The 57,671-nt window shown below is 59.6% G+C and carries 38 protein-coding genes, 1 tRNA gene and 2 rRNA genes (2 of these 41 running past the window's edge); 19 read left to right on the top strand and 22 right to left on the bottom strand.

What is annotated here, in order from left to right:
* The 3 genes from V6582_RS13325 to V6582_RS13335 all read left to right on the top strand — a co-directional run.
* Window positions 1-1,542: ribosomal RNA gene (locus V6582_RS13325) — 23S ribosomal RNA — on the top strand (it extends 1,371 nt beyond the left edge of the window).
* Window positions 1,543-1,879: 337 nt separating this feature from the next.
* Window positions 1,880-1,994 (top strand): 5S ribosomal RNA (rrf, locus tag V6582_RS13330).
* Between the two features lie 229 nt (window positions 1,995-2,223).
* Window positions 2,224-2,300: transfer RNA gene (locus V6582_RS13335), tRNA-Met, on the top strand.
* Between the two features lie 114 nt (window positions 2,301-2,414).
* Here the strand turns inward: V6582_RS13335 and V6582_RS13340 are convergent.
* Window positions 2,415-5,489: an AAA family ATPase gene (locus tag V6582_RS13340; protein WP_156631712.1), complete on the bottom strand. Its 3,075-nt coding sequence runs from the start codon at window positions 5,487-5,489 to the stop codon at window positions 2,415-2,417.
* Window positions 5,486-6,625, bottom strand: a complete 1,140-nt coding sequence (locus V6582_RS13345; RefSeq protein ID WP_156631713.1) for an exonuclease SbcCD subunit D — start codon at window positions 6,623-6,625, stop codon at window positions 5,486-5,488. The genes V6582_RS13340 and V6582_RS13345 overlap by 4 nt, the downstream gene beginning before the upstream one ends.
* Window positions 6,626-6,965: 340 nt before the next feature.
* On the opposite strand from V6582_RS13345, the gene V6582_RS13350 reads away from it, so the two are divergent.
* Window positions 6,966-9,686 carry an ABC transporter transmembrane domain-containing protein gene (locus V6582_RS13350; protein ID WP_156631714.1) on the top strand — a complete coding sequence of 907 codons (2,721 nt, stop codon included), beginning with the start codon at window positions 6,966-6,968 and terminating at the stop codon, window positions 9,684-9,686.
* A 39-nt stretch (window positions 9,687-9,725) separates the two neighbouring features.
* Entirely contained in the window at window positions 9,726-10,190 is a 465-nt protein-coding gene (locus tag V6582_RS13355) for a cyclic nucleotide-binding domain-containing protein (protein ID WP_156631715.1), read from the top strand.
* A 109-nt stretch (window positions 10,191-10,299) separates the two neighbouring features.
* On the opposite strand, the gene V6582_RS13360 is transcribed toward V6582_RS13355, so the two are convergent.
* A complete protein-coding gene (locus V6582_RS13360) occupies window positions 10,300-10,782 on the bottom strand; it encodes a class I SAM-dependent methyltransferase (RefSeq protein WP_156631716.1) in 483 nt (160 codons plus the stop codon).
* Between the two features lie 4 nt (window positions 10,783-10,786).
* On the bottom strand, window positions 10,787-12,139 hold the full coding sequence (locus V6582_RS13365) for a nucleotide sugar dehydrogenase (RefSeq protein WP_197434369.1): 1,353 nt from the start codon (window positions 12,137-12,139) through the stop codon (window positions 10,787-10,789).
* A 191-nt stretch (window positions 12,140-12,330) separates the two neighbouring features.
* Here V6582_RS13365 and V6582_RS13370 point away from each other — a divergent pair, with 191 nt between their 5' ends.
* Window positions 12,331-13,455, top strand: a complete 1,125-nt coding sequence (locus V6582_RS13370; protein ID WP_197434370.1) for a glycosyltransferase family 4 protein — start codon at window positions 12,331-12,333, stop codon at window positions 13,453-13,455.
* Window positions 13,448-14,191 carry a polysaccharide deacetylase family protein gene (locus V6582_RS13375; protein ID WP_156631718.1) on the top strand — a complete coding sequence of 248 codons (744 nt, stop codon included), beginning with the start codon at window positions 13,448-13,450 and terminating at the stop codon, window positions 14,189-14,191. Before V6582_RS13370 ends, V6582_RS13375 begins: the two co-directional genes overlap by 8 nt.
* Window positions 14,192-14,195: 4 nt before the next feature.
* Here V6582_RS13375 and V6582_RS13380 read toward each other — a convergent pair whose 3' ends face one another.
* Window positions 14,196-15,140: a glycosyltransferase family 32 protein gene (locus V6582_RS13380; RefSeq protein ID WP_234889665.1), complete on the bottom strand. Its 945-nt coding sequence runs from the start codon at window positions 15,138-15,140 to the stop codon at window positions 14,196-14,198.
* 211 nt (window positions 15,141-15,351) lie between these two features.
* Between V6582_RS13380 and V6582_RS13385 the strand changes: the two genes are divergently transcribed.
* From V6582_RS13385 to V6582_RS13415, 7 genes are all read left to right on the top strand, one after another.
* Window positions 15,352-17,238, top strand: a complete 1,887-nt coding sequence (locus V6582_RS13385; RefSeq protein ID WP_156631719.1) for an ABC transporter ATP-binding protein — start codon at window positions 15,352-15,354, stop codon at window positions 17,236-17,238.
* A gap of 38 nt (window positions 17,239-17,276) precedes the next feature.
* Entirely contained in the window at window positions 17,277-19,157 is a 1,881-nt protein-coding gene (locus tag V6582_RS13390) for an ABC transporter substrate-binding protein (RefSeq protein WP_156631841.1), read from the top strand.
* Window positions 19,154-20,152 (top strand): ABC transporter permease, encoded by a 999-nt coding sequence (locus V6582_RS13395; protein WP_015917251.1) that lies wholly within the window; start codon window positions 19,154-19,156, stop codon window positions 20,150-20,152. The genes V6582_RS13390 and V6582_RS13395 overlap by 4 nt, the downstream gene beginning before the upstream one ends.
* A gap of 11 nt (window positions 20,153-20,163) precedes the next feature.
* A complete protein-coding gene (locus V6582_RS13400; RefSeq protein ID WP_060718401.1) occupies window positions 20,164-21,339 on the top strand; it encodes an ABC transporter permease in 1,176 nt (391 codons plus the stop codon).
* Window positions 21,340-21,444: 105 nt separating this feature from the next.
* Window positions 21,445-22,653, top strand: coding sequence for a glycosyltransferase family protein (locus V6582_RS13405; protein WP_156631720.1), 1,209 nt, complete (start codon window positions 21,445-21,447; stop codon window positions 22,651-22,653).
* 4 nt (window positions 22,654-22,657) lie between these two features.
* Entirely contained in the window at window positions 22,658-23,893 is a 1,236-nt protein-coding gene (locus tag V6582_RS13410; protein WP_337739238.1) for a glycosyltransferase, read from the top strand.
* Between the two features lie 113 nt (window positions 23,894-24,006).
* Window positions 24,007-25,170 (top strand): glycosyltransferase family protein, encoded by a 1,164-nt coding sequence (locus V6582_RS13415; protein WP_156631721.1) that lies wholly within the window; start codon window positions 24,007-24,009, stop codon window positions 25,168-25,170.
* 78 nt (window positions 25,171-25,248) lie between these two features.
* On the opposite strand, the gene V6582_RS13420 is transcribed toward V6582_RS13415, so the two are convergent.
* From V6582_RS13420 to V6582_RS13445, 6 genes are all read right to left on the bottom strand, one after another.
* A complete protein-coding gene (locus V6582_RS13420) occupies window positions 25,249-26,268 on the bottom strand; it encodes an NAD-dependent epimerase/dehydratase family protein (protein WP_337739247.1) in 1,020 nt (339 codons plus the stop codon).
* Window positions 26,269-26,528: 260 nt separating this feature from the next.
* A complete protein-coding gene (locus tag V6582_RS13425) occupies window positions 26,529-29,060 on the bottom strand; it encodes a methyl-accepting chemotaxis protein (RefSeq protein ID WP_156631722.1) in 2,532 nt (843 codons plus the stop codon).
* 311 nt (window positions 29,061-29,371) lie between these two features.
* Complete coding sequence (gene pbpC, locus V6582_RS13430) at window positions 29,372-31,456, bottom strand: penicillin-binding protein 1C (protein ID WP_337739248.1); 2,085 nt, start codon at window positions 31,454-31,456, stop codon at window positions 29,372-29,374.
* Entirely contained in the window at window positions 31,456-37,011 is a 5,556-nt protein-coding gene (locus tag V6582_RS13435; RefSeq protein ID WP_420360182.1) for an alpha-2-macroglobulin family protein, read from the bottom strand. The genes pbpC and V6582_RS13435 overlap by 1 nt, the downstream gene beginning before the upstream one ends.
* A 222-nt stretch (window positions 37,012-37,233) precedes the next feature.
* Entirely contained in the window at window positions 37,234-38,514 is a 1,281-nt protein-coding gene (locus V6582_RS13440; protein WP_156631723.1) for a CynX/NimT family MFS transporter, read from the bottom strand.
* A 21-nt stretch (window positions 38,515-38,535) separates the two neighbouring features.
* On the bottom strand, window positions 38,536-39,216 hold the full coding sequence (locus V6582_RS13445) for a FadR/GntR family transcriptional regulator (protein ID WP_156631724.1): 681 nt from the start codon (window positions 39,214-39,216) through the stop codon (window positions 38,536-38,538).
* Window positions 39,217-39,409: 193 nt separating this feature from the next.
* Between V6582_RS13445 and V6582_RS13450 the strand changes: the two genes are divergently transcribed.
* Complete coding sequence (locus tag V6582_RS13450; RefSeq protein ID WP_156631846.1) at window positions 39,410-40,267, top strand: DMT family transporter; 858 nt, start codon at window positions 39,410-39,412, stop codon at window positions 40,265-40,267.
* Window positions 40,268-40,270: 3 nt separating this feature from the next.
* Here the strand turns inward: V6582_RS13450 and V6582_RS13455 are convergent, their stop codons facing one another.
* The 10 genes from V6582_RS13455 to chvE all read right to left on the bottom strand — a co-directional run bounded on the left by V6582_RS13455 (window position 40,271) and on the right by chvE (window position 51,942).
* Window positions 40,271-40,633, bottom strand: coding sequence for a YbaN family protein (locus V6582_RS13455; protein ID WP_156631725.1), 363 nt, complete (start codon window positions 40,631-40,633; stop codon window positions 40,271-40,273).
* Between the two features lie 131 nt (window positions 40,634-40,764).
* Window positions 40,765-41,412, bottom strand: a complete 648-nt coding sequence (locus V6582_RS13460) for a 2-dehydro-3-deoxy-6-phosphogalactonate aldolase (RefSeq protein ID WP_156631726.1) — start codon at window positions 41,410-41,412, stop codon at window positions 40,765-40,767.
* 14 nt (window positions 41,413-41,426) lie between these two features.
* Complete coding sequence (locus V6582_RS13465; protein WP_156631727.1) at window positions 41,427-42,368, bottom strand: 2-dehydro-3-deoxygalactonokinase; 942 nt, start codon at window positions 42,366-42,368, stop codon at window positions 41,427-41,429.
* Between the two features lie 15 nt (window positions 42,369-42,383).
* A complete protein-coding gene (locus V6582_RS13470) occupies window positions 42,384-43,898 on the bottom strand; it encodes an aldehyde dehydrogenase (NADP(+)) (RefSeq protein WP_156631728.1) in 1,515 nt (504 codons plus the stop codon).
* A 170-nt stretch (window positions 43,899-44,068) separates the two neighbouring features.
* Window positions 44,069-45,016, bottom strand: coding sequence for a Gfo/Idh/MocA family protein (locus V6582_RS13475; RefSeq protein WP_156631729.1), 948 nt, complete (start codon window positions 45,014-45,016; stop codon window positions 44,069-44,071).
* Between the two features lie 72 nt (window positions 45,017-45,088).
* Window positions 45,089-46,834, bottom strand: coding sequence for an L-arabinonate dehydratase (gene araD / locus V6582_RS13480; protein ID WP_156631730.1), 1,746 nt, complete (start codon window positions 46,832-46,834; stop codon window positions 45,089-45,091).
* Between the two features lie 91 nt (window positions 46,835-46,925).
* Window positions 46,926-47,891, bottom strand: a complete 966-nt coding sequence (araD1, locus tag V6582_RS13485) for an AraD1 family protein (protein WP_156631731.1) — start codon at window positions 47,889-47,891, stop codon at window positions 46,926-46,928.
* A 177-nt stretch (window positions 47,892-48,068) separates the two neighbouring features.
* Window positions 48,069-49,268 carry a multiple monosaccharide ABC transporter permease gene (gene mmsB / locus V6582_RS13490; protein WP_156631732.1) on the bottom strand — a complete coding sequence of 400 codons (1,200 nt, stop codon included), beginning with the start codon at window positions 49,266-49,268 and terminating at the stop codon, window positions 48,069-48,071.
* Window positions 49,268-50,803, bottom strand: a complete 1,536-nt coding sequence (mmsA, locus tag V6582_RS13495) for a multiple monosaccharide ABC transporter ATP-binding protein (RefSeq protein WP_156631733.1) — start codon at window positions 50,801-50,803, stop codon at window positions 49,268-49,270. The genes mmsB and mmsA overlap by 1 nt, the downstream gene beginning before the upstream one ends.
* A gap of 125 nt (window positions 50,804-50,928) precedes the next feature.
* Window positions 50,929-51,942, bottom strand: a complete 1,014-nt coding sequence (gene chvE, locus V6582_RS13500; protein ID WP_156536035.1) for a multiple monosaccharide ABC transporter substrate-binding protein — start codon at window positions 51,940-51,942, stop codon at window positions 50,929-50,931.
* A gap of 276 nt (window positions 51,943-52,218) precedes the next feature.
* On the opposite strand from chvE, the gene V6582_RS13505 reads away from it, so the two are divergent.
* The 3 genes from V6582_RS13505 (at window position 52,219) to V6582_RS13515 (ending at window position 56,476) form a co-directional block, all read left to right on the top strand.
* A complete protein-coding gene (locus V6582_RS13505; RefSeq protein WP_156631734.1) occupies window positions 52,219-53,151 on the top strand; it encodes a LysR family transcriptional regulator in 933 nt (310 codons plus the stop codon).
* Between the two features lie 303 nt (window positions 53,152-53,454).
* On the top strand, window positions 53,455-55,026 hold the full coding sequence (locus tag V6582_RS13510; RefSeq protein ID WP_156631847.1) for a Re/Si-specific NAD(P)(+) transhydrogenase subunit alpha: 1,572 nt from the start codon (window positions 53,455-53,457) through the stop codon (window positions 55,024-55,026).
* A 16-nt stretch (window positions 55,027-55,042) separates the two neighbouring features.
* Complete coding sequence (locus V6582_RS13515) at window positions 55,043-56,476, top strand: NAD(P)(+) transhydrogenase (Re/Si-specific) subunit beta (RefSeq protein WP_156631735.1); 1,434 nt, start codon at window positions 55,043-55,045, stop codon at window positions 56,474-56,476.
* A 66-nt stretch (window positions 56,477-56,542) separates the two neighbouring features.
* Here V6582_RS13515 and V6582_RS13520 read toward each other — a convergent pair whose 3' ends face one another.
* Complete coding sequence (locus tag V6582_RS13520) at window positions 56,543-57,064, bottom strand: DinB family protein (RefSeq protein ID WP_156631736.1); 522 nt, start codon at window positions 57,062-57,064, stop codon at window positions 56,543-56,545.
* 67 nt (window positions 57,065-57,131) lie between these two features.
* Between V6582_RS13520 and V6582_RS13525 the strand changes: the two genes are divergently transcribed.
* Window positions 57,132-57,671, top strand: the 5' portion of a protein-coding gene (locus V6582_RS13525; protein ID WP_337739239.1) for a TetR/AcrR family transcriptional regulator. The gene runs 81 nt beyond the window's last position; 540 of the gene's 621 nt are visible here — the first part of the coding sequence; the start codon lies at window positions 57,132-57,134; the stop codon falls past the right edge of the window.

Raw genomic sequence — 57,671 nt, forward strand, 5'->3', positions numbered from 1 at the left:
CAGTCGTGAGACATCCTGGAGGTATCGGAAGTGCGAATGTTGACATGAGTAACGATAAAGGGGGTGAGAGACCCCCTCGCCGAAAGACCAAGGGTTCCTGCTTAAAGTTAATCTGAGCAGGGTTAGCCGGCCCCTAAGGCGAGGCAGAAATGCGTAGTCGATGGGAACCACGTTAATATTCGTGGGCCTGGTGGTAGTGACGGATCACACAAATTGTACAGTCTTACTGGATTGATTGTGCAGTGGAGTGGTTCCAGGAAATAGCTCCACCGTATAGACCGTACCCGAAACCGACACAGGTGGTCAGGTAGAGTATACCAAGGCGCTTGAGAGAACTATGTTGAAGGAACTCGGCAAATTGCACGCGTAACTTCGGAAGAAGCGTGACCCCTTTTTACGCAAGTGGAGAGGGGTGGCACAGACCAGGGGGTAGCGACTGTTTATCAAAAACACAGGGCTCTGCGAAGTCGCAAGACGACGTATAGGGTCTGACGCCTGCCCGGTGCTGGAAGGTTAAGAGGAGAGGTGCAAGCTTTGAATCGAAGCCCCAGTAAACGGCGGCCGTAACTATAACGGTCCTAAGGTAGCGAAATTCCTTGTCGGGTAAGTTCCGACCTGCACGAATGGCGTAACGACTTCCCCGCTGTCTCCAACATAGACTCAGTGAAATTGAATTCCCCGTGAAGATGCGGGGTTCCTGCGGTCAGACGGAAAGACCCCGTGCACCTTTACTATAGCTTTACACTGGCATTCGTGTCGGCATGTGTAGGATAGGTGGTAGGCTTTGAAGCTTGGACGCCAGTTCGAGTGGAGCCATCCTTGAAATACCACCCTTATCGTCATGGATGTCTAACCGCGGTCCGTTATCCGGATCCGGGACAGTGTATGGTGGGTAGTTTGACTGGGGCGGTCGCCTCCGAAAGAGTAACGGAGGCGCGCGATGGTGGGCTCAGACCGGTCGGAAATCGGTCGTCGAGTGCAATGGCATAAGCCCGCCTGACTGCGAGACTGACAAGTCGAGCAGAGACGAAAGTCGGTCATAGTGATCCGGTGGTCCCGCGTGGAAGGGCCATCGCTCAACGGATAAAAGGTACGCCGGGGATAACAGGCTGATGACCCCCAAGAGTCCATATCGACGGGGTTGTTTGGCACCTCGATGTCGGCTCATCGCATCCTGGGGCTGGAGCAGGTCCCAAGGGTTTGGCTGTTCGCCAATTAAAGCGGTACGTGAGCTGGGTTCAGAACGTCGTGAGACAGTTCGGTCCCTATCTGCCGTGGGTGTAGGAATATTGACAGGATCTGTCCCTAGTACGAGAGGACCGGGATGGACATATCTCTGGTGGACCTGTTGTCGTGCCAACGGCATAGCAGGGTAGCTATATATGGAATGGATAACCGCTGAAGGCATCTAAGCGGGAAACCAACCTGAAAACGAGTATTCCCTATCAGAGCCGTGGAAGACGACCACGTTGATAGGACGGGTGTGGAAGCAGGGTAACCTGCGAAGCTTACCGTTACTAATAGCTCGATTGGCTTAATCGTTCTCATTGACAATGCTCATCGACTTCCTCGATGAGCCATCTGTTTAGCGCTCACGCATGAGCGGCTCGTATACGAGCCTATGCTCCGCGAGGGCGCCGAACGATCGGCGACGCGCTTTGCGCTTGCGGACTTCGTCCGAAGGCGCCAAGCAAAACGTCGACGAATGACGTGTTCACAAAAAAAACGGGCAACGCCCGCCAGCTTCTCACATATGCAAAGCATCAATACGGTTCCGTATTAACGCTTTGGCACCCTTCTGAGCGCAAGCGAAGAAGATGGGTTTGCCAAAGAAAAGGGAACACTATTGATGCGAAGCATCAACATTGCCCTTAGCTGACCTGGTGGTCATGGCGGGGCGGCCGCACCCGTTCCCATTCCGAACACGGCCGTGAAACGCCCCTGCGCCAATGGTACTTCGTCTTAAGACGCGGGAGAGTAGGTCGCTGCCAGGTCTGCTAATGGCAATGTTGATAAATACATCAAAACACTCTTCTCTCACACACTTCGGCCCTGCCGAAAACCTCGGGCCGCGCAAGCGGCTCTTTCGCTTTAAAGCCCCTGAAATACGAGGCAAAAATAACAAAACTCGACATCTTACCGCCCACAAAACCCGGGTGGTAACCCAAACAAAAATCGTTTGATCTGTCGAAATATATCCCAAACGGGATGCAAGAATGGTAACGCGGGGTGGAGCAGCCCGGTAGCTCGTCAGGCTCATAACCTGAAGGCCGCAGGTTCAAATCCTGCCCCCGCAACCAATCCCCCGCTATACCAACCCTGCTATAACATCAAAGCCCCCAACGGGGCTTTTTGGCGTTCGAAAATCTCACAAAAACGCCTCTGGAAATAAGGCAGAGAAACTGGATCAGCTGTTACATCATGCCTCGGGCTTCCACATGGCTGCCATCGCTGTCCTTCCTGACGTAAAAACCATTCGGGATCGCTTCCTGAACAAGCGGAACATGGGATATCAGTCCAACGGTGCGGTTCTGGCTGGCTAGGCTATTCAAGGCCTGCAAGACCAGATCAAGTGTGCCTGAGCCGTTTTCGGTGTCGAGGCTGCCAAAGCCTTCATCGAGGAAAATGGTATCGAGACGCACTTTGCCGCTGGCGCTTTCGACCACGTCGGCCAGGCCGAGGGCGAGTGCGAGGGCGGCGATGAAGGTTTCACCACCGGAAAGTGTCGCGGTGGGTCTGGCCTTGCCGGTATGGACATCGAAGGCGAGAATGCCCAGCCCACGCTTGCCCCGTCCACCGGATTCGATGTCGCGTTCCAGCCTGTAGCGCCCATTGGTCATCGGCCCCAGCCGCAGGTTGGCGGCCTGCAAGACCTGCTCAAACATCGCGCCGATGGCGAAGGTTTCCAGTTTCAGCTTTTGCCGGTTCTGGGCGTCGAACAGGCCAGCCAACTCCCGCAGGGGACCGGACATTGCCTCAGCGTCGTCAAGCCGTTTGGCAATGCCGGCAAGCTCCTGCTGCAATTTTTGCAGCTGATCGAGCCGCGCTGCCGTTGCCGCGCGCAGCGTAACCGCTGTATCGAAAGCAGCTTCCGCTGCCGAAAGCGCATCTTGATGGGCGAGAAGGTCCGGCAGCTGTTTACCGGCGAGCGATGTTTCTAATTCCACTACTTTTTCACTGTCGCGCTGCAATTGGCGTTGGTGGTCCTCTACCGTCGCTTTGTCACGCTGAAGCGTAGCAATGGCAGGTTTCAGGCGTTGTAGATCCTCCCGCGTCAGGCCAGCGTCGCGCAGGCGGGCCTCGAAGCCCAGATTTTCCTTTTCGTGACGGGCCTGCCGCTCGGCCAGGATATTTTTGGCGGCCTCGCTGTCTTTTTGTGCACTCAACGCCGCTTCGCGCGTCGCCGTGGCAGCCTCTTCGCTGCGCTTCAGCGCGGTTTCCCGGCTTGTCATCAAGGCCTTGGACTGTTGAAGATTGCGCTCCAGCGCTGCTTTATCCCGCAGAGGTGCCGGGATTCCGGACAGCATTTCGGCAAGCCGCGCTTCATTATTGCTGGTCTCGGTTTTCAGATTGGCCAGCCGGTCCCGGTGCTGGTCCAGCCGGGCTTGCGCATCGGTGATGGCTTTTCCAAGACTTTCCAGCGCGGTTTCAGCAGCGGCGATATCGATGGCCGGGCCAAGCCCGCGAAGGGCGTGCTCCATATCTTCCATGTCCTGGCGCAGGTCCTGGATAGGACGCTCCGGCCGCTCCAGATCCGCCAGCCTGCCTTGACGTTCATCGACCGTGGCTTGCGCAGAGGCATGACCGGTGGCGCTGTGCTGCTCTTCCAGTCGAGCCTTTTCCAGGGCCTGTTTCGCTTCACGAAAGGCCTTGTCCAATCCGGCCTCGGTGCTGTCCCCCATGACAGGGGCCGGATGGTCGGTCGCACCACAAACAGGGCAGGGGAGACCAGGTGCCAGTTTTGCTGCCAGATGGAGAGCCTGCGCGGAGGCGAGCCGACGTTCGGCCTGATCGAACAGTGCTGCGGCCTTGGTGGTTTGAGCCTGCCGTTCGGCATGGATGCTTGCGCTATGGTTTAACCGCTGGCGGGCCTGTTGCAGATCTTTTTCGGCCCGGTCCACGATCTCGGCCTGCTTCACGAGAGCCTGCAAGGCCGTAAGGTTTGCAGTCAATGATTGCCTGCGCTCATGGGCCTGCCGCGCCTGTTTCAAGGCTTGTTCCCGGGCCTGCCGCTTGCCAGTCAGCTCGGCAAGACTAGTTTCTGCCGTTTGAAACGCGCTCTGTTCCTCGTGGACGCGCCGTTTGGCCGCCTCGACTGATGCCGTGAGGCCGGTGGCTTTTTCCAGCACATCCCGATCACGTTCCAGCTGGTCGATTGTCCGACGCAGCGTTTCGATTTCGCTTTTGCTCTGTAATTGTTGCTGGTAGGCCGCTTGCGCCTGTTGCGCGGTTACCTGCGTCGATGCCTGGATCTGCACTGCCAGAGACAGTGCGGCCTGTGCATCCTTGCAATCGCGCTGTGCCTCGATCACTCGGTTCTCGGCATCGGCCAGCGTCCGGGCCCGTTCGGCGGCTGTGACCTGGGCTTGCAGCGCGGCAATGTCTGCGGCCTGGTCGAGGGTTTTCTGCCTTGCCTGGCGAGCGGCGTCCATGGACTTGAACAGGCTGTCGGTGGTTCGTGCCGCTTGCAGCGCAGCGCGGGCTGTGTCTGCCTCTATCCGGCTGTGCTGCTCGGCCTGCTGATGGTCGATGAGCGATGATGCCGCCTCGGCAATCCCGTCTACCAATGCCTGCATGCTGTCGAACCCGTCGGCACCGAGGCGGCGAAGGCAGACGGCGCGCTCCTCGCGCACCAGCCGTTCGGCGCTTTCGGCGTCGCTCTTGAGTTTTGCCGCCAGCCGGCGATAGAGCGACACATCGAAAAGGGCGCTTAGAATATCCTGACGCTCCTGGGTTTTGGCGGCAAGAAAAGCCTCGAACCGGCCCTGCGGCAGAAGCACGATCTGCTTGAACTGTTCAGGACCGTAGCCCAGCAGATCGGTGATTTTTTCGCGGACCAGACCGATTTTTTTCTCGGCCAGCACCTTGCCCGGTTGGGCGGCGGTAATCTCGCTTTCGCCAAAACCGGTGGCGTCGAACAGCCAGGCCTCATGGGCGTCCCGGGTTTCGCCACCGCCGCGTTGTTTTGGCCGCATCTGTTCGGGGCGCCGGCGGATGACATAGCGGCGGGCGCCGAGATCGAATACGAATTCCACCTCGGTGGCGAGGTCGGGCGATGCATGGTCGGAGCGCAGCGAGATGGTATCCTGCTCGGCTCTGGCTGCTTCGCCGAACAGGGCAAAGGTCATGGCGCTGAAAATCGTCGATTTTCCTGATCCCGTCTGGCCGTAAATGCCGAACAGGCCAGCGGCGACCGCTTCGCGAAAATCGATGGATTGGCGTCCGGCATAGGGGCCGAAGGCCTGCATCACCAGGCGGACAGGTCTCATGCGGCATTCTCCTCGGCGTCCAGATCGTCCAGCATGGCCGTTACCAGCGCGCGTTCTGGCTCTGAGATTGGTTCTTCACGAACCTGGGCGATGAAATCGGCAATCACCTCCAGCGGATCGGCCGGTGCAGCCGTGCTGACGGCGAATTTCAGCTCCGGCGCCCGCTCATCACGGGCATAGGTCAGCTGGCAGGCATTCGGAAACACCGCCCGCAACCGCTTCATCGGATCGATCAGCGGGGTGGGATCGGTGAGCACTGCCTTGATGAAGTCCTGAGACGGCTGGGCCAGGAGCAGATCGGCCAATAGCCCGCGCAACAGGCGCACGGCCCGTGGAGGTTTGAAATCAATGGTTTCGATCCGTGCCTGACCATCGGCGTCGAGATCGACCAGGGTCATGGATTTCTGTTCGCTGGCCTCGCCGAAGCTGAAGGCAAGCGGCGAGCCGGAATAGCGGATGTGAGGCGCCGAGACACTCTGCGGCCGGTGCAGATGACCGAGTGCCACGTAATGGGCGCCTTCGAAAATCTCCGGCGACACGGTCTCAATACCGCCGACGCGAGCCAGCGGACGCTCTGTATCGCCGCTTGTTCCTCCCGCGACAAAGGCATGGGCGATCACCACCCAGCGCGCACCCTCCGGCAGGCTGTGGCGTGCGTCGGCCATCTGGGCGGCCAACACGTCCTGCGGTGTGGCGATGGCCGGGTCGGCAAAACATTCACGGGCGGCAAATTCATAGGCGAAGGGCAGGGCGGAAAACGCCACCGGTCCGTGGGCGTCATGCAGGACAAGGGGTGTTATATCTCGTGCAATTGGGCCCTGAATGAGCGCGCGCTGCCTGTCGGTCATGATTGCCATGGCGCCGATCCGGTCGCCGGAATCATGATTGCCGGCAATGATCGCCACGGCGGCGGTGGTTTCCATTGCTACCCGCGACAGAAAGGCGTTGAACTGGCGCACCGCTGTTGCCGGAGGCGCTGCCCGGTCGAAAATATCGCCGGCAATGATCAGGATATCGGCACGGGTTGTGGTGAGGGCATCGACGATCTGGTCGAGAATGGCGTCTTGATCCTCATCCAGCGATAATCCGTTGAGCTGGCGGCCCAGATGCAGGTCGGCGGTGTGGAGGATTTTCATGGCGTCCGATCCGGTGAGCGATGTCCGTCAGGATTATCTACCGGCATAACGCCGCAGGCTCCAGATGAAACACCGGCCAGGACGGCTTATCCCGGGCTCTTTGCATGCAAGGCGAGGATGTGTTGATGTCTTCGGTCCTCGGTAGAGTGGTAAGCCGGATAAGGATTGCCTTTTTGCTATTCACCTGCGATCACTTTGGTGCAGCGGTTTGGTTTTTTTGCTATCCTGCTGGGCAGGATGGCTTTCCGGCAGCCTGGCTTGTCCTTATAAACAATCTTCTTGAATGGACGACGCAAGGGCGTTGTCCGGCACGAACCGTGGTCCGCGTGATAACCAGCTGATGGAAAAAAGCCTACTCCTTTATATATGGCGGCATACGCGCAAGCAGCAGATCTGGGTTCTGACGATTGTTATCCTGTCGATGGTGCCGTATTTTCTGGCCTTCGACCTGCCCAAGCGCATCATCAATGGGCCGATCCAGGGAAGCGGGTTCGAAGCACCGGACTCGCGACAGCCGCTGTTTGCCTTCGACTGGACCGTGCCTTTGACCGATTGGTCATTGCATTCGGACGGCATTTCCCTTGACCGTATGTCGAGCCTGATGGCGCTGAGTGGCGTCTTTCTGTTGCTGGTGATCGTCAACGGGTTGTTTAAATTCTACATCAACACCTATAAGGGCAGGCTTGGAGAACGCCTGCTGCGGCGGATCCGCTATGAGCTGGTGGACAGGGTGCTGCGGTTTCCGCCGAGCTATGTCAAACAGATCCATTCCTCCGAAGTCTCGACCATGGTGCGCGACGAGGTGGAGCCGTTTGGCGGTTTTACGGGGGATGCCTTTGTGCAGCCGACCATGCTGGGCGGCCAGGCCTTGGCCGCGCTGTTCTTCATTTTCCTGCAGAATTTCTGGCTTGGCACGATTGCAGGCGCAATGGTCGGTCTTCAGGTCGGCATCATTCCCAAAATGCGCCGTCGCTTGCTCATCCTTGGCCGTCAGCGGCAGCTTCAGGCCCGGCAATTGGCCGGCAAGGTCGGGGAAATCGTCGATGGCGTCGGCACGATCCATGCTTACGATACGTCCAATTATGAACGCGCCGATATCTCAAAGCGGCTCGGCGATATCTTCAAGATCCGCTACGATCTCTATCGCTGGAAGTTTTTCGTCAAGTTTTTCAATAACTTCCTGTCGCAACTGACGCCGTTTCTGTTCTATTCCATCGGCGGCTATTTCGCGCTGAAGGGCAGTCTGGACGTGGGCCAGCTGGTGGCGGTCATCAATGCCTACAAGGATCTTCCCGGTCCGTTGAAAGAGCTGATCGACTGGGATCAGTCCCGCCAGGACGTTCAGGTGAAATATGAACAGGTGCTGGAACAATTCGAACCGCCGCAGATGATCGATCCCGCGCTACAGGCGCTGGCGCCTGTGGGAATGGCCGCCCGTGCCGGTCAGCTCGCATTGCAGAATGTGACCTTGCAGGATAGCGGCGGGGCCAAGGTGGTGGAAAATCTCAGTCTGAAAATCGGCCCGGGTGAGACGATTGCCGCCATCGACAATCGCGGTGTCGGGGCTGAAGTGATGGCCGAAGCCATTGGCCGGTTGAACTGGCCGGTGGCGGGCAAGATCGTGCTTGGGGATGTCGACCTGCTGGAATTGCCGGAATCGGTGACGGGTCGGGCCATTTCCTATGTGTCTGCCGATGGTTATTTCTTTCATGGCAGCCTCAAGGAAAACCTGATTTACGGCCTGAAACATGCGCCGACCAATTCGGTGAATTATACCGGACGTGAGGCGATCAAGCGCCGTTGGGAGATCAAGGAAGCGCAATTGTCTGAAAACTCCGATCTTGATCCCAATGCGGACTGGATCGATCGGCGGGCGACGTCCGTGCTGCACGGTGAAGCCAGCGACTTGAAGAAATCGATTTTGACGGCGCTGGATACCGTGCAACTGACCAGCGATGTGATGGAGCTGGCGCTGCATTCCATTGTCGATCCGCTTGAATATCCGGACCTGACGGAAAAAGTGGTGGAGTTGCGTCTGGCGCTGCGTGACGAATTGCAGCGGCAGGGTCTTGCCAATCTCGTGGTTCACTTCGACCCCAATGCCTATAATGCCGAGGCGACACTGGGCGAAAACCTGCTGTTTGGAACGCTGCGTCCGATTGTCAATGGACCCGTCTATGCCCATCAGAGCGATTATTTCTATGATGTGCTGGAACGCGCCGGTCTGCTTAGCCTGTTTTACGAGATGGGCTTCCTGATTGCGGAAAACCTGGTGGAAATTTTCGGCGGTCTGCCGGCCGATCACCCGTTCTTCCAGCAGCTCGATGTCCTGACCGCTGACGACGTGGTGTTTTACCAACAGATCCTGCAACGCCTTCAAGGCCGAACCAAGCCGGTGCCAAACGAGGAAGAGCAGCGGGCGATGATCCGGCTCAGCTTCAATTATGTCGAGCCGCGCTATCGTATGGGTGTGCTGACGGCTGAAGTGATGGATAAGATCGTCGGCGCCCGCGACCTGTTTCACGATAACCTGTCACCGGATTTACGCCACAGTATCGAACGCTACGATCCGCACCGCTACATGGCGGCGGCGACGCTGCGCGAGAACGTGATCTTCGGTAAACTCGTCAATCGCAATCCCGAAGCCCTGCCGAAATTCCGCGAGCTGGCGGCAAAACTGAGCTCGAAGAAAGGCCTGACGGAACGGTTCCTGGCGCTGGGTCTGGAGTTCGACATCGGCAGCGGTGGCCGCAGGCTAACCATCGTTCAGCGCCACAAGCTCAACCTTGCCCGCGCGCTGGTGCGCCGTTGCGACTATTATATCTTCAACAAAGCCCTGCCGGGTCTCGACGCTCGTGTTCAGGAGGATATTGTTAAGGATGTGCTTGCATTTCTGCGTGAGCAGGACAATGATCCGTCTATCCTTTGGGTTTTGTCGAACACATCATTGTCAAAAAACTTTGATCGTGTTCTGATACTCGACAGCGGTTCATTGGTCGCGGACGGCACGTTCGAGGCTCTGGGCAATGAAAATGATATTTTCAAGGCATTGGTGGCATGAGGGGTCAGGCCACCGAAAACCGGGAAGTTGGTGGCAAGCATGTTACTGCGAGACGAAGTGCAGCTATTGCGGAATATTCCATACTTCAAGCACGTCGATCCGTGCAAACTGAAGCTTCTGGCCTTCGCCTCGCAAAGGGCCACTTACAATCCTGGTGATACGCTGTTTCGCCATGGCGATAATGGCGATGCCGCTTACGTCATTCTGTCAGGCAAGGTCGATTTGATTGCAGATCTGCCCACAGGCGAAGCCAAGATCGGCGAAGCCGTCAGCAGATCGATCATTGGTGAAATGTCGCTTCTCTGCAATAGCCCAAGGCGGATGACGGCAAAGGCGGTAACCGAAGTTGAAACCCTTCGCATCGCCAAGGACTGCCTGACCAAGGTCATGGCCGATAGCCCGCGCATGAGCATGGAATTCAGCCGCGCACTTGCCGAACGGCTGCGTGTCATGACAATCGAACTCGACAACGTGCGCCCGCGTCAACTCTCTCTGGTTGACTAGAGGTCGGCGAAAACAAGGTCTTATAATCGTCAAATCGCCGATATTTCAGGCGGATTTGAGGCAAATGCCCTGCATTGGCGAAGTGTATTGGCGATGTCGATGCAAAAAATCACGGCAACCGGCGATAAAAGAAATAGCGGTCTTTCTCGATATGATCGAGGACCGGTAACGGCTCGAGTGCTTCGTGGTCGAGCGGCAGGCCACTCAGCGCATAGCCGCCGGGCCGCAGCATCCCCGCCACCATGTCTGGCAGCCAGGTGAGCGTGACCGCATCTCGATCTGAATAGCCCGTGCCGATATCGGCATGGACGAAGGCCGCACCGCAGCCGATGAAGTCCTTGCCGGTCTGGTCGATTTCCCCGAGGATCAGGTCGCCGTCCTGCGGAATGGAGCTGCTATGCGCGCCCAACTGCCGGTCGAAGGCGACGATGCGGCGACCGGTGAAATTCTCCCGCAAATGACTGAAGGTCCGGCCATTGCCAAGGCCGATTTCCAGCACCGGCCCGTCGGGCAGAGGATAATTGTCGCGGATATGGTTCAAGAGATCGCGCTGGGCGCTCATGCGGTTGATGAAACTATCGAGACGGCTCATGGGATCACGCTTTCACAATCGTGTGGCCTGCGACCTGATCGGCAATGCTGCGGCGGGCAAGGGCGTTGCGGGTATCGACGATCAGCGGACACCAGTCGGCCAATTGCTGGTAATCGACAGTGTCATGATCCGTGGCGATCAGCACCGCATCGAAGGCAGCGAGGCTTTCCTCGTTCCAGGCGATGCTGCGGCGGCCTTTCAGATGGCTATATTCGCGGGTTTTCGGAATTTCGGGCAGGAATGGGTCGAAATAGGCGACCTCGGCGCCGCGTTCCAGAATAAGCTCCATCAGCCGCAGCGACGGGCTTTCCCTGATGTCAGGAACGTTTTTCTTGTAGGCCAGACCCAAGATTAGCACGCGCGACCGGCTCAACGCTTTGCCGGCCTTGCGGTCCAACGCTTCGGCCAGCCTGGAGACGACGTGATGCGGCATGGACGTGTTGATCTCGCCTGCCAGCTCGATGAATCGCGTCGGCTGGTCGTATTGGCGCGATTTCCAGGTCAGGTAAAACGGATCGATGGGAATGCAATGGCCGCCGAGGCCCGGGCCGGGATAAAACGGCATATAGCCGAACGGCTTGGTCTTGGCGGCGTCGATCACCTCCCAGACATCGATGCCCATGGCGTCATAGACCAGCTTCAATTCATTGACCAAGGCGATATTGACAGCGCGGAAGATGTTTTCGGTCAGCTTGACGGCTTCCGCCGTCGCCGTGGAGGAGACGGGCACCACGGTTTTGACCACTGCACCATAAAAGGCCGCCATCAAGGCTGAAGCGTCGGGGCCATCGCCAGCGATGATCTTCGGAATGGTCGAGGTTTCAAATTCGCGATTGCCGGGATCTTCCCGTTCCGGGGAAAAACCGAGGAAGAAATGCTCTCCGGCCCGCAGTTCCGAATGTTCGAGGATCGGCTTTACCACTTCCTGCGTGGTGCCGGGATAGGTGGTGGATTCCAGTACGATCAACTGGCCGGGCCTGAGCGACTTGGCAATCTGGCGGCAGGTGTTTTCCACATAGGACAGGTCAGGGTCACGGTTCTTGGTCAGCGGCGTCGGCACGCAGATGGCGATCACGTCATAATCGGCCAGCGCCAGGAAATCCGAGGTGGCGGAAAGGCGGCCCGCCGCGCATTCTTCGCGCAGAATATGCTCCGGCACGGCCTCGATATAGCTTGTCCCGGCTTCGATGGCGTCGATCTTGGCGGCGTCGATATCAAAGCCCATCACCGTGAATCCGGCCCGGGCAATGCTCACGGCCAGCGGCAGGCCGACATAGCCGAGGCCGATCACCGCTGCCTTTGCATGGCGGGACTGGATGGCAGACAGCAATTCGGCGGCAACGGGATGATGGGACATGGGGGGATAAAGCTCCGCAGGCGATTTCAATACCGGCTTCAGTTGCGGTCCGCATGATGGGATGTCAAGGGTGTGCGATGATCTTGTCGGGCAATGTTGATCGGCTGTGATAGGTGACGAGAAATCTGCCTCTGCCTCTTGCAACAGCCTGCGGACTGCGCACATGTCCCTTCATGACGATGAGGCTGCCCATGAAAATCGGCTTTTACGCGCCGTTGAAATCCCCTGACCATCCGGTCCCCTCCGGCGACCGGCTGATGGCACGCCTCCTGCTGCGGGCCTTGCGGCTCGCGGGCCATGATGTCACCGTGGCGTCTGATCTGCGCAGTTTCCACGCGACGCCGGAGACGGTTCTGCCGGATCTGGCCCAGGCGGCGGAGGAAGAGATCGAGCGGTTGACCCGGCTTTATCGACGCCAGGGCAAGCCGGATCTGTGGTTTTGCTATCACCCGTATTACAAGGCGCCGGACCTGATCGGCCCCCCGCTCTGCCGCCGGTTTGCTATTCCCTATGTCACCGCCGAGGCCTCCTATTCGCAGCGGCGCAATCTCGGCGTCTGGGCTGGTTTTCAGGATATGCTGCTGGAGACGATCAGCAGTGCCGCTGTCAATCTCTGCCTGACGGCGCGCGACATGCAGGGCTTGCAGGCAGCCGTGCCGCAAGCCCGGCTGGCCCGGCTAACCCCTTTTATCGATGCGCAGGTCTTTCTTGCTCGCCCGCAGCAGCCAGAGCAGCATGTTTTGGCAACCGTGGCGATGATGCGCCCCGGCGACAAGATGAGCAGTTATGGCGCGCTGGCCAAAGCGCTGGAACTGCTGCCCGATCTTGCCTGGCGGCTGAAGGTGGTGGGGGATGGACCCTGTGGGGCCGAGGTGCGGGCGCTGTTTTCCGGCTTTCCGCCGGATAGGGTCGAATTCCTGGGCGAGCAACCGCCGGAAGTCGTCGCCGAGATCTTATCGACCGCATCAATCTATGTCTGGCCTGGCCATGGCGAAGCCTATGGTCTTGCCTATCTGGAGGCGCAGGCGGCAGGACTGCCGGTCGTGGCCGAGGCCGTGGCAGGCGTGCCGGAAGTGGTTGCGCCTGATATCACCGGATTTTTAACGCCGCCCGGCGATGCGCCTGCCTATGCGCAAGCCATCGCGACCCTGCTGACCGATGCACAGCGACGGAGCGCGATGGGGCAAGCGGCCCGCCAGATGGTCAAGCAGGATCGCTCGATTGAGGCGGCCAGCGCCCGGCTTTTCACTGTTCTGGAACAGTGTCTGGGCGATAGTGCTAAACTGGAATCGGAAGGCGGCAGTCATAATGTCTGAAATTCTCTTGAGGCAGCGCCTCGATGATCTCGCCGCCCAGGGAAAGACCGTTAGCCTCTGGCTGCGCGATGACGATGCGGTCGAGCCCAGTGATCCGCTGGAGACTTTGCTGGCACTTGCCCGCCGCTTCCAGATACCGCTGACGCTGGCGGTCATTCCCGAGCCGACCGGTGCGGCGCTGGCCGGATTGCTGCGGGCAGAATCCCTTGCCACCATTGCCGTGCATGGCTGGAATCACCAGAGCCACGCTGGTCCGGGTGAAAAGAAGCAGGAACTTGGCGGGCATCGTCCGGCGGCAATCGTCCTGGACGAGCTGCGCCAGGGATTGGCCAAGCTGCACGGACTTTACGGCGAACAGCTGCTGCCGATGCTGGTGCCGCCCTGGAACCGGATCGACAAGGCTTTGCTGCCAGCGTTGCCGGGTCTCGGCTTTACGGCGCTGTCGGTGTTTGGCCGGGAGAAGCGCATAGATACTCTAACCCTTCTCAACACCCATGTGGATGTGATGGATTGGCACGGGACGCGCGGTGGGCGGGATGCCGATATCCTGTTTGCGGAACTGGCGGACTATTTGGCGCCGGACACTGAACCTTTACACGCCATCGGCATCCTCACCCATCATCTGGTTCATGACCAAGCGGTCTGGGATTTCCTGACGCGGCTGTTCGCGCTGACCGTCACCCATCCGGCCTGCCGCTGGGAAAGTGCGCGGACATTGCTTCAGCGGCAAGCATAAGCGCCTACCAGGATTTCCAGCCGATCAGCAGGCCGCCATCCGTGGTCAGGGCTGCATCCCGAGCTGCCTCCACCTCGGTAAATGGTGCGCCGCGTTCCAGATTGGCGGCAATGAGGCGCGCGTCGGGAACGGTAAAGCTGGTGCCTCGAAACACCACGGTCATCAGCAGCGGCCCGGTAGACCACCAGGCGGGGGCATCCGGCAGCAGCGCCATGGCCTGCGGCATGGCCTCAATGATCCGCGCAAAGACCGGATGGCCGGGCGGGCTGGCGATGAAGGAATTGGTCATCAGCAGGCTGCCGAGACCTGTCTGACGCGGCGTGTCTTCGGCAAGGGCGGCAAGCCCGACCAGAGAAAGACAATCGGCAAAGCCGATATCGTCACGGGCCGGATACCAGTCGCAATCGAGGTAGATCCCACCGAATTGCTGAAGGATCAGATAGCGCGCCACATCGACAGCGCCGGGAAAGTCGCCGCGGGCCAGCATGGCTTTAAAGCTTGGATGCTGGTCAAACCCCTGTGCTTCAAGGTCCGCCTCGCGCCACAGCCGATAGGCAAAGCCATGGCGGGCGCAGTGGGCGGCCCAGGCCTGGCAGGCGGGCGGCAAGGACAGTGTTCCGAGCCAGATCTGGTGCAGCACTCTTGGCACTGCCTCGCGGTTCAGCGCTGCCATATCCCGCCGCTCATCGCTGCTGAAGCACGAAAACGGCAAAAGCAGGACCGGCGGTGGCGCAAGTGTATATTGCAGCCCAGTGACCCGCAGCCGGTCTCCGGCAATCTTGGCAAGCTTCAGATAGGCCGAATGCAGCTTGCGCGGCATACCAAGTGCGGTGTCCGGCCCAAGCCCGGCCTGTGCCAGCAAATCGTGGTCGCCAGCCAGGGCATCCAGCACAGCTTTTGCCGCCTCGAGCTCGCGCTTTTTGGCAAGCTCCAGGCTTTGGGCAATCATGGCGCGACTTTTCAGTCTCGGGGGTAAGTCTTGGCTCACGATGACAGGTCCATTTTATCAGTCTTCTGACCTACCGATAAAAAACTGACATGTGCAAGCCGTAAAGCCATGTCCGGGTCTCGATTGAAGCATGTGTGTCAGCGATAGACATCAATGATTTGCTAAGATACGGTGGCTACAAAGTCATAGGATGGGTTGGGAAAAGTGACGCATGGCAGAATGCGCAGATCTGCTTTATGTGGATAATATCAGTGTGTCTTTTCCCCTGTTGGGTGCAAGCATCCAGGCGGTCAAGTCTTTCAGCATGGTGCTGCGGCCCGGCAAGGTCACGGCGCTGGTCGGTGAATCCGGGTCGGGTAAATCCGTGCTCGGGCGCTCGATCATGGGCATCGAATCCAACCTGGCACAGATCAATGGCCGGGTTGTTTTTAATGATCCCCAAAAGGCAGCGCAGGTCGATCTGCTGTCTTTGCCCTATGACGGGCGCCAGATCCGCCAGATTCGTGGCAACCGGATCGGCATGATCTTCCAGGAGCCGATGACCTCGTTTTCGCCGGTCCATACCGTCGGCAACCAGATCGAGGAAGTGTTGCGGGTCCACACCGCGCTTTCGCCGCGCGAACGCCAGGAGCGGCTGGAGGAAATGCTGGGGCTGGTGGGCTTCAACGACCCGGCCCGTGTGGCGACCATGTACCCGTTCGAGCTGTCCGGTGGCATGCGCCAGCGGGCGATGATCGCCATGGCGCTGATCTGCAATCCGGCACTGCTGATTGCCGATGAGCCGACCACGGCGCTTGACGTCACCATTCAGGCGCAGATCCTCAAGCTCCTGAAGGAATTGCAGGAAAAGCTTGGCATGGCGATCCTGCTGATCACCCATGATCTCGGTGTCGTCGCAAGTCTTGCCGATGAAGTCGTGGTGATCTACCGCGGCGAGGTGATGGAATCCGGCCCGGTCGAAGCAATTTTCAGCGCGCCGCAACATGCCTATACCAAGGGCCTGATGCAGGCGGTGCCGCATTTCGACATGGACCGCAATGAGCGCCTGAAACCACTTCGCGAAATCCACGTCGATACCGGCCGGTTGATGGACAAGTGTCGTGCTCCGTCCGGCGGCGACGGCGTGCTGCTTTCGGTGCGCAATATTTCCAAATCCTTCCAGTCCAAGGGGTCGAACGGGTTTTTCTCGCGCGCTTCTTCGCCAACTTTGGCCGTCAATGATGTCTCCTTCGATATTTTTCGTGGTGAAACCCTGGGCTTGGTGGGCGAAAGCGGTTGCGGCAAGACCACGCTCAGCAAGATTTTGATGCGCGGCGTCACGGCCGATCAGGGCACGGCGATCTATCATGGCGCCGATGGTCCGCTGGATATGCTGAGGGCTGAAGGACCAAAGCTGCAAGACTTGCGCACCCGCATCCAGATGGTGTTTCAGGACCCGGTTTCTTCCCTGTCACCGCGCATGACCGTGCGTGGCATCATCAGCGAACCCCTGGAAATTCACGAGCGCGGCAACCGGGCCGCACGGCTGGATCTGGTCAACCGGCTGATCCATGCAATCGGCCTGCCGGAATCCGCGCTGGGCCGCTATCCGCATAGTTTTTCCGGTGGGCAGCGGCAGCGGATCGGCATTGCCCGGTCGCTGGCGCTGGGGCCGGATCTTGTCATCTGCGATGAGCCAGTCTCGGCGCTGGATGTCTCGGTGCAGGCGCAGATCCTCAACCTGATGAAGGATTTGAAGACTGAGCTTGGTCTGACCTATCTGTTCATTTCCCACAATCTGGCTGTGGTGAATTACATGGCCGACCGGGTTGCGGTGATGTATGCGGGCCGTATTGTCGAGATTGCCCCTTGCGAGGTGATCATGCGCGATCCGGTCCATCCCTATACCAAGAAATTGCTGGCGGCGGTGCCGCTGCCCAATCTGGATCATCCGATGGATTTCAACCTGATCGGTGAGCCGTCGCTGGCCGCCAAGAAGAGGTGGGCCAGGCATTTTCACGATGAAGGCGATCCGGCAACGCTTGCCCATGCCGATCTGGGTGGTGGCCATCTGGTTTTGGCCCGCCGTGAGGTGGATGCAAGGGAGTTGCGCTCGTGATCCGCCACCGCCTTACCCGCCGTCGGGCGCTTGCGCTGATGTCCGCCGCCTTTCTGCCGCGCCCGCTTCTGGCAGCGTCTCATCCAAGTGAACCGGAACTGCTGAAAGCCAAGGTCGAGGCTGGCCAACTGCCGCCAATGGCTGAGCGTCTGCCGAAAGTACCGCGCGTCATCCCTCTTTCGGGACCTGAGCGGGCGCCGGGGCGCTATGGCGGCACGATCCGCATGTTGATCGGTGGCCAGCGCGATATCAGATATATGTCGATCAATTGTTACTGTCGGCTGATCGGCTATGACCTCGCCTTCAATTTCCAGCCGGATCTGCTGGAACGGTTCGAGGTGGTCGAGGAGCGGATCTTTACCTTCCACCTGCGCGACGGCCATCGCTGGTCGGACGGTTCGCCGTTTACGGCAGAGGATTTCCGCTATGTCTGGGAAGATATGTTCCATGACAAGAAGCTTTACAAGGGTGGAATTCCCACGGTTTTCCGGGTCAATGACAAGGAGCCGGTCTTTGAGGTGCTGGACGCGCTGACCGTTCGTTATACCTGGGAGGACCCTAATCCGGATTTCCTGGCCGAGCTTGCCGCCCCGACCGCAACGCGTCTGATGATGCCCGGCGCCTATCTCAAGCAGTTCCACCACAAATACCAGACCAAGGAGAAGCTGGAGGAGCTGGCCAAACGAAACGGCGTGCAGGATTGGGTGCCGCTGCATCAGAAAATGTCGCGCATCGTGCGCCCGGAAAATCCTGACCTGCCGACGCTGGATGCCTGGCTTCCCCGGACTGCGCCGCCATCGGGCCAGTTCATCTTCGAGCGTAATCCTTTCTATCACCGGGTGGACGAGAACGGCTTGCAGCTACCCTATATCGACAAGGTGGTGATGGGCGTTGGTTCCGGCGACCTGATTTCGGCCAAGACCGGCACGGGCGAAAGCGATCTGCAATTCACCAATCTGGATTTTGCCGATTATACTTTCCTGAAAAACGCCGAGAAACGCTATCCGATCAAGGTCGATCTGTGGAAGCGCACCCAAGGGGCGCGCATCGCGCTGATGCCCAACCTGAATTGCAAGGATCTGGTCTGGCGCCAGGTGCTGCTCGATGTTCGGGTGCGCCGGGCGCTGTCCCTGGCCATCAACCGCGAAGAGATCAACAAGGCGGTGTTTTTCGGCCTGGCCCAGGCTTCCGCCAATGCCATCCTGCCCGAAAGCCCGCTGTTCAAGCCGGAATATCGCGATGCCTGGGCCGGGTTCGACCCCGATCAGGCGAATGCGCTGTTGGACGAGGCGGGATTGACCCGCCCTGATCGGCATGGCCTTCGCTTGTTGCCGGACGGGCGTGAGGCAGTGCTGATCGTTGAGAGCGCCGGGGAAAGCTCCTTCGATTCCGACGTGCTGGAGTTGATTACCGATCACTTCCGCAAGATCGGCTTTCGCCTCTTTGTGCATATCTCGCATCGCGAACTGTTTCGCCGCCGGATTACCAATGGCGAAACGGTGATGGCCGTCTGGCAGGGATTGGACAATGGCGTTCCGACCGCCGATATGTCGCCGCGTGAATTGGCGCCGACCAGCGACGAACAGCTGCAATGGCCGCTCTGGGGCCTGCATACGCTGTCGGGCGGTGGCGATGGCCGAGCGCCGGAAATTCCCGAGGCGCGAGCGCTGCTTGATCTGTTTCGGGCCTGGCGGCAGTCTGATCTGCTGGAGGAGCGCACGGCGATCTGGCATGACATGCTGCGGCTCTATACCGATCAGGTCTTTACCATCGGCATCGTCAATTCCGCCTTGCAGCCGGTGGTGAAATCGCGAAAGCTCAGGAACCTGCCGGAAAAAGGCCTGTTCGGCTTCGTCCCGACCTCCCAACTCGGCGTCTATATGCCGGATACATTCTGGTATGATGAGGATGCGACATGATCCGCTATATTCTCTGGCGCATCGCCGTGATGATCCCGACGCTGATCATGATTTCCATGCTGGTCTTCACCATTATCGAATTGCCGCCTGGCGATTACTTTGAAAGCTATGTCGAGGAAATGCGGGCCATCGGCGAAAAGGCCGATTTGCAGGAAATCGAGGATTTGAAGGCGCGCTATGGTTTCGACCAGCCCGCGCCGATCCGCTATTTCAACTGGGTCACTGGCTTCGTGCAGGGCGATTTCGGCTATTCTTTCGAATATCGCATGCCGGTGGCCGATGTGGTGGGAGACCGGGTCTGGCTGACCATTCTGGTTTCCACCGTCACCATCGCGGTCACCTGGCTGCTGGCCTTTCCGATCGGCATCTATTCGGCCACCCATCAATATAGCTGGGGCGATTACGGGTTGACCCTGCTGGGCCTGATCGGCATCGCCGTGCCGAATTTCATCCTGGCGCTTGTCATGATGTATTTCGCCAATATCTGGTTCGGCATCTCTATCGGCCATCTGATGGACCAGCGCTTTCTGGGTCAGGCGATGAGCTGGGACAAGTTCAAGTCTATCCTCGAACATCTCTGGATTCCGGTGATTATCATCGGCACGGCGGGCACCGCTGGCATGGTGCGCCGTGTCAGGGCCAATCTGCTGGATGAGCTGCACAAGCAATATGTGATGACGGCGCGCGCCAAGGGCCTGCATCCGTTTCGGGTGCTGATCAAGTATCCGCTGCGCATGTCATTGAATTTCTTCATTTCCGATATCGGCTCGATCCTGCCGACGATCATTTCCGGGGCGGAAATTACCGCCGTCGTGCTGTCTCTGGAAACCACCGGCCCGATGCTGATCCGGGCGCTTCAGGACCAGGACATGTATCTGGCCGGGTCGTTCCTGATGTTCCTGGCCGTGCTGACGGTCATCGGCGTGCTGATCTCGGATATCGCGCTGGCGCTGCTTGATCCGCGTATCCGTTTGCAGGGAGGGCGCAGCAAGTGAGCGATCCGCGAATGCCTTCCACCGGCCCTGCCTCTGGCGCCTTGGCACATTACGTGTCGCCAGCTCCGTTTGACCCCTATGCGATTGAAGATGAGGCAACATCCCGGCGCTCACCGGTAGACCAGGCCTCGCAATTTCGCCTGACCTGGTGGCGGTTCAAGCGGCACAAACTGGCCTATTATTCCGGCATTCTGCTGTTGACGGCCTATCTGATGATCGTCGTCATCGAATTTTTAGCCCCCTACAACGTCCATAGCCGCAATGTCGACCGGATCTACGCGCCGCCGCAAGCCGTGCATCTGTTCGATGAGAACGGTTTTGTCGGGCCTTTCGTCTATGGCCGGACGATGTCGCTGGATATGGACACATTGAAGCGGGTCTATACCGACGATCCGCAACAGGTGCAGAAGCTGCGGTTTTTCTGCCGTGGCGACAGCTATCGTTTCTGGGGCCTGGTGGACAGCGATCTGCATCTGGTCTGCCCGGCGGAAGGTGGCAATTTCTTCCTGCTCGGCACCGACCGGCTGGGCCGGGACGTGCTGTCACGCATTCTCTACGGCGCCCGGATTTCGCTGACCATCGGTCTTCTGGGCGTGATGACCAGTTTCGTGCTTGGCATCGTCATCGGCGGGCTGGCTGGCTATTGGGGCGGCTGGTTCGACATGGTCGTGCAGCGCATTACCGAAGTGCTGCATTCCATTCCCAGCATTCCGCTGTGGCTGGCGCTGGCGGCGATCATGCCGCCGGATTGGAGCCCGTTGCTGGTATATCTCGGCATCACCTTCATTCTCGGCCTTTTGGACTGGACGGGGCTGGCGCGGGCGGTGCGCTCTAAGCTGCTGGCGCTGCGCGAAGAAGATTATGTGCTTGCCGCCCAGATGATGGGATCGGGGAGCGCCCGCATCATCGGTCGCCATCTTATTCCCGGCTTCATGTCACATCTGATTGCCAGCGCGACGTTGACCATTCCCGGCATGATCCTTGGCGAAACAACCCTGAGTTTTCTGGGGCTTGGCCTTCGTCCACCAATTACCAGCTGGGGTGTGTTGCTGACAGAGGCGCGCTCGGTCAATGTGATTGCGCTTTATCCTTGGCTGCTGTTCCCGGTTGTTCCCGTCATCGTGATCATTCTTGCCTTCAATTTTCTAGGGGATGGTCTTAGGGATGCAGCAGATCCATATAAGTGATCGCTGTAAACAGGAACGGCGACCTTTATTCGTGCCCATGGCTGCTGCTCAGTCCGTCCGGATTGACTGATCCATGCAGTGACACTTCTCGGAGAGACTGACCACATGTCGAGACGACTGGGGCAAGCCCGCATCCTCATGTACAGCCATGATACGTTCGGTCTCGGCCATTTGCGCCGTTGCCGCACCATTGCCCATTCGCTGGTGGAGGATTATCGCGGCCTGCAAGTGCTGATCATTTCAGGCGCGACGATTGCCGGTGCCTTCGATTATCGCGCCCGGGTCGATTTCGTCAAAATTCCCAGCGTCATCAAGTTGCGCAATGGCGAATATACCTCGATGGACCGCCATATCGATCTGCATGAAACGTTGAAAATGCGCCAGTCGATCATCCGCCACACGGCGGAAAGTTTCGAGCCGGACATGTTCATCATCGACAAGGAACCGCTTGGCCTGCGCGGCGAGGTGGAGGACACGCTGACCTATCTGAAGACCCGCGGCACCAAACTGGTGCTCGGCCTGCGCGATGTGATGGATGCGCCGCATCTTCTGGAAGCGGAATGGAAGCGCAATGATGTGCTGGCCAAGATCGCCCGGCTCTATGACGATGTCTGGGTCTATGGGCCGCCGGATTTCTACGATCCGCTGACAGGTATCGACGCGCCACCGGCCTTGCGCTCGAAAATGCGGTTTGTCGGCTTCCTGCAACGCAATGCCCTGACGGGAACCCGGTCGGATCACTCGCCCCAGGAAGATTACCTGCTGGTGACCACTGGCGGCGGTGGCGATGGCGGCGATCTGGTGCGCGATGTCATTGCCGCCTATCAGGCCGATCCGACGCTGGACCAGCAGGCCCTGGTGGTGCTGGGGCCTTATATGCCCGCCGACTTGCGGCAGAAATTCATGGAGGCGGGATCGCGCCATCCAAAGCTGACGATGATTGAATTCGACAACCGCATGGAAGACCTGATCGCCGGTGCCAAGGCGGTGGTGGCCATGGGCGGCTATAATACCTATTGTGAAATCCTGTCCTTCGATAAGCCCGCCCTGATCGTGCCGCGCACCGAGCCGCGTGAGGAACAGTTGATCCGCGCCACCCGCGCTTGTGAATTGGGTCTGGTCAGCATGGTCCTGCCTGATCAATCCTGCGATGGCATGGCTTTTGCACAGGCGATCAAGGCCGTGTTGAAACGCGATCCGCCCTCGGTCAGTGCGCCGGGCATGCATCTCGAGGGCTTGCCGACCATTTCCCGCATCGTTGCCGACTGTCTCGAGGAGCGCGGTGCCGGACGTCTCTCGGTGGTGCAAGGGTAGTATCGTGCCACAGCCAAGAAAGATCGTCGTTTTACTGAAAGGCTATCCGCGACTGTCGGAAACCTTTATCGCCCAGGAATTGCTGGGCCTGGAGCAGGCCGGCTTTGCGCTGGAACTGGTGGCCATGCGCCGCCCGACCGACAAGAAGCGCCATCCGGTGCATGATGAGATCCAGGCGCCGGTGCATTATCTGCCGGAATATCTGCATGAAGAACCGGGACGGGTGCTGAAAGCCCTGTGGGCCGTGCGGCGTCTGCCCGGCTTTCGCCCGGTTCTCACGCAGTTTTTCAAGGATCTGCGGCGCGATTTTTCCCGCAACCGGTTTCGCCGTCTGGGTCAGGCCATGGTGCTGGTGGCCGAATGGCCTGGCAAGGCGGATTGGCTGCATGCGCATTTCATCCACACGCCCGCCTCGGTCGCTTTTTATGCCAGCCTGCTTGGCAGCAGGGGTTTCAGCGTTTCGGCCCATGCCAAGGATATCTGGACATCGGAAAGCTGGGATCTGGCTGACAAGCTGGCCCATGCCGCCTGGGTGGTGACCTGCACGAAAGTTGGCTTTGACCGATTGAGCGCTCTGGCCGACGGACGTGGCAGTGTCCATTTGAGCTATCACGGGCTCGACCTTGATCGGTTTCCGCATTTCGAGGGTGTGCGTCCGGCTCGCGACGGTTCTGACACCGCCGATCCGCTGCGGTTGCTATCGGTTGGCCGTGCGGTGAAAAAGAAGGGCTATGGTGTGCTGTTGCGGGCGCTCGCAGCACTTCCCGCCGATCTCAACTGGCACTTTACCCATATCGGCGGCGGTGACGAACTGGCCCGATTGCAGGCCTTGGCGGATCAGCTTGGCATTGCGGCTCGCATCACCTGGAAAGGCGCGATGGACCAGCGCGATGTGCTGACCCATTACCGCGACAGCGACCTTTTCGCGCTTGCCTGCCGGATCACCGCCGATGGCGACCGCGATGGCCTGCCGAATGTGCTGGTGGAGGCCGCAAGTCAGGGGCTGATGCCGGTCAGCACCACGGTCTCGGGGATATCCGAACTGTTCGTCGACGGCGAAAATGGACTGCTGGTGGAACCTGATGATGCGCAGGCGCTGGCTTTGGCACTGGAGAAGGCCATGCGTGATCCGGCCTTGCGCACCCGGCTCGGGTCCGCCGCCGAGGGCAAGGTGCGGCGGGATTTCGATTACCGCAACAGCATCCGCGACCTGACGGACTTGTTTTCTGGCCGTCAATAAGCACTTGCATAGGGTCTGGTTTCAGGAAATATGCCTTTGATGGCGCATGATATGGCATTCTTTGCGCCTTGCCATTCTGTGAAAAGCAGAAACGTCCCCAGGAGCAAACGTACATGACTCTTCGCCCGAAACGGGTTTTCTTTTATGTGCAGAATTTGCTCGGTATCGGCCATCTGGCCCGGGCCAGCCGATTGGCCGAGGCTATGGTGGAGGCCGGATTGTCGGTAACGCTGGTGACGGGCGGAACGTCGGTCAAGGGCTTTCCGGGACCGGGTATCGAGCATGTGCAATTGCCTGCCGTTCTCTCAGCCACAGGCTTTTCCGGTCTGGTCGATAGTGAAGGCAAGCCGGTCGATGCCAGTTTCGAGACAAGCCGTGCCGCATTGCTGTTGGCGGCCTTCGAGGCGGTTCGCCCGGATGTTGTGATCATCGAGGCTTTTCCGTTCGGTCGCCGGCAGGTGCGCTTCGAGCTTCTGCCGTTGCTGGATGCGATCAAGGCCACGCATCCCAAGCCATTGCTGCTCAGTTCGGTGCGCGACATTTTGCAGGAAAATCGCAAGCCTGGCCGCGACAAGGAAACCGTCAAGCTGGTCCAGGACCATTTCGATGGTGTTCTCGTGCATGGCGATCCGCAATTCGTCGAGCTGGAAGAGACGTTTCCGCTGGCAAAGACCATTCATGACAAGCTGCATTATACCGGCCTGGTCGCCGCCCCTGAGCCGGAACCGGCGGAAGAGGTCTTCGACATCGTCATTTCGGCGGGGGGAGGGGCGGTCGGTGCCGCCTTGATCGAAGCGGCGCTGGATGCCCGCGACATTCTCGGCGGTGATCTCGGTGAACAGCTGCGCTGGTGCCTGATCACCGGACCCAACCTGCCTGAGGCCGATTACGAGCGCTTTACCCAGCGCGCACCCGGCACTGTCGCACTCTATCGCTTTCGTCCGGATTTTCCGGCCCTGTTGCCCAAGGCCAAACTCTCCGTTTCGCAAGCGGGATATAATACGGTTTGCGATGTGTTGCGGGCCAGATGTCCGGCGCTGCTGGTGCCATTTGCGGCAGGCGGCGAAACCGAGCAGACGGTGCGGGCGGAAAAACTGCAAGCGCTGGGCCTGGCCGTGGTTATCGGCGAGGACGGATTGAATGGCGGCACCATGGCAAAGGCCATCACCAAGGCGCTGAAATTGAAGTTTCCTAAAAAACTGCCTGTTTCGCTGAACGGTGCCGCAGAAACGGCGCGGCTGGTCAAGGATTTGGTGGAGCAGCGACAGGCGGGATGATGCGTTTATGCCTCACATCTCTGATGGATGTGAGGTATTTGCAGGCTCTTCAAGCGGTGAGCATGATTGCCCCGCTCATCACAGTCCAAGCTGGTGATGATGTTCCAGATACCAGTCCATGGTCGCCTTGACGCCGACATCCAGCGTGGTTGTCGGTTTCTGCCCGGTGAGCGCCACCAGCAGATCAGGGCTGGCGAAGGTGCGTGGCACGTCGCCCTGTTGCATCGGCAGCATTTTACGCTTGGTCGGGCGGCCCATAATGGTCTCGATGGTCTCGATGAAATCCATCAGCGCAATCGGTTGGCCACCGCCGATATTGATGACGCGGAACGGGGCGTTATGGGAGAGCGTATCCAGGTTTTCCGGGGTGCGTACCCGGTTTTGTTCGCCAGGGGCAATGGCTGAAAGGGCGATGACACTGTCGATCAGGTCGTCGATATAGGTGAAATCGCGGCTCATCTTGCCTTCGCCATAGATCTCGATGGCTTCATCGGCGAGCATCGCCTTCATGAACTTGAACAACGCCATATCCGGGCGGCCCCAGGGGCCATAGACGGTGAAGAACCGAAAGGCCGTGGTCGGCACTTTGTAGAGATGGGCATAGCTGTGGGCCATCAGCTCCATGCCCTTCTTGCTGGCGGCATAGAAGGTCATCGGCTCGTCGGCGCGGTCGGTCTCGCGGAAGGGAACCTGCGGATTGGCGCCGTAAATGGATGAGGTCGAGGCCAGCATCAAATGCCCGATCTGCAATTGCCTGGCGATTTCGACAATGTTCCAGGAGCCGATCAGGTTGGAATCCAGATAGGCTTTCGGGTTTTCAAGACTGTAGCGCACGCCTGCCTGGGCGGCGAGGTGGATGATGACGTCGGGCTTGGCCTGATCCACGGCCCGCTCAAGCGCTTCGCGGTCCTCCAACATTCCGATCACGCCGGTGAAGCTTGGAAACTGGGCAAGTCCAGCGTTGCGGGCTTCCTTGAGGCGCAGATTGTAATAGGCGGTCATGCCATCATAGCCGGTGACGGTATGGCCATCCTGAAGCAGGCGGCGGGCCAGATGAAAACCGATAAAGCCAGCGGTGCCGGTGATGAAGTAGCGCACGGGAGAACTCACTTTCCAGATGGACGAAGCCGCTGTGTTTAAGGTGCAGCTACCCGTTCAAGTCAAGCGAGTTCTACTGCATAATTCCTCAAATCGGAATCGATTAGAGGAATTATGCGGGAGATATAAAGAGCTACAGCGAGGCTTTGTGCGTCAAACAGGGCGCACGGCGCTGTCGTAAAAGCCCGAAACAGGGGTGTAAAATGCGTGAACCGGCAGGTTTCCCCACCGGTTCGATCTGTTGAAAGCTTTTATGTTGTTCAGGCGGCTCTGGTCTGCGCCCGGTCTCTTGGGTCGGCACCGAGCTTGAACTGATCGACCAGACCCATCAGCGTATCGGCTTCATCGGCCAATTGGCGGGTGGCGGCATTGGTTTCCTCGACCATGGCGGCATTGCGCTGGGTCATCTGGTCCATGCCGTTGACGGCGGAATTGACCTCGCCCAAGGCCGTTGACTGGTCGCGGCTGGCCAGCGCAATCGCTTCGACGCGCTGTGAAACGCTGACGATTTTCGTCGAAATTTCCGAAAGAACCTCACCGGTGCGCTGCACCAGCTTTGCACCGGCGGCGACTTCCGTGCTCGACGTGTTGATCAGCGCCTTGATATCCTTGGCGGCATTGGCCGAGCGTTGCGCCAGTTCGCGCACTTCCTGGGCAACGACCGCAAAGCCCTTGCCCGCTTCGCCGGCACGCGCGGCTTCGACGCCGGCGTTCAGCGCCAGAAGGTTGGTTTGGAAGGCGATTTCGTCGATGACGTCGATGATCTGGACAATCTGGCCGGAGGCATTTTCGATCCGGCCCATGGCATCGATGGCACTGGCGACAACCTTGGAGGAGGTGTCGGCTGCGGTTTTGGTTTCGGCAACGATGGTGTTGGCTGCCTGGGCCTGTTCGGTCGAGGATTTCACCGTGACGGTGATTTCGTCGACGGCTGCTGCGGTCTGTTCCAGCGAGGCGGCCTGCTGTTCGGTGCGTTTGGCCAGATCGTCGGCGGCAGCGGTCATTTCGCCCGCATTACGCTGGATCATATAGGTATTGGCGCGGATCTGGCGCATCGTGTCCTGAAGGTTTTGCAGCGAGGTGTTGAAATCGACGCGCAATTGTTCAAGGCGGCCGGTAAAAGGCGTATCGATGGTGACGGAGATATCGCCGCTGGCCAGCCGCCCCAATCCACCGGCCAGTGCGTTGACGGCAAATTCGATCTGCCGGTCGATGGCCTGCTTTTCCGCATCGTTGCGGCGGCGCTCTTCCTCGGCTTCATTGCGCTCAGCCTCGCTGCGCTGCTCAATCTCGATCTTCGACAGTGCATTCTGCTTGAACACGCCGAGCGCGCGGGCCATTTCGCCGATTTCATCGACACGGGCTTCCCCGCTGATGCCGGTGTCCAGCTTGCCCTCCGCCAGGCGGCGCATGGCTGCGGTGATCTGGCCGATCGGACCCTTGAAGGTAAGAACGAGGCCGATACCGGCAAACAGCGAAATCAGTAGGCCAAGGGTCATGGCGCCGATGGAAATCGAATTGGCGTCACGGCGTTCCTCTCCGGCGCTGACCTTTTGCATTTCGGCAAAAGATGTCAGCTGCTGCCAGATGCGGTCGAGATCGGTGCTGGCGGTCTGGAAATTGGTCTGACGATCCAGGCTGATCTTGACCAGTTCGTTGCTGGCCTTTTCCATCAGGGCGATGGCCGGTGTCAGCTTGGCTTCAAGCGGTGCATAGAGCCCAAAGGAGCCGGACGTGCCCTTGAGTGCCGCGAGCGCTGTTTTTAACCCGGCAAATTCCCTGCGCAGGCTGGTGAGATTCTGCTCGGTCGGCGCCAGCATGAAGCTGGCGGTGGTGATCTGGAACCTGTAGGCGGCATCGATCAGGCCGCGCCCATCGGTCAAAAGCAGCTGCGCCTTTTCCAGCGGCACGTCCATTTCGCCGAAGCGGGCCGTGGCATCCTTCATCTTCTGCTGCGCGGCAAGGCCGAGATAGGCGGACAGCTGGGTAAAATTCCGCAGCTTGGTCGCCATGGCTTCCGCCACTTCCGGCGATTTGTCGCCTGCTGTTACCATGTCGCCGAGATCCTTGATGATGGTCTCGATGGTGCGGGCGGCGGATTTGTTCTTTTCCGGCAGGGCAGCGGCCAGGGGTGGCTGGCGGGTCTTCATTTCGGCGAGATTGGCCGCGACGTAGTCGAATTTCTCTTCCGGGGTCGGCAGGCTGCCGAATTTGCGATTGATATCGGTCAGAAAACCGCTGGTCAGTGCAATCTTGTCGGCGTCGCGCAGCATCTGCTTGGCGGCGGTCTCGTCAGCCTGGATCGACAAGGTCACTTTCTTCATGGCCTCGGAGAGGTCATTCTGAGCGGCGACAATATTGGCCGTGCCCTGGCTCATATCCTTGATCAGGTTGGCTTCCGTTTCATGCAGCGACCAGAGCGTGCCCATGTGGCTGACGACGCCATCGACGGCGGTCGAAGCTTTTTCAAGCTCGCTTCGGCCATCGGCATTGGTGTCGAGTTGGTCCAGCGTGCGCTTGAGCACCCGCTGCTGTTCCTTCAGTTTCTCGGTGACCGCATTGCGGCTTTGCTCTGTGGTCTTGTCGAGAAATTCCGTCATCGCGATGGACACATCGCGAAACCCGCTCAAGGATTGCAGCACGCTGTTGGAAATCTCCATCCGACCTTGAAGCAGGCCGGAGGCATAGAGACCGGTAAAGCCGACCGCGCCGATGGTGACGACGAAGGGAAGGATGAAAATCAACACCTTGGTCTGAATGCGGAAACGCGACAACAAGCGATCTATGAACATGGGTCCCAGCTTCTCCAAAGCCATGTCGCCTGGCCGGATACGCGTCTTAGGCGCGTTTGGCTGAGCGATTGAGGCAGCAAATGCAAAGCGATTTCCGGATAAGGACGACATGTCTTGAGCGGCAAGTCTCTGCCATCGCTCTCCAGAAGCGTGTCAGACCTCTCACAGTCATTGTGCAGGCGCTGGCGGTCAAGCGACATCATCGTCTATCGACGACATTAGGAGGTGTTTGTTAAGATCAACTTAAATTTGCCATTTCCCCCTTTTTATCGAGGGTATATGAGCTTAAAATATATAAGTGTAAGTCAATGTTATTGAAGGAAAATGCCAACGCTGGCACTACGGCCACTGGCATCGATTACCGTTAGTGTGGAGTAACCATTACCGTCAGGTGTCCAGCGGGTGGTGCGGGTGCGGGCAAGATCCGGCAGGGCCTGTCCATTGGCCAGCCAGCGGAAGGGCGCACGGCCCGCTTGAAGTTTCAGCACCAGTGGCAGCTGCGCGCCATCGGCGGTCCGGCCAAGTTCCACATGGGCGCCTTCCGGGGGATAGACGATCATCGGCGGCTTTTCGCGGGCATTGAGGGCGATCAAGCCGCTGGCATCGCGCGAAAAGCGCCTGAGGCCGGGCGTCAGATCGCTCTTGGCGAGTCGCAAGGTGCCATCCGGCGGCGCGGGCAGGGGGGCTTGCGGCAGTTTGGACCGGGCAAAAGCCTCAAACAACACAGGAGCTGCGGTGCCATAACCGGTCAGACCTGGAATGGCACTGTTATCCGCCCTGCCGATCCACACCCCGATGACCGTACGGCCATCATAGCCGATCGACCAGCCATCTCGGTAGCCGTAGCTGGTGCCGGTCTTATAGGCGATCCGTCCGGTCAGCGCGCCAAGCGGCGGGGCGACACCAGACAGGATATCGGTGACGTTCCAGGCCGCAGCCGGTTCCAGCAGGCGTCCGGGCTCGGCATGGGCGCTACCGAGCATGGCGCAGTCGCGCAGCCGGATGGCGCTGCCTTGCCGGGCAAGGGCTGCATAAAGCGTCACGAGGTCCTTCAACGTCGTACCGGCACCGCCCAGCGCGATGGCAAGTCCCGGGGTTTCCGCCTTGGGCAGGTCGATCCTGATGTCTGATCTTTTCAGCCGGGAGAGCAATTGCGAGGGGCCGACCGCTTCCAGCAAGCGGACTGCTGGCACGTTCAGCGACAATTGCAGGGCGTCTCGGATGGTGACGTCGCCCTGATAATGCATGTCGAAATTTTTCGGCCGGTAGCCGGCGAAATCGGCAGGCCGATCCTCGATCACCGTATCCTGGGCAATCAATCCCTGTTCGAAAGCCAGACCGTAGATCAGCGGCTTCAGCGTCGAGCCTGGCGACCGTTTGATGCGCGTCATGTCGATCCAGCCGGAGCGGCTGGCATCGAGATAGGCGGCGGAACCGACCCGGGCGAGGATTTCGCCGGTGCGGATGTCGGCGGCCAGAATTGCCACCGAGACCTTTGGAGGCAGTTTCTGGGCGGCCTGTCTGGCCACGGTTTCCAGGGCGGCCTGTACGTCTTTTTTGAGTGTGGTTGGATAGATCAGGTTTTCTGGCCGTTTGCGTCGCTCGGCATCGCCGACATGGGCGGCAAGCATCGGCAATTCCAGCCTTGTCTTCGGGATCGGCACGACGCTTGCCAATTGCCGGTCCTGGGCTGAGACGATGCCGGCTTTTTCCATGCGGGCCAGCACGCGGTCGCGGGCGGCAAGGGCGTTATCGGCAAAGCGGTCGGGCCGTCGCCGTTCCGGCAATTGCGGCAGGGCCACCAGCAGGGCTGCTTGCGCAGGCGTTAGATGTTTCGGCTCCTTGCCGAAATAGGCAAGCGAGGCGGCCCGCACCCCTTCGAGATTACCGCCATAGGGGGCGTGGGTCAGGTAGAGATCGAGAATGGCGGCCTTGTCCAACCGGTGCTCGATCTGGATGGCCCGCAGCGCTTGCTGGGTCTTGGCCAGAAAGGAACGTGATTTTCGCGGCTCGATCAGCCGTGCCACCTGCATGGAGAGCGTTGAGGCACCTGACACGATCCGGCCATGGCTGATGAGCTGAACCGCCGCCCGGCCAAGCGCCAACCCATCAATGCCCGAATGCTGATAGAAACGCCGGTCCTCATAGGCGACCAGCATGCGCAGCAGCAACGGATCGACATCAGCGGCCACGGTTTTCAGCCGCCAGCGGCCCTCCTGCGTGGTAAAGGCGCGCAGCAATTGCCCATCGGCATCCAGAAGCTCCGCCGAATTCGGGCTGATCGCATCGAGCGGCGGCGGAAAGGCCGCGTCCAGCCGGTTCAGTCCATGCCAGACCGCCCCGCCCAAAAGCAGGCAGGTCAGCAGCACCAAACCGAATGTCGCGCGGCGCCGGATCACTGTTCTGCCTTGACCTCCATGCGTCCCGTTGCCGTGCGGGCATAGCGCTGCGGGCGATACATGTCCTCGACGCTGGCGGCGGGGTGGTCGAACACGCCCGGTGTCACGGCGCGCACCACATAGGCCAGAACCATGTCGCCACTCTCCTGGCTGGTGCTGTCGAGGGCAGCGACAAAGCGGTCGTCGCGGAATTCCAGATGGGCGGCTTTGGTTTCGCCCAGCCAGTCGAAATTGGCGAGATCAGCACTGCCGACCAGGGCCGGATTGTCGATTTCCAAGCCAGCCGGCAGCAGATCGGTCACCAGCAATTGGGTTGGCAGGCTCTGTGCTCCGGCCCCGTTTGCAGCTTGGGCGACTTTCAACACCACCACATAGCGCTGGTTCTGCGCCGCCTCGCTGATATTCACCTTCTCGCCGGACAGCGTGTAATAGCTGCGCTCAATGGTGAAGCCTTCGCTGGCCGCTGGCAGCGGATATTTCGGCACGGCCACGGTGGTGACTGTTGCCGTCAGCGGATCGGCGCCGGTATTGTCCAGCGTGACCGGCTGATGCATCAGGTCATCGCCCTCGATTCTCGCCCGGTAGCCGCCGGTTTTCAGGCTGCCATTGACGGTCACGGCAAGGCCATCGTCGCTTTTGTCCAGCGCCCGAGCGGCCAGCAGCATCCAGCTTTCTTCCTGGGTGCTGGTATAGCTCTTGCGCTTCCAGTCTTCGATCACCGCCCTGCTCAGCGCCGGGATGATTGGCGGCACAGGCCGGGCCTCGGCGGCCAGCGCCAGGATGGCGGCGCCGTCGCGCAATTGCGAACCGTAATCCGAGCGGGCCAGGCTGACCGGCGTGATCGAGCCTTGCTGCGACTGGGCGCTTGCGGCGCGGAATATCGCCTCCGCCTTGACCGGGTCGCCGTAGAGCGACAGGGCCGCTGCCAGATGCGCCTTGGACAGTGGCGTCGGGAACCGGTCCAGCATGGTATCGGCATAATAGCGCAGGTCGCTGATCGCGGCGCGGCGATTGCGGGCCAGCACATAGAGTGCATAGGCTATCTCATTGCCCTGCGCTTCGACATCGGTGTCATAGGACAGTTTGTTGGCCAGATTGTCCAAAGCCTGCACCAGGGCGGCATCGGGGACATCAAAGCCCTTTTCGCGGGCGCGGGTCAGGAAATCACTGACATAGGCGTCCAGCCACAGGTCTTCCGAACCGGGTGCCCAAAGGCCGAAACTGCCCTGTGCTGCCTGATAGGACAGCACCCGGTAGATAGCGTCCTGAATGCGCCGGTTGATATCGGCATCCGTGGGCAGTCCGGCCACATTGGCGAGATCGTTGAGATAGAGCAGCGGCAGCGCCCGGCTGGTGGTCTGTTCGGCGCAGCCATAGGGGTAGCGGTCAAGGCTGGTCAGCAGGGCGGCAATGTCGAAATTGGCGCCGCGCGACACCGAGAGGCTCAGCGACGCGCCTTGCAACACGCTATCGGCCAGAAGATCGCCGTCCACGATCAGGCTCTTACCCGCCGCTAACGGCAATTCGCGTCGCGTCGTCACCGGCAGCGCGGCTGGTCGCACCGGCAGATCCAGCAACCGGGTGAGCGACAGCCCGGTGTTCTTTGCCTCCCCGGTATTTGCGCTCGTGGCAGGGGCTCCTGAACCACTGTCGCCACCAGCAGAAGCCGTTACGACAGAGGTAAGCGCCACGGAAACCGTGCCATCGCCGGGGACAAGCCCCTTCAACCCGACTGACAGGCTGGTCCGCGCCCCCGCTTTCAGCGTGACCGGGATCTGCGCTTTGGCAGGGTCGATTTCCACGGATGGATTGCCCTTCAGCGACAGCAGGTAATCTCCATCAGGCGCATCGGTGGCGGCCAGATCGAGCTGGAGCCGGGCTTGATCGCCTGGGGCGAGGAAGCGCGGCAGCGAGGCGGTGATCACGACGGGGTCGCGGACGATCACATCGGTTTGCGCATGGCCGATACCGGTGCGGTTCCAGGCCACGGCCATCAGGCGCACGGTGCCGTTGAATTGTGGAATGTCAAACTCCACCTGCGCCTTGCCGGTATGGTCGAGGTGAACAGGGCCGGAAAACAGCGCCACCAGTTTTTCCTTGGGCGGACTGGCCTGCAAGGCCATCATGCCGCCATCGCCGCCGGTGCGCAGCTTGCCCATGGCGCCAAGCGATCCGTCGATCAGCTGACCGTAGAGATCGCGCATTTCAATGCCCAAGCGGCGCTGGCCGAAATACCAGCCGTCCGGGTCAGGCGCCTCAAAGCGGGTGAGGTTGAGAATACCGACATCCACCGCCGCCACCGTGACATAGGCATCATTGCCGCCACCGGTGACGCTGATCGGCACGGTCAGTTTACGGCGCGGCTCGATCTGCTGCGGCGGCGTGAGCTTGATGGCCAGCTTGCGGTTGGCCGGATCGACGCTGAGCCAAGTGACGCCGATGGCGCGCATCGGCATGCGGGTCTCCTGGCTTTCACCCGGGCGATAAAGGGTCGCGGTAATATAGGTACCCGCGCCAAAATTATCGGTCACGGGAATATCGATCTCGCCGCCGGTGGCGGCGATGCTGGCGGTTTCCGTCGCGATCAGGGTTTCGGAGCCGATGGTCACCAGAACTTCACCGGCATAGCGTGACGAGACTTTCAGCTTGGCGGTTTCACCGATCTTGTAGACCGGCTTGTCGAGGCCGATTTCCAGGGCATCCGGGGTTTCGGTCGATCCTGCCTCAACGAACCAGCCGGCATTGAATTCGATGCTGGAGGCAGCGCCATTGGGTGTTGGCGCATCGACTTCCAGCCGGTAACGGCCCCAGCCGACCGGCATCGGCAGATCGGTTTTCTCCGCGCCGATATCGACCGTGCCGCTGGCGGCCAACTTGGTGCTGGTGATCGGCTCGAAGCGCCAGGCGCTGCCATCGCGATACCATTGGTAATCGCGCTCCAGTTTCAGCAATTTCCACTTTGAGCCTGGAAGCGCCTGTGGCTTGCCATCGGCGTCGAGCGCGATGAGCTGGAAATGTCCGGTGCTGTTTTCGGAAAGCTCGCCGGAGAACTCTGGCTTGATGCCGATGGCGGGCTGGCCGGTCTCAACGGGAAGCGTCAGTTGCCGCTCCACTGCCCGGCCGCTGCCTTCCTTCAGGCGCACGGATAGTTGCGCCTGCAACAGTTGCGTGGTGGCGGGCAGCTCATCGACCTGAAGATCGACGCTGCCATGGCCCTTGTCATCCAATGGCTGGAGAGCGTCCAGCGTCAGGCTGCTATTGTCTCCCGCCTCTTCATCGGCAAGGCCGAAGACGAAGCCGGGCAGGTCGTCGCGGCTGCGGGTCGGCTTGATGACCATGTCGCCTTCCAGCGAAAGGCCAGCAGCCGGTGCGCCGTAGAGATAGCGGCCATCGACACCAACCGACAGCGGCATGCCGGGTTTCAGCACGTCTGCTGCCGGTTTCAGATCGAACTCGATCCGGTCGGGCAGGAAATCATCGACCAGAAAGGTTTTTTCGGCAATGGCCGGTTTTTTCGGATCGACATGGATGCCAAGCGTCCAGGTGCCGCGCATCACCGAGGTGTCCAGCGCCAGATCCACTGCATGGCCGCCAAGACCTGCACCGGTGCTGACTATGCGGCGATATTCCACGCCGTCGGGCCGTGTGAAGATGAAGGTCAGCGGCAGGCCGTCGATGGCTTCCGCGCCGATGTCGCGGGCAAGGGCTGCAACATGCACGGTGTCACCGGGGCGGTAGATTCCGCGTTCCGTCCAGGCGAAAATATCGATGGCGCCCGGCGCGGTGCGCCCGGTGACGCCTCGGTCCGACAGATCGAAACCGGCCTTGGTCATGTCGAGGAACACGAAATCCTTGCCCGGCTGCTCGCCGGTCAAAACGGCAGGGGCTAGCGCCGCACCGGAGCGCATCAGGCCAGCGGAAAAGGTGGCCCGGCCCTGATCATCGGTGGTGGCGGTGCCGAGGATTTCGTTGTTGCGGGCCAGCAATTTCAGCTCGACACCGGCGATTGGCTTGGCGGAATTCAGCGAGCGGGCAAACACGTTCAACCCGTCAGTACCGGCAAAGGTGGAAAGGCCGATATCGGACACCAGGAACCATTGCGTGGCGCGGTCTTCCCATTCGTCACTTTTGCCGGCATTGGGGGATGCCGTCAGCACATAGATGCCGGGCTTGCGTTCCGGCAGAGCCTCGTCCACCGGAAAACTGGTGGTGACTTCACGGTTCAGGCTGGTTTCAATGTCGATCGAGCCTTGCCAGACCAGTTCGCCATTGTCCTTTTCGATCCGGTCGGCACCGTAACCGCTGAGCTGCGAGAGAAATTGCGAATTGCTCATCAGCGGCGCAATCGCCCGTTCGCCGATCCGATAGAGCTTCAGATTGGCCTTGTCGGTGTTAACAGAGACCAGCGGAATGCCGCGCCTTGCCGCAGATGGCAGTACGAAATGGTCGCCGGTAAAGCGCACGGTCGGGCTGCGGTCGCGGATATAGACGTCGATATCGGTCTTTGCTGCCAGCGGTTCATCGACGGAGGAGGGCAGGCCTTCCCGCAGTCCAATCGTATAGCGCTGGCCATAATCCAGCCCCTCGACACAAAGCTGGCTGTCCTTGGCTTCCAGCACCTTTGGCGGCTTGCCATTGACGGTGACGAAGGAGGTGTAATCGGTGCCGCGATTGATCAACGGATCGGAAAACTGCACGCAGGCGCGGGGGCTGGCGGCATCGGCATCGACGCTATTGCCGGTGATGCGAAAACCCTTGGTGGCTTTCAGCGCCAGATAGGCGGCGCGAACAGACTTATCGGCGACAAGCTCGAGGCTCGCCTTGTAGGCATTCAGCGCAGCGCGGAAATTCTCGTTTTTCTCCAGGGCCTTGGCCAGCACAGCCAGCGCATCGGCTCGCTCCTTGGCGCTGCGGGTCAGGTCATAGCCGAGAAGGGCAGCGTAAAGCCCCTGATTGGCAGAAGCGCGATCATCCTTGATGGTGTTGGCGGCACGCGCGGCGCTGATCCACAGGCTGGCATCCTGAGGGGAAAGCTGCGTGGAGGCCAGAAACCCGGCCAGGGCATCGGCGCCCTTGCCCGCCGACAGGCTGGCATGGGCGCGACCGATCAGCCCGTTGAGGCCGAGTTCGGGCTGTTCCGCCGTCTGTGTCAGCCGCGCTTTGAAAGCGTTGGCTTGTGTGCGCAGACCATCGGAGATGAAGCCGAGCTTTGCAGGCGCGCCGATATCCGGCTCGGTGGCACTGGTGACAATCTTACCGGCAACGGCGCCTGCAAAGGGGCTGACCTGGTTGAAATCCGATTTCAGAAAGCACCATCGGGCCTTGATATTATAGGTGAAAGCGCGGCAGGATTTGTCGTCGATACAGCTTGCCTGGCATTGGTCCAGAGTGACGTTTTGCGCGGTGCGCAAGTCAAAGCCGCTGTAATCGCCGTCCTGGGTCAGCGCGATGCTACGGTTGGTTTCGGCAGCCATTACCGGTAATGTGGGGGTCGGCAGCATGAGGCCCAGGAGGGCAAGCACCGTCCCGGCGAATATCCGTTGCAGACCCATGACAATTGCCCCTCTTTACGTCAATCGACCGGCGCGTTGCGACGAGCCGCCCGCTCCTCATGCATTCCCTTATCCCAAGGCTCGGAAATGCTCAAACATTCTCGCTGTGACATCATTGCGACGGTCCCACGTCCATCCAAGGCTTGAGGGTGTCGCGCATGGAATGCGACCTGCCATTTTCCATGACAGGTCCTTTTACTCTTCCGATTTAACCATTTGGTGTCAATGAGGTTTTTCGTCGATCACCACATCGACCCGCAGATCGCGGCCTGCCCGCCAGCCATTCCAGGCCGCGCCAAGCCCGAGCGCGACAAACAGCAGGGCGGCCCAGGCGAAACTGCCCGTGAAACCACGGATCAGCCCGACCAGCAGCGGACCTATGGCGGCCAGGCAATAGCCGACGCATTGCGCCATGCCGGACAGATGGGCGGCAATCTGCGGGCTGCCGGAGCGCAGCACGATCGCGGTCATGGCAAGCGCGATCAGGCTGCCCTGGCCGATGCCTTGCAGCACGGCCCAGATCCACAGGGTGGAAAGGGGAGCAAACAACAGGCCGATCAGTGCGATGACAGCGAGAATGGCAACAGCGGCGTTGACAAGGCTTTGGTTCCTGCCCCGAACGGCAACCTGCGGCGCGACAATACAGGCCGCCGCCTGCACCATGACCGAGACCGAAACGACGGCGCCTGCCGTTACCCCGTCCAGCCCGCGTTCCCGCAGGATCGGCACCAGCCAGCCGAACACACAATAGGCCAGCGCCGATTGTAACCCGGTGTAAAGCGTCACGTTCCAGGCCAGCCGGTCACGCCACAGGCCCTTCACCTCAGCCTTGAACCCAGGCCTTGCTGCATGGCTCGAAAAAGCCTGCGGCAGAAACAGCAGGAACACCACGGCAGCCGGGAGCGCCCAGGCGGCAAGGCCGATGGCCAGCGAGCCGCCACTGGCCGCCTCGATCGGCAGGGTCAGCCCGGCGGCAGCCGCCGCGCCACCACAGAGCGCCATGGTGTAAAAGCCGGTCATCAGTGCGGCCCGATCAGGGAAATCGCGTTTCACCAGACCCGGCAGTAGAACATTTCCAACCGCGATACAGGCACCGGCAAGCGCCGTGCCGAAAAACAGGGTGGGAAGGCTGGAAAAGCCGCGCAGGGCAGTGCCGATGGCCAGAAACGCCATGACGGCCAACAGGGTCTTTTCCGCGCCATAGCGGTCGCCAAGTCTGGGTGCCAGGGGTGAGAAGACCCCAAGGCAGACCACCGGCAGGGTGGTGAGCAGGCTGGCGCCCAGCACGGAAAGCCCCAGTTGGTCACGTATTTCCGGCAGCAGCGTCGAGGCGCTGGAAAACAGCGGGCGCAGGTTGAAGGCAATCAACACCAGACTGACGCCCAGCACGATGCGCGACAAACGCGACCGACCCGAGGCTTGAGGCGGGAGAGGGGCTTCTCCCGCCTGCGCATCGATCAGCAATTCGTCGCCAAGATCAAGCTTGGAATGGGCATTCGTCATCTGTTGGGGCTTTCAGTGTCTTCAGAGAGGGGTCTTATCATCAAGAAAGGCAAGCATTGGCTGCATGAAGGCGCGCACAGCAAGGTCAGCTTGATCGGGGTCGCCGCTGGCAATGGCATCGACAATGGCGCGGTGGGCATCAAGGTCCGGTTCCGGCAAAAGGCCACCGGTGGTCGCTTCGATGGTCTGGGTAACCGAGCGGGTGAAAAACTCGTAAAGCTCCAGCATGGCGGCGTTTTCCGATGCGGCGATCACCGCCCGGTGAAAGGCCAGATCGCGGGCGATAAAAGCGTTACGGTCGGGATCGGCGCCGGAATGGCCGCGCTGATCCAGCAGGGCGTGCAATTGCCTGACGGTGGCGGGTCTTGCCCTGACGGTGGCCAGCCGGGCGCCCTCGACATCCAGTGCCAGCCGAGCCTCCAGCCGGTCGCGCAGGCTGGTGCGGTGAGCAAGATCCAGCGGTTCCGGGGTGATGCGATCCTTCACGACATAGGTGCCGGAGCCCTGGCGGGTTTCCAGCAAGCCCTGCGCCACCAGCACCCGCACGGCTTCGCGGATCGTGCCGCGGCTGACATGCAGCGCCTCAGACAGGCTTTGCTCGTTCGGCAATTTTTCGCCGACCCGCCACGTCCCACGGCCAAGGGCGGTTCGAATGCGTTCGGCGGCCCCATCGGCCAGATTGGTTTTTTGTAGAGGTCTCATCCGACAATTGATAAAGTCATCCGATGACTTTATCAATTGTCGGATGCGCATTTATTTCAGTGGATCTATATGGGCGGTTCGCTTCGCGCATGATAGGGACCGCTAATTCGCTCCTTTTTTATTAAGGCCTACAGTCGTGATCCGTTCCCTCCTTGCCAATTTTCAGACCTCTCGTGCCACCGGTCCGGCCATCATGCTGGCGGGGATGCTGATGTTTGCGCTGAACGATGCCATGGCCAAGGCGCTTGTCGCTCATTACGGGCTGGGTCAGGTCGTGGTGCTGCGCAGCCTGGCGGCTTTGCTCCTGCTTTTGCCGTTTCTGGTGCGAGATGGGCTTGCGCCGATCCTCAGCGTTGAACGGCCCTGGATGCAGCTGGCGCGGGTGACGTGCTCGACAGTGGAAATCATCGGCTTCTATTATGCGGTCAGCTATCTGCCGCTGGCCGATGTGATGACCTATTGGCTGGCCGCGCCGATCTATGTGGCCGCCTGCGCGCCCTTTCTGCTGGGCGAAAAGCTTGGCTGGCGGCGCATCACCGCCATCGTGGTCGGTTTTATCGGCGTGATCATCACGCTGGAACCGTCGCGGGCGATGTTTTCGGCACCGGCGCTGATTTCCATTATCGGCAGCGCGGCCTTTGCTTTCATGATGCTGTCAGGCCGTTCGCTGCGGGCTACGCCGGATAAGTTGCTGGTGCTGTTCCAGGTAACGGCGGCGCTGGTTGGCGGATTGTTTTTCGCGCCCTTCGACTGGGTCGAGATCGGTTCCGTCACCGATATCGTCATGCTGGGCCTGCTCGGCATCGTCGCCATGGCGGCGCATATGCTGGTCAATCGCGCCCTGAAAATATCCGATGCCGCAGCGGTTGCGCCCTTGCAATATACGCTGCTGCTGTGGGCTGTGCTGTTCGGCTGGCTATTCTTTGGCGATGTGCCGCGCACCGGCATGGTGATCGGCGCAGCCCTGATTATCGGCTCCGGCCTGTTCATTTTCTTCCGTGAGCGGCATTTGAACAAGACTGACAGCGTGCTGCCGGCGGTGCCGGAATAGAGGTTATTGTTTCGGCTCTGGCCTGCTGACCACGAAAGCCGCCGAGCAGAGAAGAATAATCCCGGTGCCAACGCGCACGTAAAGTGGTGCGGACGAGAAGAACCACATCACGGCAAAGCTCAGCCCCATCGCCACAACGGCGGCGACCTTGGCGCGCCGCGAGATTGCGCCCTGGCGTCGCCAGTCCATTAGCGGCTGGCCAAAACGGGGATGGTCAAGCAACCATTGCTCAAAGCGCGGCGAGGAGCGGGCAAACAGGGCGGCGGCAAGGATGATGAACGGCGTGGTCGGCAGCACCGGCACGAAAATACCGACAATGCCGAGCCCGACGAAAAACCAGCCCAAGCCCAGCAATATCAGCCGCATGTATACTCCCTCAAACCAGATCCTATCCATGATACAGGATTTCTTGGGTATGTACTCCAGGGGCGGATAGATCAATTTCTCTATCTGCCAGCGCATGTTGACGTCAACGCTGGCAGACAGTGGATGCAGCGCTATGCCTTATGGGCAGAAACGGCGGCATCATAGGCCGCGACCAGCGTTGCGGCGCGTTGCTTGACCACATCGGCCTTGTCACCAGGCTTGTAGAGGCTGGTGCCGATGCCGAAGGCCCGGACGCCCGCTTTCAGGTAGTCGCCGAAATTGTTTTCGCCAACGCCGCCAACGGCGCCGATTGGGAAATTGGCGGGCAGAATGGCCTTGATGGCATTGATGCCGCTTGGACCCAGAACGCTGGCGGGGAAGAATTTGATCGCCGAGGCTCCGGCCTTGATGGCGGCCAGCGCTTCGGTCGGGGTAAAGGCGCCGGGCATCGACACCATGCCCAGCCGGGCGGCTTGGCCAATGACTGCCGGGTCGGTGTTCGGTGTCACCAGAAGGTTGCCGCCAACACTGTGCAATTGCTCGACCGAACCGGCATCGAGAACGGTGCCTGCGCCGATCAGCACGCCGTCCGGCGCACGCTTGCGGGCCTTTTCAATCGAGATGAACGGATCAGGTGAATTCAGCGGCACTTCGATGGCCTCGAAGCCTTCTTCCAGAAGCACATCGACAACACTTTCGATGTCGTCTGGACCGATGCCGCGCAGGATGGCGACCAGTTCGCGCTTCAACTGCGGCCATGGGGTATGGGTGGTGGTCATGATCTGTCCTAACGTCAGTTTTGAAGAATGGCCTTGGCGGCAGCAAACAGACCGTCGCGCACCAGGGCGCTGCCGTCAAGAATGCTGGCCTTGCCGTCCGCCAGGGTGATCGCCTTGGCATAGAGCGCCGAGAGCGCTTTTGAACCGACGATATGCACGGTCTTGCCGGAACGGACCCACTCGCGCATGCCGTTGATTTCGGCGCCGATCAGCAGGCCGGACAATCGGCTGGCCGCCTCGTTGGCTCCAGGCGTGGAAAGCAGACCGGCGGCACGGATCGAAAACAGGCTGGTGGTCAGCGCGAAATTTTCGCTGAGCGCTTCGGTGACCGCATCGGCAAACACCGTCTGATCGGTTTCCGCCGGGGCTTGCTGGATCGACAGGCGCAGGATCGATTGTTTGGCGAGCAGATCGAAGAGTTCGCCGGTCATGACCGTGCGAAATCTCTGCACCTCGCCGTTTTCCAGATCCACCCATTTGCAATGGGTGCCGGGCATGCAGATCACGCCCGAAGCAATGCCGCCCGCTACGACACCGGCAAGCTGGGTTTCTTCGCCGCGCATCACATCGAAAGGGCCGGTCTCTTTCTGGCATAGGCCTGGCAGGATATAAACCGGACGCGATGCTTTCGGGCTGACGGTATGGTGATGAAGACCGGACAGTGAGGCAGGTGTTTCGACATAGGGCGCTTCCAGCCAACCGGCCCGCGCGCCTGCCATGCCAGCGATCACCACCGGCAGGTCCAGAGGCGCTGACAGCGCCTCCAGATGTTCTTCCAACACGGCGGCAAACCGGTTGTCCGCCGCGCAGGCCGACATGCCATCGGCAGACTGGCGCTCGCCCAGCACATTGCCCGCGACATCCACCAGCCAGAGGCGGAAATTGCTGGTGCCCCAATCGGCAAGCCCAACGAAGGGCTTGCCGGTCTCTGCACCCGTTTCGGTTTTGTCAGCCATGCTGTTCGACCGCGCTTATTGCAGGTCTTCCGGCAGCAGGGCGACCGGAATGTTCTGATAGCTGACCGGACGCAGGAAGCGGCGGATCGCCATGGTGCCAACAGAGGTTGCGCCGAAATTGGTGGTGGCCGGATAAGGTCCGCCATGCACCATGGCATCGCAAACCTCGACACCGGTCGGGAAACCGTTGGCCAGCACGCGGCCGGACTTGCGCTCCAGGATTGGCAGCAGCTTGCGGGCGATCTGCGCGTCGGCATCGTCCATCTGTAGCGTCGTGGTCAACTGGCCAACCAGGCTTTCGGCAATGCCGACCATTTCATCTTCGTCCTTGACGGTGACGAATACGCCGAGCGGACCGAAGACTTCTTCGCTCAGCACATGGTTTGCCAGCCAGTTTTCACCTGTTGTGGCAAACAGATAGGGCTTGGCATTGCGCAGGTCGCAGGTGGAGGTCAGCACGGACTGGACGCCCGAGGTTTCCTCGATGCGCTTGGCACCTTCGCGGTAGGCATTGGCAATGCCATCGGTCAGCATGGTCTGGGCATTGGCGGCAGCCAGCGCCGTCTTGGCGGTTTCAAGGAAGGCGTCGGCTTCTGGGCCTTCCTGGATGATGGCGATGCCGGGATTGGTGCAGAACTGGCCAGCGCCCATGGTGAGCGAACCCGCCCAACCCTTGGCAATCGCCTCGCCACGGGCCGAGACGGCGGCAGGCAGCAGGAACATCGGATTGACCGATCCCAGTTCGCCGAAGAACGGAATGGGCTCGTCACGGCGCACGCAAAGATCGAACAGCGCACGGCCACCGCGCAGCGAGCCGGTGAAGCCGACAGCGCGGGTCAATGGATGCAGGCAGATGGCTTCGCCGGTTTCGCGATTGCCACCCTGGACCAGCGAGAAGGTGCCGGGATGAACGCCGGTGCTCTTGATGGCGGCGTGGATCGCCTGAGCGACGATTTCGGACGTGCCGGGATGGGCCTCATGACCCTTGACGACAACAGGGCAACCGGCAGCCAGTGCCGAGGCGGTGTCGCCGCCAGCGGTGGAGAAGGCCAGCGGGAAATTCGAAGCGCCGAATACGCCGACCGGGCCGATAGGCCGCTGCATCAGGCGAATATCGGGGCGGGGCAGGGGCTGGCGATCCGGCAGGGCCGCGTCATAACGACGGTCGAGGTAATCGCCCTTGCGGATATGCTCGGCAAACAGCCGCAACTGACCGGTGGTGCGGCCACGCTCGCCGACGAGGCGGGCTTCCGGCAGGCCGGTTTCCTGGCTGCCGATCTTGGTGATTTCATCGCCGCGTGCATCGATTTCCTCAGCGATGGCTTCCAGAAACTTGGCGCGCTCTTCGCGGGAGGAATAGCCGTAGCTGGCGAAGGCGTGTTCGGCGGCTTTCATGGCGCGGTCGACCAGAGCGGCAGAGCCCAGGAAGAATGTATGGCTCTCGCCCGAAGCGGGGCTGGAGGTGAAGGTTCCCGTACCTTCAACCCATTCTCCGGCGATCAGGTGTTTTCCGGTGAGGTTCAGCGTCATGGAGCAGTCCTTTCAAAAATCTCGTTCCGCAGGCAGATCGGCGAACAGCCGGTCGCACTGCTATTTGCCCTGGATGCGCTCGTGTCAGTCATTCGTCGCATCCGTTTGGCTTTTGCATTCGGCTTGCGGGGCGGAACGGCAGATGCCGGTTCCGTCCCATAAAGTGCGTCTTACTCGATGAAGGCTTCCACTTCATGACGTTCCGCCGTCAGGAATGCATCGGCAACCAGCCGCAGCGGCTGGAAATCGACGTCGCTTTCGCGGCTGCGCACCAGTTCGGCAAAACGTGTGTAGATCCGGGAATATTCCCGGTCGGGGCCTTCAACACTCAGTGTCTCATTTATATAGAGTTCCGCGCCGCCTTTTGCGAGCCTCAGCGTGCCTTGATCCGTCTCGACGACGATATCCCAGGTCTGTGGGCCTTCCTGGCGCCAGTCGAATTCGGCCTTGATCGGCGCACCGGCTGCACTGCGCATCGTCAGGCTGGCGGCAATTGGCTGTTGGCGATTGGCGGGGAAGGACAAGGCAGCCTTTTCAACGATGGTCTGGCCGGGAATGATCGCGGTCAGGATCGACAGGGCGTTGATGCCCGGATCGAACACGCCGAACCCGCCCGCCTCCCAAATCCAGGCCTGGCCCGGATGCCAGCGGCGGACATCTTCCTTCCAGGTGATCTCAATGCGGGTGATGGTCTTGTCCAAGAGCCATTGGCGGGCCGGTTCCACGCCATTGGCAAAGCGGGAATGCCAGGTGGCAAACAGGGTGACGCCCGCTTCACGCGCCAATTCGGCCAGCGCCTGCGCTTCGCCAATGGTTGCCGCAGGCGGCTTTTCCATCAGCACATCGAGGCCGCTGGCAATTGCCTTCTTGGCCATGGCGAAGCGGACGTCGGGTGGGGTGCACAGCGCGATGGCGCGGATATCCTGGCGGGTCTCCAGAAAAACGTCGAAATTTTCGAAATTCTCGGCGCTGTCGATCTTGCCATTGCGGCTGATGGCGGCGGCGATCACGAAGTCACTGCCGTTTTCGCAGGACGGAATATGCTGGTCGCGGGCAATCTTGCCGACGCCGGCCAGCGCCAGGGCAATCCTGGTTCCGGTGTTTTCAGAAGAGGTCATGACCTGTTCCCTGTCTCGTCATTGAATGGTGTCAAGCGCGCCGGTGAGCGCGCTTGACGGGAGAGGAATGGATCAATGTGCGTCCTTGCCAACGGCGGCGCCACGGCAGCCCTTGAGGAAGTCGAAATCGGCGCCGGTATCGGCCCCTTCCACGTGATCGTGGAACAGCCGCGCATAGCCGCTGGCCGGTGGCTCGACATTCGGGCGCCAATCGGCCAGGCGGCGCTGCATTTCCTCGTCGGAAATGTCCAGATGCACCCGGCGTTCCTTGACGTCGATCTCGATGAAGTCGCCATTCTTGACGATGGCCAGCGGTCCGCCACGGGCGGCTTCCGGCGAGGTGTGCAGCAGCACGGTGCCGTAGGCGGTGCCGGACATGCGGGCATCGGAAATGCGCACCATATCGGTAATGCCCTTGCGCAGCACCTTGGGCGGCAGGCCCATATTGCCGACCTCTGCCATGCCCGGATAGCCGCGCGGGCCACAGTTCTTCATCACCATCACGCAGGTTTCGTCAATGTCGAGGTTCTCGTCATTGATCTTGGCCTTGTAATCGTCGATGTCTTCGAACACCACGGCGCGGCCGCGATGCTTCATCAGATGCTCGGAGGCGGCCGACGGCTTCAGCACGCAGCCCTTAGGCGCGAGATTGCCACGCAGCACGGCGATGCCGCCCTGCTGGGTCAGCGCCTTGTCGAACGGACGGATAACATCCTCGTTCCAGTTGCGGACATCCTTGACTTCGTCCCAGATGGTGACGCCGGAGACGGTCAGCGCATCCTTGTGCAGTTTACCGGCTTCCGCCAGCATCTTGATGACCACCGGCAGGCCACCTGCATAGAAGAACTCTTCCATCAGATACTGGCCTGACGGCATCAGGTTGACGATGGTCGGGATATCGCGGCCACAGCGGTCCCAGTCATCCAGCGTCAGGTCGATCCCACAGCGGCCTGCCATGGCCAGAAGATGCACGACCGCATTGGTGGAGCCGCCGATGGCGCCATTTATGCGGATGGCGTTTTCAAAGGCTTCCTTGGTCATGATGTCTGATGGTTTCAGATCGTCCTTGACCATTTGCACGATCCGGCGGCCCGAAAGCTGCGCCATCACCCGGCGGCGGCTGTCAACGGCGGGAATGGCGGCATTGCCCGACAAGGCCATGCCGAGCGATTCCACCATCGAGGCCATGGTCGAGGCCGTTCCCATGGTGTTGCAGGTGCCGCTGGAACGCGACATCGAGGCTTCGGCCTCCATGAATTCTTCCTGGGTCATCTCGCCTGCCTTGACGGCTTCCGAGAATTTCCACAGATGCGTGCCGGAGCCGACGCGCTCGCCACGGAAATAGCCATTCAGCATCGGCCCGCCCGTGACGACGATGGAGGGAATGTCGGTGGAGGCGGCGGCCATCACCAGCGACGGCGTGGTCTTGTCACAGCCGACCAGCAACACGGCGCCATCGATCGGCTGGCCACGCATGGCTTCCTCGACGGCGAGTGCCGCGAGATTGCGATACATCATCGCGGTCGGGCGAAAGGTGTTTTCAGACGCCGAGAACACCGGAACCTCGACCGGAAAGCCACCGGCTTCCCAGATGCCGGCCTTCACCTTTTCGGCCAGTTCACGCAGATGGCCGTTGCAGGGGGTGAGGTCCGACCAGGTGTTGAGAATGCCGATGACCGGGCGGCCATCGAACAGGTCATGCGGATACCCCTGGTTCTTCATCCAGCCGCGATGGTAGATCGTATCGCGTGAGTTGCCGCCGTACCATTCCTGCGACCTCAGTTTGCGAGGCCAAGCTTTTGGTGTAAAACCACTCATGGCGTTTCTATCCCGTGTTTCGTTCACTTTGAGCGGCTGAACGCCGCCATTCTCTTCTATTCAGGCCGTAGTGATGCCGCCGATTGCGGCATCAAAGCGTCTTGACGGCAAAGGGCGTTTCCGCCGCGACCACCAGCGGGTTTTGCAGCGGCAGGCCGAACTGGGTGGCGCTGACTTCGAACACGTCGCCGGGAACAGTTTTGAAGCCATCGGCAAAGGACAGCGTCGCTGTGCCGAACATATGCACATGCAGGTCGCCCGGCTGGCAGAACAACCCGTATTTGAAATGGTGATATTCCAGATTGGCGATAGTGTGGGACATGTTGTCCTCACCCGACAGGAACGGCTTTTCCCAGACCGTCTTGCCATCCCGCAGGATCTTCGATGCGCCGGTAACGTTGGCCGGAAGGTTGCCGACCAGCAGTTCCGGGCCGAAAGAGGCCGGGCGCAGCTTGGAATGGGCAAGATAGAGATAGTTGATCTTTTCGGTCACATGGTCGGAAAACTCGTTGGCCAGCGAAAAGCCGAGACGAACCGGTGTGCCGTCGTTATCGATAACATAAAATCCCGCAATTTCCGGTTCTTCGCCGCCATCAAGCGCAAAGGATGGCGATTCCAGGCCGTCGCCGGGAGCGATGGCATTGACGCCAGTGCCTTTGTAGAACCATTCCGGCTGAACGCCCCATTCACCAGCCTTGGGCTTGCCGCCTTCGAGGCCCATGCGGAACATTTTCATCGAATCGCTCATGCCTGCCGTGTCGGCATGCATGCTGTCACGGGCCGATGCCGAACCGGTATGGGTCAGACCAGTGCCAGTCAGGAACATATGGGCGGCATCGGGATGACGCACCGGGCAATCCAGCTTGCCACCGGCTGCAAGGGCGGTGAGATCGACAGTGTCGCCAGCGCCTTGTTTGGCGATCAGGTCGGCGATGGACACCTTGGCCGCAATTGCTGCCTTGGCGAGATCGTAGGTGGAGGAAAATCCTGGCACGAGGCGCGCGGTTTCACCCTGCCGGCAGATCACTCCGCCAGTCTTCAACTGTGAAAGATACATTGTTCAGTGTCCTTGGAACATTTCATGGAGCGTTTCATATGGCAACGGAGGCGTTGAAACGGTCTCTGGTTTTACTCTCATGCAATCGGCAGGAACGCCGCTTCACATTATTCCCGGGATTGCTGCACGTCGTGGGGTTTGGGCCGGAAACAGGTGAGTGCTTCCGGCCCAAAAGTGTCAGGCTGCTTTATTCTTGTTATAGACGTCGAAGAACACGGCGGCGAGCAGCACCAGGCCCTTGACCATCTGCTGGAAGTCGATGCCGAGACCGATGATCGACATGCCGTTGTTCATCACGCCCATGATGAAGGCGCCGATGACCGCGCCGGTAATCTTGCCGACGCCGCCTGAAGCCGAGGCGCCGCCGATAAAGCAGGCCGCGATGACGTCAAGCTCGAAGCCGCTACCGGCCTTGGGCGTTGCGGAGTTGAGGCGCGCCGCGACGATCATGCCAGCGAGGCCCGCAAGAACGCCCATGTTGACGAAGGTCAGAAAGCTCAGCCGCTCGGTATTGATACCCGACAGCTTGGTGGCCTTCTCATTGCCGCCCATGGCATAGATGCGGCGACCGATGGTGGTGCGGCGGGTGACGAAGGAATAGAGCATGATCAGCACGAGCATGACGACCAGCACGTTCGGCATGCCGCGATAGGTCGACAGCAGATAGCCGAGCAACAGCACCGCGCCTGAAACAATCAGGTTCTGCGCCACGAAGAAGCCGAACGGTTCGACATCGATGCCATGGGCGACATTGACCTGCCGGCGGCGCCAGGCAAGCACGAACAGCGCCACGGCACCAATGACGGTGATGATGATCGAGGTCGAATGCAGGTCACCCATGTCGAACAGATCCGGCAGGAAGCCGGTGCTGATCAGCTGGAATTCCTTCGGAAAAGGACCGATATTGCGGCCACCGAGCACGAACAGGGTCAGACCGCGAAACACCAGCATGCCAGCCAGCGTGACGATGAAGGACGGAATGCGGTGATAGGCGACCCAATAGCCCTGCGCCGCTCCGATCACACCGCCGATTACCAAACAGATCAAAACCGTTGGCAGGAAGCCGAGGCCCCATTGCACGGTCAGGATGGCGGCGATGGCGCCGATAAAGCCGACGATGGAGCCGACCGACAGATCGATATGCCCGGCGACGATCACCAGCAACATGCCAAGCGCCATGATGATGATGAAGGAATTCTGCAAAACCAGATTGGTCAGGTTGACCGGCTTGAAGAGAATGCCGCCCGTGTAGAACTGGAAAAACACCATGATGGCGACGAGGGCGATCAACATGCCGTATTCGCGGATATTGGCGCGAATATAGGAGGTGATCGACACCACGTTCTGTTCTTCCGTGGAAGGGTTGACGGAACTCATTATTTCTTCTCCCCTGAGCGCATGATAGCGCGCATGATGCTTTCCTGGCTTGCCTCTTCTTTCGAGAGCTCGGCCACCATGCGTCCTTCATTCATGACGTAGATGCGATCGCAGGTGCCAAGCAGTTCGGGCATTTCCGATGAAATCATCAGAACGCCTTTTCCGTCGGCTGCAAGCTGGTTGATGATGCTGTAGATTTCGTATTTTGCGCCGACATCGATGCCGCGCGTCGGCTCATCCAGAATGAGCACTTCCGGGTTGGAAAACAGCCATTTCGACAGCACCACCTTCTGCTGGTTGCCGCCTGATAGATTGACGGTTTCCTGGTAGATGCCGTGCGAACGGATGCGCAGCTTCGACCGATAATCGGTCGCGACCTTGATTTCCCTGATATCGTCGATCACGGTCGCTGTGGACACGCCCGGCAGATTGGCAAGCGTTGTGTTGTGCAGGATCGTTTCGGCCAGGACCAGGCCCAGATGCTTGCGGTCTTCGGTGACATAGGCGAGACCCGCATCGATGGCCTTGCGCACGGTCGACACATCGACCGGGTTGCCGTCGATCAGCACGTCGCCGCTGATCTTGTGGCCATAGGACTTGCCGAACACGCTCATGGCAAATTCGGTGCGCCCGGCGCCCATCAGACCGGCGATGCCAACGACTTCGCCGCGGCGAACCGTGACGTGGACGTCATGCAGCACCTGACGTTCGCGGTGCTGATGGTGGAAGGCGTTCCAGTTCTTGACTTCAAGAACGGTTTCGCCAATCGGCACGTCGCGTGGTGGGTAGCGATCTTCGAGATCGCGGCCGACCATGTTGCGGATGATGACGTCTTCGCTGACTTCTTCCTCATGACAGTTCAGGGTCTTGACCGTCATGCCGTCGCGCAGCACGGTGATCTGGTCGGCCACCTTGCGCACTTCGTTCAGCTTATGGGTGATGATGATCGAGGTAATGCCCTGTTCGCGGAACTCGATCAGAAGATTGAGGAGAGCATCGCTATCGGTTTCGTTGAGCGACGCGGTCGGCTCATCGAGGATCAAAAGCTTGACGCTTTTCGACAGCGCCTTGGCGATTTCCGCCAGCTGCTGTTTGCCAACGCCGATATCCGTCACCAATGTCGATGGCTGCTCCTTCAAGCCGACCTTGGCGAGGAGCTTCTTGGTACGACCGAAGGTTTCTTCCCAGCTGATGACGCCGTTGCTGGCAATTTCGTTGCCGAGAAAGATGTTTTCGGCAATCGACAACTGCGGAACCAGCGCCAGTTCCTGGTGAATGATGATGATGCCGATTTCTTCGCTGTCCTTGATGACCTTGAAGTTGCGCACTTCGCCGTCATAGACGATGTCGCCGTCATAGGTCCCAGCGGGATAAACGCCGGAGAGAACTTTCATCAGGGTCGATTTTCCGGCCCCGTTCTCGCCCACCAATGCATGGATTTCACCACGGCGAACCTTGAGGTTCACATTCTCAAGCGCTTTCACGCCCGGGAACGTCTTGGTGATGTTCCGCATTTCGAGGATGGTATTGTCCATAATATCGTTCCAGAGCCACGGCCGCCCAATTCCACGGTAGGCCAAAGCCACAGTAGGAATGCGCAGGCAGGCGACAATAAAAAGGAAGCCGGAACTTTTGCTTGAAAAGTTCCGGCCGCTTTTTGTTACTTCAGCTGATCGGCCTTGTAGTAGCCGCCTTCAACCAGGACTTTTTCGTAGTTGGTCTTGGTAACTGCAACTGGCTTCAGCAGGTAAGCCGGAACCACCTTGACGCCGTTGTCGTAGGTCTTGGTGTCGTTGACTTCAGGCGTCTTGCCTTCCATCAGCGCGTTGACCATGGAAACGGTCACCTTGGCGAGATCGCGGGTGTCCTTGAAGATCGTCGAATACTGCTCACCGGCAATGATCGACTTGACCGAAGGCACTTCAGCATCCTGACCGGAGATGAACGGCAGCGGCTGGTCCTTGGAACCGTAGCCAACGCCCTTCAGCGAGGAAATGATACCGATGGAGATACCGTCATAAGGAGACAGGACGGCATTGACCTTGGCGTCGGTGTAATAGGCCGACAGCAGGTTATCCATACGGGCCTGGGCAACAGCACCATCCCAACGCAGCGTACCGACCTTGTCCATGCCGGTCTGGCCGGACTTCACGACCAGCTTGCCGCTGTCGATGTAAGGCTGGAGAACCGACATTGCGCCATTGTAGAAAAAGAAGGCGTTGTTGTCGTCAGGCGAACCGCCGAACAGTTCGATATTGAACGGGCCTTTGCCGTCCTTGAGGCCAAGGCCGTCAACCAGCGTGCCAGCCTGCAGGACGCCGACCTGGAAATTGTCGAAGGTTGCGTAGTAATCGACATTGGCGCTGTCGCGGATCAGACGGTCATAGGCAATGACCTTGATGCCGGCATCATGGGCCTGTTTCAGCACGTCGGACAGTGTCGTGCCGTCGATGGCAGCGACAACCAGAACCTTGGCACCCTTGGTGACCATGTTCTCAATCTGCGAGAGCTGGTTCGGGATATCGTCGTCGGCATACTGAAGGTCGGTTGTGTAACCGGCTTCCTTGAGCTGCTTGACGATGTTGTTGCCGTCATCGATCCAGCGGGCCGAAGACTTGGTCGGCATTGCAATGCCAACAGTGCCCTTGTCGGCTGCAAAAACAGACGACGACATGACAGCTGCGCCCAAAGCGATGGACGCAAAAAGTTTTACGAGTGTCTTCACGAGGAACCTCCCTTGGTTTCCATATCAATCCGCTGCATGATCCGGCTGGCAGGCCATTCCGGCCTGGCGCGTCATGCAGAAGCGGCCCCAGCTCCTTCTGTTCGCCGCAAAGAATCTGGTAGGCTTTATAAGCACTACACGATCCATGATGAACTCTTATCCGTCCCGATATGTCATTCAAATGATTTATTTGACATTCCCCATATCAATCCTGATATACGCTTTATGAATAATACACCGGCAAACCGGCTCCAGCCGAAGCATTTCACGCTGATCAAGGCGATTGGTGAGCTTGGTCAATTGAGCCTGGCGGCGGGCCAGGTGTCGATGACCCAGCCTGCGGCATCGCGCATGCTGGCCGAGATCGAACGGATCGTCGGCGCGGCGGTATTCCTGCGCACGCCCAAGGGCATGGAGGCGACCGAAGTGGGGGCAGCCTTGGTGCGGCGCTCGGAAATCCTGCTTCAGGAAATGCGCGAGGCGATGCGCGAGGTGGACGCAATCAAGCGCGGCGCATCCGGCACGGTCAGTGTCGGGGCGGTAACGGGCGGGGCGCTCGGCTATATCGTGCCGGCCATCAGCACCCTGAAGGCGGAAGCACGCACTGCCGATATTTATGTCGATGTGGCCCCGAGCGGTACGCTGATCTCCAATCTCGTTTCGGGACAGTTCGATTTTGTGCTGGGGCGGATCCCCGTTGGTGTCGATGCCCGTCAATTCCATATTCGTCACGCCCGAACAGAGGAAGTGGATCTGATCGTCCACCAAAGCCACCCCCTGGCCAATGCGAGTGATCTCGGCATGACCGACCTGCTGCATTTTCCCTGGGTGATGCAGGGGCCGGGCGCGCCGGTGCGCCAGGCCGTTGAAAACGCCTTTATCGATGCGGGAACAATGCTGCCGGTAGATGTTGTCAACACCACCTCGCTGTTAGTGATGATTGCGATGATTGCCGCGTCCAACGCGATCACGCCGCTGTCGCGGGAAGTCTCGGACCTGCTCTGTCGGCAGACGACAGGGGCCGGGCTGTGCTGTCTGAAAATCCGGCGGCCGATTATCGTCCTGCCTTATCATATGATCAGCATGAAAAACCGGCATATGTCGACGCTGGCCGCCCGTCTTCAGGACCTCGTCCTTCAGGAATTCACCACGCGCTGAGGCCTGTTCATTTCTGGTATCTGTTGATCTGTGACAGGATCGTTTTGGAACAGCTGCCACTTTTTCAAGAGGCGGCGGTTGTAGACAGGTCGGCCAGACACTGGTGGTTTTGCCGGTTTGTCGGCAAAGCCGTGTTTATCGATAGTCGAACGTACCGAAAGCGTTAACAAAGGCTTGTTTTGCAATCGCGACCTCCCTTAAATGCCGCTGGCATGAGGTCATCATGTCACGGGGACGGGGGTGCGCGGAGGCGATAAGCTGGTGCGGTTCCCCCGTATCGAGGGTCAGGAGGTTTCCATGAGTTTGACAATAGGCTCACCAAAAGAATTATATGCTGGCGAAGCGCGCGTTGCGATGACGCCCGACAGCGCACAACAATTGCAGAAACTCGGGTATGCATGCCTGATCGAAACAGGCGCCGGCAAGGCTGCGGGTTTTTCCGATGATGCCTACCGCAAAGCGGGTGTTACGGTTGCCGACACCGCGCAAGCGCTCTATGCGCAGGCGGATGTGATCGCCAAGGTTCGTCCCCCGGAATCGACTGAAATTGCCCAGTTGCAGCCTGGAAAAACCCTGATCTCCTTCTTTTATCCCGCGCAGAATGCCGCGCTTCTGGAAGAAGCCAGGACCAAGGGCGCCAATGTGATCGCCATGGACATGGTGCCGCGCATCTCGCGCGCCCAGAAAATGGACGCCTTGTCCTCCATGGCCAATATTGCCGGTTATCGCGCCGTGATTGAGGCGGGCAATAATTTTGGCCGGTTCTTCACCGGGCAGGTGACGGCAGCGGGCAAGGTTCCTCCAGCCAAGGTGTTGATCATTGGTGCCGGTGTCGCCGGTCTTGCCGCGATTGGTACGGCGACGTCTCTGGGCGCCATCGTCTATGCGTTCGACGTTCGCCCTGAAGTGGCCGAGCAGATCGAGAGCATGGGTGCGCAATTCGTCTATCTCGAATTCGAAGCCACTCAGGATGGTGCGGCGACCGGCGGTTATGCGGCGCCGTCTTCACCTGAATTCCGCGAAAAGCAGCTGGCGAAATTCCGCGAGCTGGCCCCCGATATCGATATCGTCATCACCACGGCTCTCATCCCAGGCCGGGATGCGCCAAAGCTGTGGCTGGCCGATATGGTGGCCTCCATGAAGCCCGGCTCTGTCATTATCGACCTTGCCGCCGAGCGGGGCGGCAATTGCGATCTGACGGTGGCCGACCAGCGGGTGGTGTCCGACAACGGCGTTATTGTCATTGGTTACACGGATTTTCCGAGCCGGATGGCGGCGCAGTCCTCGACGCTCTATTCCACGAATATTCGTCATATGATGACGGATCTGACGCCGGCCAAGGATGGCAAGCTCGTTCACAACATGGAAGACGACGTTATCAGGGGCGCGACCGTGACCTTTGATGGCGCGATCACCTATCCGCCACCGCCGCCCAAGGTGCAGGCGATTGCCGCCGCCAAGCCGAAGGAAAAGGTCAAGGAACTGACCCATGATGAAAAGCGGGCCAAGGAGACGGCAGATTTCAAGGCGCAGACCGCCAATCAGGTCAAGCTGCTGGCGATTGGTACGGCTGTGATGCTTCTGGTAGGTGCGTTTGCACCTGTCAGCTTCATGAGCCATTTCATTGTGTTCGTTCTGGCCTGCTTCATTGGCTTCCAGGTGATCTGGGGTGTCAGCCATTCGCTGCATACGCCGCTGATGGCGGTGACCAACGCGATTTCCGGTATCGTCATTCTGGGCGCATTGTTGCAGATCGGCTCCAGCAACTGGCTGGTGGTGACGCTGGCGGCACTGTCCGTGCTGATTGCGACGATCAATATCGTCGGCGGCTTCCTCGTGACACGGCGCATGCTCGCCATGTTCCAGAAGTCCTGAGGGAGAGGGTAGTATCATGGCAATTGGTATTGTTTCGGCAGCCTATATTGCGGCCGCTGTGTTGTTTATCCTCTCGCTGGGTGGTCTGTCGGGCCAGGAAAGCGCCAAGCGCGCCGTCTGGTACGGCATTGTCGGCATGGGACTGGCGGTCATCGCCACAATCTTCGGCCCCGGCATCGGCCATTGGTTCATCATCGTGCTGATGATCGCTGGCGGATCGGTGCTTGGCTATTATGTCGCCAATCGCGTGCAGATGACTGAAATGCCACAGCTTGTGGCGGCCTTGCATAGCTTTGTCGGTCTGGCTGCGGTGTTCATCGGCTATAATGCCCATATCGAAGAAGCGCATGTGGCCCGGCTGGACGAAACGGCGCGGGCCACACTCACCGGCTTTGCGGCTATTCTCGCTCATAAGATTCCGGTCGAACTGGCGATCATGAAGGTCGAGGTGTTTCTCGGTGTCTTCATCGGTGCCGTCACCTTCACGGGTTCGGTTATCGCCTTCGGCAAACTGGCAGGCCGGATCGATGGCAAGGCCAAGCAATTGCCTGGCGGGCATTTGCTGAACGCCGGTGCCGCCGCTTTGTCCTTCATCCTGCTGATCGCCTATTTCTACGAGGCTGGCGCCTGGGCGCTGGTGCTGATGACGCTTCTGGCCTTCTTCATCGGCTATCACCTGATCATGGGTATCGGCGGTGCCGATATGCCGGTGGTGGTATCGATGCTGAACAGCTATTCCGGCTGGGCGGCAGCGGCCATCGGCTTCACGCTGGGCAATGACCTGCTGATCGTTACCGGCGCGCTCGTCGGCTCGTCAGGCGCGATCCTGTCTTATATCATGTGCAAGGCGATGAACCGGTCCTTCATTTCGGTTATTCTCGGTGGTTTCGGTGGTACGACCGGCCCGGCGATGGAAATCGAAGGCGAACAGGTGGCTATCGATGCGGAAGGCGTGGCCAACGCGCTGAACGAGGCCGAAAGCGTAATCATCGTGCCCGGTTACGGCATGGCGGTGGCACAGGCCCAGCAGGCCGTGTCGGAACTCACCCGCAAGCTGCGTGACGCTGGCAAAAACGTTCGCTTTGCCATCCATCCGGTCGCAGGCCGTCTGCCGGGGCATATGAACGTGCTCCTGGCCGAAGCCAAGGTGCCCTATGACATCGTCATGGAAATGGACGAGATCAACGACGATTTTCCGAGCACTGACGTCGTCATCGTCATCGGCTCCAACGACATCGTCAACCCGGCAGCCGAAGAAGACCCCAACAGCCCGATTGCTGGCATGCCTGTCTTGCAGGTGTGGAAGGCCAAGCAGGTGTTCGTGTCCAAACGCGGCCAAGGCACCGGCTATTCCGGCATCGAGAACCCGCTGTTTTATAAGGAAAATACGCGGATGTTCTATGGCGACGCCAAGAAGTCGATCACTGAATTGTTGCCGATGATCAAGTAAGATTTGGCAGGTTTGAGAGATAGAGAGCCGGGTGGAAACGCCCGGCTTTTTTGTTGCCGCATGTTCTCAGTAAGCCAGTTCCAGCTTGCCTTGCTGCCGGCGATCCGGTTGGGTTTGATGCAGAAAAACGGCATATGTATCCCAGGGCAATTGCGCAGATGTCGTTGAGAGAAGGCGACCAACTTCGCCTCGATGGTAGCCGCCATGCATTACGACATGGGCGAGTATTTCTTCCCGCGTCATGTATCCCTTGTCGCCGTCGGTGAAGGAAAATAGGATCTTCTCGCCAAGCTTATCTGGGGTGATGGTCTGTACATAGTCGAGATACCATCGATCGGAAACTACTACCGCTTGGCGCAATTCCGCTGGTTCCGGCGTTTCAACGGTATTGTCCGACACGTAACCATGTGGACGGCCGGTAAGATGACCTTTGAATATCTGTGCGACGACATGAATGTGATTGAGCAGGCGCATCGTCTGACGATGTTCAGTTTCATGCTGCGTGCGATCCAGACTTTCCAGCGCGTCGAAAAACGCCCTATTGGCCCAAGCTTGGTAACTGAAAAAACTGTCGAAAAGAGCGGTCATCTTCTGCCTCCGTTGCATTTTTAAAAATACGAGTATTTTGTTCGCATTTTTAGCTGGAGGGATGCCCTTGTCTACTCGCATCGAAAAGCCGCTGTCAGCTATGCGTAAACTGCCAAGGCAACAACGCTCCAAGGCGATGGTGGACGCCATCGTTGAGGCTGCTGCTCGCATTTTAAGCGATCAGGGTTGGGCAGGTTTTACGACGAACAAGGTTGCTGAGATCGCAGGGGTGAGTGTTGGGTCTTACTATCAGTATTTTCCGGATAAACATTCGTTGATCGACACCATACGAGGCCGTCATCTCGAAGACTGCCGCAAGATATTGAAAAGTGTGGTAAAAGGTAACAAGTCTCAGTCAGATTTTGTGGCTGAATTGGCGGATGGAGTTATTGCCATTCATAGTGTTCATCCAGGATTACATAGGGTTTTGTTGGACGAGGCGCCCAGTTCGGAAACATTCAGAGATCCGAATAGCGCTTTCGAGAAGGAATATATTGGATATTACTGTGCGGCTGTTGCCAAATATCGCAACCCGCATAGTGAGACGAGCAATGATACCATTGGGATCATCTTGTCAGACGCTATTGACGGTATCGTCCATAACGCG

This window comes from Agrobacterium vitis, from assembly GCF_037039395.1.
Taxonomy (GTDB): Bacteria; Pseudomonadota; Alphaproteobacteria; order Rhizobiales; family Rhizobiaceae; genus Allorhizobium; species Allorhizobium vitis_E.

Bases quoted from the DNA above. Each gene is read 5' to 3' on its own strand.
- V6582_RS13340 (WP_156631712.1), bottom strand. From the start codon at position 5,489: ATGAGACCTGTCCGCCTGGTGATGCAGGCCTTCGGCCCCTATGCCGGA.
- V6582_RS13345 (WP_156631713.1), bottom strand. From the start codon at position 6,625: ATGAAAATCCTCCACACCGCCGACCTGCATCTGGGCCGCCAGCTCAAC.
- V6582_RS13350 (WP_156631714.1), top strand. From the start codon at position 6,966: ATGGAAAAAAGCCTACTCCTTTATATATGGCGGCATACGCGCAAGCAG.
- V6582_RS13355 (WP_156631715.1), top strand. From the start codon at position 9,726: ATGTTACTGCGAGACGAAGTGCAGCTATTGCGGAATATTCCATACTTC.
- V6582_RS13360 (WP_156631716.1), bottom strand. From the start codon at position 10,782: ATGAGCCGTCTCGATAGTTTCATCAACCGCATGAGCGCCCAGCGCGAT.
- V6582_RS13365 (WP_197434369.1), bottom strand. From the start codon at position 12,139: ATGTCCCATCATCCCGTTGCCGCCGAATTGCTGTCTGCCATCCAGTCC.
- V6582_RS13370 (WP_197434370.1), top strand. From the start codon at position 12,331: ATGAAAATCGGCTTTTACGCGCCGTTGAAATCCCCTGACCATCCGGTC.
- V6582_RS13375 (WP_156631718.1), top strand. From the start codon at position 13,448: ATGTCTGAAATTCTCTTGAGGCAGCGCCTCGATGATCTCGCCGCCCAG.
- V6582_RS13380 (WP_234889665.1), bottom strand. From the start codon at position 15,140: ATGATTGCCCAAAGCCTGGAGCTTGCCAAAAAGCGCGAGCTCGAGGCG.
- V6582_RS13385 (WP_156631719.1), top strand. From the start codon at position 15,352: ATGGCAGAATGCGCAGATCTGCTTTATGTGGATAATATCAGTGTGTCT.
- V6582_RS13390 (WP_156631841.1), top strand. From the start codon at position 17,277: ATGTCCGCCGCCTTTCTGCCGCGCCCGCTTCTGGCAGCGTCTCATCCA.
- V6582_RS13395 (WP_015917251.1), top strand. From the start codon at position 19,154: ATGATCCGCTATATTCTCTGGCGCATCGCCGTGATGATCCCGACGCTG.
- V6582_RS13400 (WP_060718401.1), top strand. From the start codon at position 20,164: ATGCCTTCCACCGGCCCTGCCTCTGGCGCCTTGGCACATTACGTGTCG.
- V6582_RS13405 (WP_156631720.1), top strand. From the start codon at position 21,445: ATGTCGAGACGACTGGGGCAAGCCCGCATCCTCATGTACAGCCATGAT.
- V6582_RS13415 (WP_156631721.1), top strand. From the start codon at position 24,007: ATGACTCTTCGCCCGAAACGGGTTTTCTTTTATGTGCAGAATTTGCTC.
- V6582_RS13425 (WP_156631722.1), bottom strand. From the start codon at position 29,060: ATGTTCATAGATCGCTTGTTGTCGCGTTTCCGCATTCAGACCAAGGTG.
- V6582_RS13435 (WP_420360182.1), bottom strand. From the start codon at position 37,011: ATGGGTCTGCAACGGATATTCGCCGGGACGGTGCTTGCCCTCCTGGGC.
- V6582_RS13440 (WP_156631723.1), bottom strand. From the start codon at position 38,514: ATGACGAATGCCCATTCCAAGCTTGATCTTGGCGACGAATTGCTGATC.
- V6582_RS13445 (WP_156631724.1), bottom strand. From the start codon at position 39,216: ATGAGACCTCTACAAAAAACCAATCTGGCCGATGGGGCCGCCGAACGC.
- V6582_RS13450 (WP_156631846.1), top strand. From the start codon at position 39,410: ATGCTGGCGGGGATGCTGATGTTTGCGCTGAACGATGCCATGGCCAAG.
- V6582_RS13455 (WP_156631725.1), bottom strand. From the start codon at position 40,633: ATGCGGCTGATATTGCTGGGCTTGGGCTGGTTTTTCGTCGGGCTCGGC.
- V6582_RS13460 (WP_156631726.1), bottom strand. From the start codon at position 41,412: ATGACCACCACCCATACCCCATGGCCGCAGTTGAAGCGCGAACTGGTC.
- V6582_RS13465 (WP_156631727.1), bottom strand. From the start codon at position 42,368: ATGGCTGACAAAACCGAAACGGGTGCAGAGACCGGCAAGCCCTTCGTT.
- V6582_RS13470 (WP_156631728.1), bottom strand. From the start codon at position 43,898: ATGACGCTGAACCTCACCGGAAAACACCTGATCGCCGGAGAATGGGTT.
- V6582_RS13475 (WP_156631729.1), bottom strand. From the start codon at position 45,016: ATGACCTCTTCTGAAAACACCGGAACCAGGATTGCCCTGGCGCTGGCC.
- araD (WP_156631730.1), bottom strand. From the start codon at position 46,834: ATGAGTGGTTTTACACCAAAAGCTTGGCCTCGCAAACTGAGGTCGCAG.
- araD1 (WP_156631731.1), bottom strand. From the start codon at position 47,891: ATGTATCTTTCACAGTTGAAGACTGGCGGAGTGATCTGCCGGCAGGGT.
- mmsB (WP_156631732.1), bottom strand. From the start codon at position 49,268: ATGAGTTCCGTCAACCCTTCCACGGAAGAACAGAACGTGGTGTCGATC.
- mmsA (WP_156631733.1), bottom strand. From the start codon at position 50,803: ATGGACAATACCATCCTCGAAATGCGGAACATCACCAAGACGTTCCCG.
- chvE (WP_156536035.1), bottom strand. From the start codon at position 51,942: ATGTCGTCGTCTGTTTTTGCAGCCGACAAGGGCACTGTTGGCATTGCA.
- V6582_RS13505 (WP_156631734.1), top strand. From the start codon at position 52,219: ATGAATAATACACCGGCAAACCGGCTCCAGCCGAAGCATTTCACGCTG.
- V6582_RS13515 (WP_156631735.1), top strand. From the start codon at position 55,043: ATGGCAATTGGTATTGTTTCGGCAGCCTATATTGCGGCCGCTGTGTTG.
- V6582_RS13520 (WP_156631736.1), bottom strand. From the start codon at position 57,064: ATGACCGCTCTTTTCGACAGTTTTTTCAGTTACCAAGCTTGGGCCAAT.